The sequence below is a fragment of the Streptomyces sp. NPDC058279 genome, from assembly GCF_042881255.1.
Taxonomy (GTDB): domain Bacteria; phylum Actinomycetota; class Actinomycetes; order Streptomycetales; family Streptomycetaceae; genus Streptomyces.
This window is the reverse complement of the sequence record NZ_JBHVYA010000001.1, coordinates 359,627-414,275: the sequence shown is the minus strand read 5'-3', so window position 1 is coordinate 414,275 and position 54,649 is coordinate 359,627. Positions and strand designations below refer to the sequence as shown.

Annotated in this window: 55 protein-coding genes and 4 pseudogenes (1 of these 59 only partly in view); 29 read left to right on the top strand and 30 right to left on the bottom strand. The window is 71.3% G+C overall.

The genetic code is table 11. From position 1 onward, the window contains the following. The 3 genes from ACFVXJ_RS01995 to ACFVXJ_RS01985 form a co-directional block, all read left to right on the top strand. Positions 1-468 carry the 3' portion of a TetR/AcrR family transcriptional regulator gene (locus tag ACFVXJ_RS01995; RefSeq protein WP_389657068.1) on the top strand. Its footprint begins 96 nt before the window's first position, so 468 of the gene's 564 nt are visible here — the last part of the coding sequence; its start codon lies off the left edge, out of view; its stop codon occupies positions 466-468. 78 nt (positions 469-546) lie between these two features. Next, a complete protein-coding gene (locus ACFVXJ_RS01990) occupies positions 547-744 on the top strand; it encodes a hypothetical protein (protein ID WP_389657065.1) in 198 nt (65 codons plus the stop codon). 48 nt (positions 745-792) lie between these two features. Continuing rightward, positions 793-2,151, top strand: coding sequence for a carotenoid oxygenase family protein (locus ACFVXJ_RS01985; RefSeq protein ID WP_389657062.1), 1,359 nt, complete (start codon positions 793-795; stop codon positions 2,149-2,151). Between the two features lie 61 nt (positions 2,152-2,212). Here the strand turns inward: ACFVXJ_RS01985 and ACFVXJ_RS01980 are convergent, their stop codons facing one another. Continuing rightward, positions 2,213-2,845 (bottom strand): TetR/AcrR family transcriptional regulator, encoded by a 633-nt coding sequence (locus ACFVXJ_RS01980; protein ID WP_389657059.1) that lies wholly within the window; start codon positions 2,843-2,845, stop codon positions 2,213-2,215. Between the two features lie 62 nt (positions 2,846-2,907). Between ACFVXJ_RS01980 and ACFVXJ_RS01975 the strand changes: the two genes are divergently transcribed. Next, positions 2,908-3,663 carry a hypothetical protein gene (locus tag ACFVXJ_RS01975; protein ID WP_389657056.1) on the top strand — a complete coding sequence of 252 codons (756 nt, stop codon included), beginning with the start codon at positions 2,908-2,910 and terminating at the stop codon, positions 3,661-3,663. A gap of 77 nt (positions 3,664-3,740) precedes the next feature. Here ACFVXJ_RS01975 and ACFVXJ_RS01970 read toward each other — a convergent pair whose 3' ends face one another. From ACFVXJ_RS01970 to ACFVXJ_RS01960, 3 genes and pseudogenes are all read right to left on the bottom strand, one after another. Beyond that, entirely contained in the window at positions 3,741-3,941 is a 201-nt protein-coding gene (locus tag ACFVXJ_RS01970; protein ID WP_389657053.1) for a hypothetical protein, read from the bottom strand. Between the two features lie 127 nt (positions 3,942-4,068). After that, positions 4,069-4,515 carry a molybdopterin-dependent oxidoreductase gene (locus ACFVXJ_RS01965; protein ID WP_389657050.1) on the bottom strand — a complete coding sequence of 149 codons (447 nt, stop codon included), beginning with the start codon at positions 4,513-4,515 and terminating at the stop codon, positions 4,069-4,071. 83 nt (positions 4,516-4,598) lie between these two features. Beyond that, positions 4,599-6,726: pseudogene (locus ACFVXJ_RS01960) on the bottom strand (xanthine dehydrogenase family protein molybdopterin-binding subunit); the annotation flags it as partial. A 66-nt stretch (positions 6,727-6,792) separates the two neighbouring features. Between ACFVXJ_RS01960 and ACFVXJ_RS01955 the strand changes: the two are divergent. Then, a pseudogene (locus ACFVXJ_RS01955) lies at positions 6,793-6,882 on the top strand (helix-turn-helix domain-containing protein); the annotation flags it as partial. Between the two features lie 117 nt (positions 6,883-6,999). Here the strand turns inward: ACFVXJ_RS01955 and ACFVXJ_RS01950 are convergent. Continuing rightward, positions 7,000-7,146: pseudogene (locus ACFVXJ_RS01950) on the bottom strand (helix-turn-helix domain-containing protein); the annotation flags it as partial. 110 nt (positions 7,147-7,256) lie between these two features. On the opposite strand from ACFVXJ_RS01950, the gene ACFVXJ_RS01945 reads away from it, so the two are divergent. The 3 genes from ACFVXJ_RS01945 (at position 7,257) to ACFVXJ_RS01935 (ending at position 8,799) form a co-directional block, all read left to right on the top strand. Then, positions 7,257-7,643, top strand: a complete 387-nt coding sequence (locus ACFVXJ_RS01945; protein WP_389657047.1) for a hypothetical protein — start codon at positions 7,257-7,259, stop codon at positions 7,641-7,643. A gap of 238 nt (positions 7,644-7,881) precedes the next feature. Next, a complete protein-coding gene (locus ACFVXJ_RS01940; RefSeq protein ID WP_389657044.1) occupies positions 7,882-8,184 on the top strand; it encodes a peptidase inhibitor family I36 protein in 303 nt (100 codons plus the stop codon). A gap of 51 nt (positions 8,185-8,235) precedes the next feature. Further along, positions 8,236-8,799: a nitroreductase family protein gene (locus ACFVXJ_RS01935; RefSeq protein ID WP_389657041.1), complete on the top strand. Its 564-nt coding sequence runs from the start codon at positions 8,236-8,238 to the stop codon at positions 8,797-8,799. Positions 8,800-8,806: 7 nt separating this feature from the next. Here the strand turns inward: ACFVXJ_RS01935 and ACFVXJ_RS01930 are convergent, their stop codons facing one another. After that, complete coding sequence (locus tag ACFVXJ_RS01930) at positions 8,807-9,709, bottom strand: SDR family oxidoreductase (RefSeq protein WP_389657038.1); 903 nt, start codon at positions 9,707-9,709, stop codon at positions 8,807-8,809. Between the two features lie 200 nt (positions 9,710-9,909). Between ACFVXJ_RS01930 and ACFVXJ_RS01925 the strand changes: the two genes are divergently transcribed. Then, entirely contained in the window at positions 9,910-10,137 is a 228-nt protein-coding gene (locus tag ACFVXJ_RS01925) for a DUF2945 domain-containing protein (RefSeq protein WP_389658571.1), read from the top strand. A gap of 10 nt (positions 10,138-10,147) precedes the next feature. Here the strand turns inward: ACFVXJ_RS01925 and ACFVXJ_RS01920 are convergent, their stop codons facing one another. The 5 genes from ACFVXJ_RS01920 to ACFVXJ_RS01900 all read right to left on the bottom strand — a co-directional run bounded on the left by ACFVXJ_RS01920 (position 10,148) and on the right by ACFVXJ_RS01900 (position 13,601). Continuing rightward, complete coding sequence (locus ACFVXJ_RS01920; protein ID WP_389657035.1) at positions 10,148-10,588, bottom strand: hypothetical protein; 441 nt, start codon at positions 10,586-10,588, stop codon at positions 10,148-10,150. Positions 10,589-10,628: 40 nt separating this feature from the next. Further along, positions 10,629-11,003, bottom strand: a complete 375-nt coding sequence (locus tag ACFVXJ_RS01915; RefSeq protein WP_389657032.1) for a hypothetical protein — start codon at positions 11,001-11,003, stop codon at positions 10,629-10,631. 58 nt (positions 11,004-11,061) lie between these two features. Next, positions 11,062-12,351: an MFS transporter gene (locus tag ACFVXJ_RS01910; RefSeq protein WP_389657029.1), complete on the bottom strand. Its 1,290-nt coding sequence runs from the start codon at positions 12,349-12,351 to the stop codon at positions 11,062-11,064. A 65-nt stretch (positions 12,352-12,416) separates the two neighbouring features. Continuing rightward, positions 12,417-12,956 carry an erythromycin esterase family protein gene (locus ACFVXJ_RS01905; RefSeq protein WP_389657026.1) on the bottom strand — a complete coding sequence of 180 codons (540 nt, stop codon included), beginning with the start codon at positions 12,954-12,956 and terminating at the stop codon, positions 12,417-12,419. Between the two features lie 204 nt (positions 12,957-13,160). Then, on the bottom strand, positions 13,161-13,601 hold the full coding sequence (locus ACFVXJ_RS01900) for a hypothetical protein (RefSeq protein ID WP_389657023.1): 441 nt from the start codon (positions 13,599-13,601) through the stop codon (positions 13,161-13,163). A 107-nt stretch (positions 13,602-13,708) separates the two neighbouring features. Between ACFVXJ_RS01900 and ACFVXJ_RS01895 the strand changes: the two genes are divergently transcribed. Continuing rightward, positions 13,709-13,981, top strand: coding sequence for a hypothetical protein (locus ACFVXJ_RS01895; protein WP_389657020.1), 273 nt, complete (start codon positions 13,709-13,711; stop codon positions 13,979-13,981). Here ACFVXJ_RS01895 and ACFVXJ_RS01890 read toward each other — a convergent pair whose 3' ends face one another. After that, positions 13,982-14,554, bottom strand: a complete 573-nt coding sequence (locus tag ACFVXJ_RS01890) for a TetR/AcrR family transcriptional regulator (RefSeq protein WP_389657017.1) — start codon at positions 14,552-14,554, stop codon at positions 13,982-13,984. An 84-nt stretch (positions 14,555-14,638) separates the two neighbouring features. On the opposite strand from ACFVXJ_RS01890, the gene ACFVXJ_RS01885 reads away from it, so the two are divergent. From ACFVXJ_RS01885 to ACFVXJ_RS01875, 3 genes are all read left to right on the top strand, one after another. Next, positions 14,639-15,859: an FAD-dependent oxidoreductase gene (locus ACFVXJ_RS01885; protein WP_389657014.1), complete on the top strand. Its 1,221-nt coding sequence runs from the start codon at positions 14,639-14,641 to the stop codon at positions 15,857-15,859. A 193-nt stretch (positions 15,860-16,052) separates the two neighbouring features. After that, entirely contained in the window at positions 16,053-17,267 is a 1,215-nt protein-coding gene (locus tag ACFVXJ_RS01880; protein ID WP_389657011.1) for a beta-ketoacyl-[acyl-carrier-protein] synthase family protein, read from the top strand. After that, positions 17,267-18,088, top strand: coding sequence for an AAA family ATPase (locus ACFVXJ_RS01875; RefSeq protein ID WP_389657008.1), 822 nt, complete (start codon positions 17,267-17,269; stop codon positions 18,086-18,088). The genes ACFVXJ_RS01880 and ACFVXJ_RS01875 overlap by 1 nt, the downstream gene beginning before the upstream one ends. Positions 18,089-18,246: 158 nt before the next feature. Here the strand turns inward: ACFVXJ_RS01875 and ACFVXJ_RS01870 are convergent, their stop codons facing one another. Beyond that, a complete protein-coding gene (locus ACFVXJ_RS01870) occupies positions 18,247-18,714 on the bottom strand; it encodes a hypothetical protein (RefSeq protein WP_389657005.1) in 468 nt (155 codons plus the stop codon). A gap of 180 nt (positions 18,715-18,894) precedes the next feature. Between ACFVXJ_RS01870 and ACFVXJ_RS01865 the strand changes: the two genes are divergently transcribed. Together ACFVXJ_RS01865 and ACFVXJ_RS01860 are read left to right on the top strand one after the other, a co-directional pair. Then, positions 18,895-19,572, top strand: a complete 678-nt coding sequence (locus ACFVXJ_RS01865) for a helix-turn-helix transcriptional regulator (protein ID WP_389657002.1) — start codon at positions 18,895-18,897, stop codon at positions 19,570-19,572. Positions 19,573-19,604: 32 nt separating this feature from the next. Then, positions 19,605-20,249: a DUF3291 domain-containing protein gene (locus ACFVXJ_RS01860; protein WP_389657000.1), complete on the top strand. Its 645-nt coding sequence runs from the start codon at positions 19,605-19,607 to the stop codon at positions 20,247-20,249. Between the two features lie 1,095 nt (positions 20,250-21,344). Here the strand turns inward: ACFVXJ_RS01860 and ACFVXJ_RS01855 are convergent. Continuing rightward, positions 21,345-21,794 (bottom strand): hypothetical protein, encoded by a 450-nt coding sequence (locus ACFVXJ_RS01855; RefSeq protein ID WP_389656997.1) that lies wholly within the window; start codon positions 21,792-21,794, stop codon positions 21,345-21,347. Positions 21,795-22,026: 232 nt separating this feature from the next. Between ACFVXJ_RS01855 and ACFVXJ_RS01850 the strand changes: the two genes are divergently transcribed. The 3 genes from ACFVXJ_RS01850 (at position 22,027) to ACFVXJ_RS01840 (ending at position 25,080) form a co-directional block, all read left to right on the top strand. Further along, positions 22,027-22,671, top strand: coding sequence for an Hsp20/alpha crystallin family protein (locus ACFVXJ_RS01850; RefSeq protein WP_389656994.1), 645 nt, complete (start codon positions 22,027-22,029; stop codon positions 22,669-22,671). Between the two features lie 299 nt (positions 22,672-22,970). Further along, on the top strand, positions 22,971-23,450 hold the full coding sequence (locus tag ACFVXJ_RS01845) for a flavodoxin family protein (protein WP_389658568.1): 480 nt from the start codon (positions 22,971-22,973) through the stop codon (positions 23,448-23,450). A 163-nt stretch (positions 23,451-23,613) separates the two neighbouring features. After that, entirely contained in the window at positions 23,614-25,080 is a 1,467-nt protein-coding gene (locus ACFVXJ_RS01840) for a serine/threonine-protein kinase (protein WP_389656991.1), read from the top strand. Positions 25,081-25,110: 30 nt separating this feature from the next. Here ACFVXJ_RS01840 and ACFVXJ_RS01835 read toward each other — a convergent pair whose 3' ends face one another. Then, positions 25,111-25,593: a DUF4188 domain-containing protein gene (locus ACFVXJ_RS01835; RefSeq protein WP_389656988.1), complete on the bottom strand. Its 483-nt coding sequence runs from the start codon at positions 25,591-25,593 to the stop codon at positions 25,111-25,113. Between the two features lie 81 nt (positions 25,594-25,674). Here ACFVXJ_RS01835 and ACFVXJ_RS01830 point away from each other — a divergent pair, with 81 nt between their 5' ends. Next, positions 25,675-26,313: a MerR family transcriptional regulator gene (locus tag ACFVXJ_RS01830; protein WP_389656986.1), complete on the top strand. Its 639-nt coding sequence runs from the start codon at positions 25,675-25,677 to the stop codon at positions 26,311-26,313. Positions 26,314-26,510: 197 nt separating this feature from the next. On the opposite strand, the gene ACFVXJ_RS01825 is transcribed toward ACFVXJ_RS01830, so the two are convergent. Together ACFVXJ_RS01825 and ACFVXJ_RS01820 are read right to left on the bottom strand one after the other, a co-directional pair. Beyond that, entirely contained in the window at positions 26,511-27,314 is an 804-nt protein-coding gene (locus ACFVXJ_RS01825; protein WP_389658565.1) for a methyltransferase domain-containing protein, read from the bottom strand. Positions 27,315-27,347: 33 nt separating this feature from the next. Then, entirely contained in the window at positions 27,348-28,214 is an 867-nt protein-coding gene (locus ACFVXJ_RS01820; RefSeq protein WP_389656983.1) for an alpha/beta fold hydrolase, read from the bottom strand. A gap of 60 nt (positions 28,215-28,274) precedes the next feature. Between ACFVXJ_RS01820 and ACFVXJ_RS01815 the strand changes: the two genes are divergently transcribed. Further along, complete coding sequence (locus ACFVXJ_RS01815) at positions 28,275-28,754, top strand: MarR family winged helix-turn-helix transcriptional regulator (RefSeq protein WP_389656981.1); 480 nt, start codon at positions 28,275-28,277, stop codon at positions 28,752-28,754. Between the two features lie 464 nt (positions 28,755-29,218). Beyond that, positions 29,219-29,862 (top strand): annotated as a pseudogene (locus tag ACFVXJ_RS01810) (response regulator). 71 nt (positions 29,863-29,933) lie between these two features. Here ACFVXJ_RS01810 and ACFVXJ_RS01805 read toward each other — a convergent pair. The 3 genes from ACFVXJ_RS01805 to ACFVXJ_RS01795 form a co-directional block, all read right to left on the bottom strand. Further along, positions 29,934-30,365, bottom strand: a complete 432-nt coding sequence (locus tag ACFVXJ_RS01805) for a GNAT family N-acetyltransferase (RefSeq protein ID WP_389656979.1) — start codon at positions 30,363-30,365, stop codon at positions 29,934-29,936. Positions 30,366-30,779: 414 nt separating this feature from the next. Continuing rightward, on the bottom strand, positions 30,780-31,178 hold the full coding sequence (locus ACFVXJ_RS01800; RefSeq protein WP_389656976.1) for a DUF3618 domain-containing protein: 399 nt from the start codon (positions 31,176-31,178) through the stop codon (positions 30,780-30,782). Beyond that, positions 31,175-31,588: a phage holin family protein gene (locus ACFVXJ_RS01795; protein ID WP_389656973.1), complete on the bottom strand. Its 414-nt coding sequence runs from the start codon at positions 31,586-31,588 to the stop codon at positions 31,175-31,177. Before ACFVXJ_RS01795 ends, ACFVXJ_RS01800 begins: the two co-directional genes overlap by 4 nt. Before the next feature lie 786 nt (positions 31,589-32,374). Between ACFVXJ_RS01795 and ACFVXJ_RS01790 the strand changes: the two genes are divergently transcribed. Genes ACFVXJ_RS01790 through xdhC form a run of 3 tightly spaced genes read left to right on the top strand, consistent with a single transcriptional unit; the run spans position 32,375 to position 37,042 of the window. Continuing rightward, positions 32,375-33,850 (top strand): xanthine dehydrogenase small subunit, encoded by a 1,476-nt coding sequence (locus ACFVXJ_RS01790; RefSeq protein WP_389656970.1) that lies wholly within the window; start codon positions 32,375-32,377, stop codon positions 33,848-33,850. Next, positions 33,847-36,231 carry a xanthine dehydrogenase molybdopterin binding subunit gene (gene xdhB, locus ACFVXJ_RS01785; RefSeq protein WP_389656967.1) on the top strand — a complete coding sequence of 795 codons (2,385 nt, stop codon included), beginning with the start codon at positions 33,847-33,849 and terminating at the stop codon, positions 36,229-36,231. Before ACFVXJ_RS01790 ends, xdhB begins: the two co-directional genes overlap by 4 nt. 1 nt (position 36,232) lies before the next feature. Continuing rightward, complete coding sequence (xdhC, locus tag ACFVXJ_RS01780; protein ID WP_389658562.1) at positions 36,233-37,042, top strand: xanthine dehydrogenase accessory protein XdhC; 810 nt, start codon at positions 36,233-36,235, stop codon at positions 37,040-37,042. A gap of 86 nt (positions 37,043-37,128) precedes the next feature. Here xdhC and ACFVXJ_RS01775 read toward each other — a convergent pair whose 3' ends face one another. From ACFVXJ_RS01775 to sigJ, 8 genes are all read right to left on the bottom strand, one after another. Beyond that, the gene (locus tag ACFVXJ_RS01775) at positions 37,129-38,343 is read right to left on the bottom strand and encodes a glycosyltransferase (RefSeq protein WP_389656964.1); all 1,215 of its coding nucleotides are present in this window, start codon (positions 38,341-38,343) and stop codon (positions 37,129-37,131) included. After that, complete coding sequence (locus ACFVXJ_RS01770) at positions 38,340-39,140, bottom strand: MerR family transcriptional regulator (protein WP_389656961.1); 801 nt, start codon at positions 39,138-39,140, stop codon at positions 38,340-38,342. Before ACFVXJ_RS01770 ends, ACFVXJ_RS01775 begins: the two co-directional genes overlap by 4 nt. Positions 39,141-39,389: 249 nt before the next feature. After that, positions 39,390-39,893 carry a DinB family protein gene (locus tag ACFVXJ_RS01765; RefSeq protein WP_389656958.1) on the bottom strand — a complete coding sequence of 168 codons (504 nt, stop codon included), beginning with the start codon at positions 39,891-39,893 and terminating at the stop codon, positions 39,390-39,392. Between the two features lie 119 nt (positions 39,894-40,012). Next, the gene (locus ACFVXJ_RS01760; RefSeq protein WP_389656955.1) at positions 40,013-40,636 is read right to left on the bottom strand and encodes an NAD(P)H-dependent oxidoreductase; all 624 of its coding nucleotides are present in this window, start codon (positions 40,634-40,636) and stop codon (positions 40,013-40,015) included. Positions 40,637-41,469: 833 nt separating this feature from the next. Beyond that, entirely contained in the window at positions 41,470-42,642 is a 1,173-nt protein-coding gene (locus tag ACFVXJ_RS01755) for a glycosyltransferase (protein WP_389656952.1), read from the bottom strand. A gap of 75 nt (positions 42,643-42,717) precedes the next feature. Continuing rightward, positions 42,718-43,113 (bottom strand): EF-Tu/IF-2/RF-3 family GTPase, encoded by a 396-nt coding sequence (locus tag ACFVXJ_RS01750; RefSeq protein WP_389656949.1) that lies wholly within the window; start codon positions 43,111-43,113, stop codon positions 42,718-42,720. Between the two features lie 28 nt (positions 43,114-43,141). Continuing rightward, the gene (locus tag ACFVXJ_RS01745) at positions 43,142-44,206 is read right to left on the bottom strand and encodes a sodium:calcium antiporter (protein WP_389656947.1); all 1,065 of its coding nucleotides are present in this window, start codon (positions 44,204-44,206) and stop codon (positions 43,142-43,144) included. A gap of 85 nt (positions 44,207-44,291) precedes the next feature. After that, a complete protein-coding gene (gene sigJ / locus ACFVXJ_RS01740; protein WP_389656944.1) occupies positions 44,292-45,239 on the bottom strand; it encodes an RNA polymerase sigma factor SigJ in 948 nt (315 codons plus the stop codon). A gap of 100 nt (positions 45,240-45,339) precedes the next feature. Here sigJ and ACFVXJ_RS01735 point away from each other — a divergent pair, with 100 nt between their 5' ends. Then, complete coding sequence (locus ACFVXJ_RS01735; RefSeq protein ID WP_389656942.1) at positions 45,340-45,702, top strand: hypothetical protein; 363 nt, start codon at positions 45,340-45,342, stop codon at positions 45,700-45,702. Between the two features lie 123 nt (positions 45,703-45,825). Here ACFVXJ_RS01735 and ACFVXJ_RS01730 read toward each other — a convergent pair whose 3' ends face one another. Beyond that, a complete protein-coding gene (locus ACFVXJ_RS01730) occupies positions 45,826-46,725 on the bottom strand; it encodes an NUDIX domain-containing protein (RefSeq protein WP_389656939.1) in 900 nt (299 codons plus the stop codon). Between the two features lie 197 nt (positions 46,726-46,922). Here ACFVXJ_RS01730 and ACFVXJ_RS01725 point away from each other — a divergent pair, with 197 nt between their 5' ends. The 3 genes from ACFVXJ_RS01725 (at position 46,923) to ACFVXJ_RS01715 (ending at position 51,667) form a co-directional block, all read left to right on the top strand. After that, positions 46,923-47,978: an aldo/keto reductase gene (locus ACFVXJ_RS01725; RefSeq protein ID WP_389656936.1), complete on the top strand. Its 1,056-nt coding sequence runs from the start codon at positions 46,923-46,925 to the stop codon at positions 47,976-47,978. Positions 47,979-49,159: 1,181 nt separating this feature from the next. Further along, on the top strand, positions 49,160-51,241 hold the full coding sequence (locus tag ACFVXJ_RS01720) for a SpoIIE family protein phosphatase (protein ID WP_389656933.1): 2,082 nt from the start codon (positions 49,160-49,162) through the stop codon (positions 51,239-51,241). A 90-nt stretch (positions 51,242-51,331) separates the two neighbouring features. Continuing rightward, positions 51,332-51,667 (top strand): YnfA family protein, encoded by a 336-nt coding sequence (locus ACFVXJ_RS01715; RefSeq protein WP_389656930.1) that lies wholly within the window; start codon positions 51,332-51,334, stop codon positions 51,665-51,667. A gap of 28 nt (positions 51,668-51,695) precedes the next feature. Here ACFVXJ_RS01715 and ACFVXJ_RS01710 read toward each other — a convergent pair whose 3' ends face one another. Next, positions 51,696-52,706, bottom strand: coding sequence for a polysaccharide deacetylase family protein (locus tag ACFVXJ_RS01710; RefSeq protein ID WP_389656927.1), 1,011 nt, complete (start codon positions 52,704-52,706; stop codon positions 51,696-51,698). A 204-nt stretch (positions 52,707-52,910) separates the two neighbouring features. Between ACFVXJ_RS01710 and ACFVXJ_RS01705 the strand changes: the two genes are divergently transcribed. Then, the gene (locus tag ACFVXJ_RS01705; protein ID WP_389656924.1) at positions 52,911-54,539 is read left to right on the top strand and encodes a putative glycoside hydrolase; all 1,629 of its coding nucleotides are present in this window, start codon (positions 52,911-52,913) and stop codon (positions 54,537-54,539) included. Positions 54,540-54,649: the final 110 nt, after the last annotated feature.

The window sequence follows — 54,649 nt, the reverse complement described above, 5'->3', positions numbered from 1 at the left end:
TGGGGCACCACCACCTCCGAGGTGGCCAAGGCGGCCGGCATCTCGCAGGCGTACGTCTACCGTCTGTTCCCGAACAAGGAGCTGCTGTTCACGGCGGTGGTCGAGCACTGCTTCGTGCAGGTGCGGGCCGGTCTGGAGCGGGCCGCGGCCGATGCCGAGGGCAGTGCGCCGGAGGTGGTCCTCAAGGCCATGGGGGACGCTTACGCCCGACTGATCAGCGACAACGACCTGATGTTGATCCAGCTCCACGCCCAGGCGGCGGCCGTGTCCGAGCCCGCCGTCCGCGAGGCGGTCCGGCGGGGCTATGCCCGACTGGTGGAGTACGTACGCGCGTCCGGAGGGACGCGGGCGCAGGTGCAGGAGTTCTTCGCGCGCGGCATGCTGTGCCACCTCATCGTCTCCATGGGCGCCGACGAGGTGGACGCCCCCTGGACGCGGACGCTGGCGGCCGGTATCAGACACTACTGACGTCGGCCCGGCGGGCAAGGACCGACGGAACCGCAGGGCGGGGCGCTTGGCCCAGCCTTCTTCAGGCCCAAGGAGTGAGTGGTCAACCACACACCATTTGGCCGAGCAACCGAAAGGAACCACGAGCAGAACGGCGACCACGTCACCGTCCGGACCGAGGAGTCCTGGAGCGGTGCGCCCGTCCTCACCGCCGCCGAACAGCTCCGTGACGCCCTGCACCAGTCGCTGAACAGCCGGCTCGCCTCCCTCAAGGCCGCCGCCGAGCACGCCCGCTGACACCCACCGACACCCACCCACCACCCTTCCCGGGAAAGAGGCCACACCATGACCCGCAAGCCCTACCTGACCGGCCACTACACCCCCGCCGTCGACGAGATCACCGCCACCGGGCTCACGGTGGAAGGCACCCTGCCCCCCGAACTGACCGGCCGGCTGATCCGCAACAGCCACAACCCCAAGCCCGGCGTCACGCCCACCCACTGGTTCAAGGGCAGTGGCATGGTCCACGGCATCCGTCTGCGCGACGGCCGTGCCGAGTGGTACCGCAACCGCTGGGTCCGCACCCCGGCTCTGGACGGCGCCCCGTACATGACCGAAGACGGCCCGGACCTGACCGCGAGCACCGCGGGTACCCATGTCATCGAGCACGCCGGCCGTCTCCTCGCGCTGAGCGAGGCCAATTTCCCCGTCGAACTCACCCGGGACCTCGACACCGTCGGCGCGTACGACTTCGACGGCCTGCTGCGCAGCGCGATGACGGCCCACCCGAAGACCGACCCGGTCACCGGGGAGCTGCACTTCTTCGGCTCCTCGCCGTTCCCGCCGTTCCTCATGTACTACGTGGCCGACGCCCGCGGGCGGATCACGCGCAGCGTCGAGGTGCCGGGCGCCACCGCCTCCCTCAAACACGACTTCGCGCTCACCCGCCACCACGTCGTCTTCATCGAGGGCACCGTCACCTTCGACCCGACCGAGCACTCCGGCATCCCCTACGCCTGGAACGGCGACCAGCCCGCCCGTATCGGCGTCATGCCCCGGGGCCCGCGGGGCGCGGACCAGATCCGCTGGTTCCCCATCGAACCCGGCAGCATGCTGCACGCCGCCAACGCCTACGAGGACGCCCGGGGGCGCATCGTGCTGGAAGGCCCGACCGTCGACCGGGAGGGCTTCCTGCTCTCCTGGAACTGGTGGGTCGGCGCCCCCGGTCGCGGAACCGAGCCGAACGCGCGCTCGTACACGCGTCGTTGGACCATCGACATGGCCGCCGGCAGGGTGGTCGAGCAGACCCTCGACGACCTCGCCGTCGAGTTCCCCACCCTCAACGAGGACTTCATCGGCGCGGAGTACCGCTACCAGTACGCCGTCTCCTTCCCCGACCAACACGGCTACGGCGGCTACGGCATCGTCAAGTACGACCGCGCCACCGGCGGCCGCCGCGTCCACCAGGCGGGCGACGCCCGACTGCCCGGCGAAGCCGTCTTCGTGCCCGCCGCCGGCGCCACCCGCGAGGACGACGGCTACCTGCTGACGGTGGTCTCCGATCTCAAGCAGGACAGCTCGCAGCTACTCGTCCTGGACGCCTCGGACCTCGGCCGGGTCGCCGCCGTCCATCTCCCGCGCCGCGTCACCGCGGGCATCCACGGCTCCTGGATACCGGACGCGGAGACGGACGCCGACGCCTGACCGCGCCGCGTCCCGGCCGGGGTCGGGCGTCCTCCCCGCCCGATCCCCCTCCGCCGGCCCCTCAGGGAGCCTGCGCCAAGAGGGTCTCCAACCCCGCGCACAGGAGCCGTACGCTGCGGACGTACTTCTCGTCCGCCCCGACCGCGAAGGCGGCGGCGACGGTCATGGGGTACCGCTCCCGCAGGGCCGCGCTCTCCTCGACCCCGATGGCCACGGAGGGGGATTCGCTCTGCTCCTGCAGGACGAAGCCGGTGACATGGCTCAGCAGGGCGTCCGCCCCGACACCACCGTGCCCGGCGGGCAGGCCGGCCTCGCGCAGGGTCTCCAGCAGTCGCTCCATCAAGGTCAGCGCCCCGGTGCTGAGCACCTTGGGGCTGTCGGCGAACATCACCGCCCCGCCCGGGTGGCGCCGGATCGTGCGGCGCAGCGCGACGAGTTGCGCCTCGACCCGTTGCTGCCAGCGCGCCTCGGGGTCCAGCGCGGCCAGGGCGGTGGTCCCCGCCTCGTACGCCTCCCGCGCGACCCGGTCCGCCATCAGCCGGACCAGCTCGGCCTTGCCGGCCACGTGGTAGTAGAGGCTCCCGGCATGGACGTCGAGCCGCTGGGCCACCTTGCGCATGGACAGGCCGTGGTACCCCGACTCGGCGAACACCGCCATGCCGGCCTCGATGATCCGCTCCGCTGTCAGCTTCATGGAGGCAGCCTACCCGCGCTTTTCAAACACTGTTTGAATTTGCTGCGGAGTGGGCTACTGTCATGCCCGAGACAAGCGACGGGGACCGAAGGGGGGTGGTGACGATGGGCTCACTGGTGTTCAGCGTGACCACGGCGGCATTGATGGTTGCGATGTTCAAGGGTGGACTGGCCCTGCTCGGCGAGGACACCCTGCGCGGGCGTCGCACGCCCTGGGCGGCGGTGGTCCTCACCGGCCTCGTCGTGGCCGGGCTGGTGACGCAGTTCTGCTGGTCGGGCGCGATGGACGCCTTCGACAGCGACCCGTCCAAGTCCGGTTGGTGGCGCGTCGTCACCTCGGTCTTCATGCAAAACGGCGGCCTGTTCGGCGACGCGTGGAACCTCGCGACCATCGCCGTCGTCGCCGCGCTCGCCGAGTGGTTCTGGGGCGCCCCCCTCATGCTGGGCCTGTTCGTCGCCGGAATCCTCCTTCCGACGTACATCGACATGCTGTTCGGTGAGACCGCCCACAGCACCGACCCGCGCAATTTCGCCGGGAGTTCGGGTGCCACCTACTTCCTCGCCGCGACGCTCGCCGCACCCCTCCTGCTCCGCGCCCTGCGCGCCGGCCGGGGCGGGGTGAACGCGAAGGAAGCCCTGCTCGCCCTCGCCGTGCCCGTGTCGGGCCTGGTCATGTGGTTCGCCCAGGCCAACGGCCACGGTCTGGTGGCCGTCTACGGCTGCCTCCTCGGCGCACTGGCCTGCCTCCTGCCCCGCCCCACCACCCTCCGGCCTGTCCCGCTCGGTCAGGAAACCGCCCGACCGTCGTCGGCGCCGTGAACCGGCGGTGACATGGGCGCCCGCGCCCATGGCGATGCCCCCCGCCGTCCGGCAGGGGGCATCGCCATGGGCCGCGGTCAGTTGTTGGAGCCGACCGTGTTGTCGTGACCGGCGTTGAACACGTCGTCCCCCGCGAACTGGAGCCAGTTGCCGAACACGAACGTGTAAGAGGGCTCGGGCTGGTAGGTGACGTTCACGTCGGCGTTGGCGGCGGACGCACCGCCGAGGACGACGACACCGGCGGCGAGCAGGGTGACGAGAGCACGTACAGATCGCACGAATCCACCTTTTTCGATCGGGCAAGGAACACCCTAGAAGGTAGGGAGGTCCCGCCCCGGTGTCGCGCCGCACGCCCCGCACACGGCCAACCGCAAGCCGAATGGCCGAGCCGCCGGCGGCCTCGGCCTAGAGACCGAGGCCCGGCGGGGACAGCGCGCCGAACCACACGTGCGTGACGGCGCTGACGTAGCGCGCCCCGCACCGGTCCGAGGGGACCACCAGTTGGCAGCCCGCCTCGTCGAGGTCGCCCCCGTCGAGGCGGGTGGCCAGCAGGACCGGACTGCCGCCGAAGTCGGTGTCCAGCTCGGCCCAGGACAGGACGGTGTGGTGCCCGTCGCCGCCGCTGACCGCGAGCAGGAAACGGCTCCGGTCCTTGCGCCGCCGGGCATCGAAGGCCGGCCCCGCGTCCGCGACCACGTCACGGAGCAAGGGGCCTTCGAACACATGGTGTTGGGGACCGTTCGTCGCGCAGTCGAAGGTGACCGCGACCCGGTGCTGTGCCCAGTCCCGCAGGTCGGCGACGCTCAGCGTCGCCGGGTGGTCCAGGTCACCGTGCAGCATGAGTTTGGCCATGCGTACGTCATTCCCGGAGCGTTGCCTCTCGGAACCTCATTTGCGCGTTCGATGGCTTGATACAACTCGCAGGTGTCAGGCATTCATGCGTTTCTCCCTCGCATCTTCCGATCGTGCCTCCGCCATACGACGTCCCGTGTCACCGGCGTCTCGGTGAAGCGGACAGCCCGTCGCGTCGCGCAGCGCGTTGGCGAAAGCCGGGGCCACCGGGTTGAAGGGGCTCTCGCTCATCGACTTCGCGCCCAGCGGCCCGATCGCGTCCAGCGTCTCCATGAAGTGCACCTCCGTGCGCGGGACGTCCGCGAACTGCGGGAGCCGGTAGCGGCGGAAGGCGGGCGTGGTGACCTCCCCGCGCTCGTCGACCCGCACGATCTCGAAGAGGGTGGCGCCCAGTGCCTGCGCGACTCCGCCCTCTACCTGGCCGCGACACTGCAACGGGTTCATCACCTTGCCGGCGTCCGCCGCGTGGACGCTGCGCAGGATTCTCATCTCGCCCGTGTCCGGGTCGACGGCGAGACGGAACCACTGGGCGTTGAAAGCGACCGAGCGCGGTGAGCCACCCCAATGGCCGTCCGCCGCCAGTTCCTGCGCCATGCCCTTGGCGTGCGCGGCCTCGTACAGTTCCTTGAGGGTGACGAGCCGGCCCGCGCAGTCGAAGCCCTCGGCGGACAGCTCGCACAGGTGCCGGGGCACCCCGGTGTGGCGGGCGGCGAGGGTCCGGAGCCGCTCCGCGAGGGAACCCGCCGCGATGAGCACCGCCTTGCCCGCCACCACCGTGCCGGCCGAGCCGAAGGCGCCGGTGTCGTGGCGTACGACGTCGGTGTCGGACTGGCGGACGGTGATCCGGTCGACCGTGGTCTTCAGGGCTCCGGCGGTGATCTGCTTGTGCACGGTGGTGGTGCCGTTGCCGAACTCGGCGGTGCCGACCGCGATGTCGTACGTGCCGTCGGAGAGCAGGCTCACCCGCGCGTCGGCGTAGTGGCCGCCGGGCGGAGCGGTGGCGATCATCGCCGGCGCCATGCCCTGCCCGGTGAGCCAGCCCGCGGGGACCTCCTCGTGGCTGCGGTCCTCGGTGATCGCCCCGCGCACGATGTCAAGGCACTGCTTGAGGCCGTAGGAGGCGATGAACAGGTCCTCCTCGTGTCCGATCGGGCTGACCACGTGGTCGCCGGGGCCGATGACGTTCTTCTCGCGGAAGACGAGCGGGTCCGTGCCGAGCCGCCGGGCCAGCTCGTCCATCACCGATTCGAGGGCGAAGGTGACCTGGCCCAGGCCGTAGCCGCGGAAGGCCCCCGCCGGAACGCAGTTGGTGTAGACGCAGTACGCCTCGACCTCCTTGTTCGGGGCCCGGTAGACGGCGAAGGACTCGCCGACGCTGTGGAACATCACGCCCGGGCCGTGGTTGCCGTAGGCGCCCGTGTTGGAGACGACACGGATGCGCAGGGCGGTGAGGGCGCCGTCCGCCGTAGCGCCGGCCTTGACGGTCACCTTGAAGGGATGGCGGGTGGTGGCCCCGTAGAACTGCTCGGCCCGGGTGTATTCGAGTTTCACCGGACGACGCAGCCTGAGGGCGGCGAGGACCACGATGTCCTCGGTCAGCATCTCCTGCTTGCCGCCGAACCCGCCGCCCACGCGGCCCGCGACGACGCGGACCTCCTCCTCCGGCAGGTCGTAGAGCGCGCAGATCGCGCGCCGGGTCAGGAAGGGCGTCTGGGTGGAGGAGCGGACGGTGAGCCGCTCGCCCGGGGAGCCGTCCTCCTTGGGCTCGAAGTACGCGACGCAGCCGTGGGTCTCCAGGCTGGCGTGTTCGACGCGCTGGGTCCGGAACGTCTCCTCGTAGACGACGTCCGCCCGCGCGAAACCCTCCGCCATGTCACCGATCGTGCCGTGTGCCTCGCCCACCACGTTGTTCTCCGGGCGGGCGATGCGGGACTCGGGGCCCTTGGGGTGGATGACGGGTGCGCCGGGGAGCATGGCCTCCTCGGGGTCGATGACGTACGGGAGCTCCTCGTACGTGACGACCACGCGCCGGCAGCCCTCCTCGGCCGCCTGCTCGCTGTCGGCGACGACGGCGGCCACGCGCTGGCCCACGTGACGGACGACGTGGTCCAGGACGCGGGTGTCCTCCGGGTCCTCGCCGGGGTGCTCGTGGCGGGCGCTCGAATAGAGCCGCTCGGGGGCGTCGTGGTGGGTGAGGACCGCGTGCACGCCGCGGGGGTGCCGCGCGAGGTGCGGACCGTGTTCGGGGCCCGGACCCTGGGAGCCCTGGGGGACGGCATGCTGCGCGAGACACTGGAGGTCTTCCTGGCCAACAACTGCTCGTGGACGCGCACGGCGAAAGCCCTGCACCTGCACGTGAACACGGTCCACTACCGGATCGAGCGGGTCCAGGCGCTCACCGGCCGCGATCTCACCCGCCTCGACCACAAGGCTGGGGCCGGCGCCGGGCGGCAGCCGTCGCGGCCCGGCCGCGCGCTCCTTGGCGAACGCGGCGAGTACCGCGCCGTCGACGCACCGGGCCCCCTCCGGCGTGCGGTGGGCGCGGAGCCGGTCCGACTCCACCCACCGGCGGACGGTCTCGGGACTCACGCGCAGCAGATCGGCGGCCTGCCCGATGGAATACGACGGCACGCCCGCAGCCTAGTGGCCGCCCGGCCGCTTTCCGCCCCCGGCCGGCCGGGTCGCCGGAGCGGGCCGAGCGGGACGGATAATGGCGACTCCCATCAAGAGAGTGGACGGTCATGACGCTGACGGAAGGCCGGCGGGTGAAGCTGGCGACGGACATCGGGCTCGCCGAGGCGGTTGCCCTGACCGAGGGTTCCGCGACAGGGGCGGTCGCGGGGCTCCTGATCCTGGCGGCGGGGACCGAGGGCACCGTGGATCGGGTGGTGGGGGAGCGGGACCCGGGCCCGGAGGTCCGCGAGTACGAGCGGCTCACCTCGCTCCTCGACTCCTTCGGCCACGACATGCCGCCGCAGAGCAAGAGGGAGTTGAAGGAGAAGATCGCCTCCCTGGAGCCCGCATGGACCGCCCACCAGGCGCACGGCGCGGGCGTCACGGTCCGGGTCCGCTTCGACAACGGCCTCGTTCTCGACGGCGCGCGCGACGACGTGTTCACGCCGGCCTGACGCGGCAGCGGCAGGATATCCGCCGAGGCGCGGGTCGGGTGATGTCGTCGTTTCCCCGCATTTCCCGTCCGGGACGAGGACGATGGGAGAACCGGCTCGCCGAGGAGGACGAATGAGGACACGTCACGTGCGGGCTCGTGGCTCACGGGCACGTGGGTCATGGGCGCGTGGGTCATGGGCACTGGGCTTACCCGCACGTCTTGCACGGCACCCGCGTGCTTGGGTCCTCTTCGGGGCGGTGCTCCTGACCACGCTCGCCACCACGACGCCGGCCCAGGCGCTGCCGGCGTGCCCGAGCAACGCGATCTGCTTGTGGAGGTTCCAGGACGGCACCGGGGACCTCTACGTCTGGCGGGGTGGATATGTGGACCTGCCCGCCAGGTTCGTCGACCACGTCTATTCCTTCCGGGCCAACCGGACCGGAGCGTTCATCGACTGGGCGAAGGGCAAGGACTGCCACCCCGTCCGCAAGGGTGACTACGGCAGCAACTACGGACAGCGTTTCGGCTCCAAGATGGACGCGGTCGGCGACAACTGTTGAGGACGACGGACCCGGGGAAATGGATCAAGGCCGCGGGCGGTTGTACGGGGCGTGTCTCATGATTCCCGCCGGACCGACCGCGTCCACCCCCTGCTGGCCGACCGCTTCAGCCCCTATGCGTTCGACCCGTCCCGTCGCGTCGACGATCACACCCTCCATCTGCTCCTCGAAGCCGCCCGCTGGACGCCGTCCGCCGGGAACTCGCAACCCTGGGGCTTCCTGCCGGCCAGGCCCGGCGAGCCGGATCACGCGCGGGTACTGCCACACCTAGCGCCCAGTTCCTTCCGGTGGGCGAAGGACGCCGGCCTGCTCGTCGTCACGCTGACCCGACGCTACGTCGACGATTCTCCGCTCGTGTACTCCGAGTTCGCCGACTACGACCTCGGCCAGGCGGTTGCCCACCTGAGCCTGCAAGCCCAGAGCATGGGGCTGGCCACCCACCAGTTCCGGGCCTTCGACCTCGAAGCCCTCACCAAGGAGTTGGGCCCCGATCCGGGATGGGAGATCGTCTCCATGCTCGCGATAGGCGGGGCGGCCGACGAGCCGCCCGCCGTACGGCAGCGCCGCAGCGCCGCCGACCTCCGCACCGCGCCCTGGTCGACGTCGACGCGGTGACCGGCGGTCAGTCGGCCTGGGGGCGCGCGGGCCGGGTTACGGCGGAGTCCGCCCGGCCGCCGGCCCCGAGGAGGCCCGTCGCCTGGAGGGCGGTCCGCCGCTGGAGGCGCGGGAGTTCCCGCTTCGAAAGGAAGGTGACCACCGGCGGCATCGCGGCGCGGACGGGCTGGGTGGCCCGGAGCCACGCCGGGGCGTACACGGCCGCGCTGCGCCGCTCGACGGCCCGCACCATACGGTCGGCCACCGTCTCGACCGGATAGACCTTCCTCGCGGGTCGCGGCATGTGTGCCCGCAGCTCGCGCAGGACGGGATGGTCGTCCGCGTCGCGGATCATGTCGGTGTCGGTCCAGTTGAGATACGCGATGCCCACGTCGACGCCCTCGTGGGCGACCTCCGCCCGCAACGAGTGGGCGAACGACTCCACGCCGGCCTTCGAGGCGCAGTAGGCGCTCATCATGGGCGCCGCCCCGATCGAGGCCAGCGAGGCGATCTGCAGGTAGTAGCCCCGGCAGGCGCGCAGGTCGGGCAGGAAGACGCGGGCGGTGGCGGCGCTCCCGATGAGGTTCACCTCGATCACCCGGCGCCAGAGCGAGGGGTCGGACTCGGCGAAGGGGCCGCCCTCGGCCACCCCGGCGTTCGCGATCACGATGGAGGCGGGCCCCAGGCTGTCCCGTACGTCGGCGGCCACCCGGCGCATCCTGTCGTCGTCGGTCACGTCGACCTCCCAGCACCGCGCCACTCCGGGGATCGAATCCCGGACCGCGGCGAGGGTCGACTCCTCCCGCCCGAGGAGGGCGACCGCGGCTCCCCGCCGGGCGAGTTCCCGCGCGAGCGCCGCGCCCAGTCCGCGGGCGGCGCCGGTCACGACGGCAGTGCGGTCTTGCAGAGGACGTACAGAGCCTGTCGTCACGTGGTCCTCCTCGCTACGGAAGGTGCCCCCGCCGGCGCCTCGCACGGCGTGGGACCGGCGAGCCGTTCTCTCACCATAGGCACCGGATCCGACGCATGCCGGTCCACCTGTGCGCGGAAGGATCCGACAAACGGCGCATCCATCGGACGTCGTCTCGGCGAAGGAGGGTAGTGAAGCGGAAGCGAGAAGAGGACACCGCCATGACCAAGGACGACAAGCTCGGCTCGGGCGACCGGGTCACCTGGAGCAGCCACGGCACGACCGTGTCCGGCGAGGTGAAGAAGAAGATCACCAAGCGGACGAAGGCTGCGGGCCGCACCGTCGACGCCTCGAAGGACGAGCCGCAGTACGAGGTGGAAAGTGACGCGTCCGGTCGTAGGGCCGTCCACAAGCCGCAATCGCTGCGCGAACGCGGCAAGGGCGAGTGAGGGCCGGGCTTCACGCTTCCGGCGCGCGGCGTCCGTCCCGCGTCACGAAGGCGATCAAGGCCGACAGCGCGAAGGTCACCACCAGGGTCGTCACCATGATGAGGCCGACGCCGATCACGAACAGGCCGCTGGAGTCGTCGGACCAGTCGTACCAGGCGGCGGCGGTCAGACCGGCCGTGGTGCCGAACACGGCGCTCGGGATGTGCCGCCGGGATGCCGCCCAGCACACCGGCCCCGCCAGGGTCACCACGAGCCCGATCACCTGCCAGGCCTCATAGGGGCCGGTCTCCGACCCGTCGGGGTGCACGTCGCGCTGCTGGTCCCAGCCCAGCCAGGCGGCCCAGGCGGCCCAGGCGGCGACCGGCGCGAGGAGCGGGAAGAGAAAAGCGAAGGGAGAGGGAGAGGGTGCGGGGAAGGGTTCGGGGGTGGATTTCCAGGGTCTCGGGCGCATGGACCCAGCGTCCCTGCCCCCGCCGGCGCCCGGGAAGCGCTCACGTACTCACCTCGCCTTGAGTAGCCGGGCCCAGGTCGCTGCGGCCGAGATCCGGATCGGGCACCTGGCCGGACACCGCATCGGACACCGGATCGGACACCGCGAAGGCCCCGTCCACGTAGCGCACCACCAGCTCCCGCTCCCCGCCCGAAGCGGCCTCGGCCGCACGCCGCAGCTCCACCCGACGCGCCCCGCTGTACCCGCCGCCGCGCCAGTACGGATGCGCGCTGATCCGGCACGACAGCCGGATCAGTTCCCGTCGCAGCCCGGCTCCGCCCCCGCTCCCGTCGGGCCGGAGGGCGAGCAGGTTGTACGTACGCGTCCACCTTTGCTGGAGCCGGATGAGGTCATCGGGGAAGGGGAGGGACTTCATCCACTTATTCAATCAAGTGTTCGAATATCTGCGCGAGCCGCGCGTCGGACGCTCATGATCAGGTGGCGGGCTTCCCCACCGCGTCAGGGCCGGCTGTAGGCGCGGCGTCGGTACGCAGCAGCCATGCCATGGCCAGTCCCACCGCGACGAGCAACGCCCCGTCGACGGCCAGACCCGGGCCGGCGCTGACCGAGGCGATGAGGATGCCGCCGAGCAAGGTCCCCAGCGGGCCGAACGTGCTGGTGAGGGCGACGTAGTAGGCGCCGGCCTCCTTGAGGTGCCGTTCCGGGAGACGCTGCTGCATCACGGTGCTGATGATCGCCGGGAACGGGGCGTAGACCAGGCCGCCGACCAGCATGGCCGCCCAGGCCACGGCCAGGTGCGTCGGGACGGCGACGACGACGGTCACGGCCCCCCAGGCCGCCGCGATCAAGGCCGCGTACCGCCCGTGGGCCGGTGCGCGGCGGGCGGCGCCGACGAGCAGGTTCCCCAGGACGGCTCCGATGCCGAACGCCGCCCACAGGCCGCCGAGCACGGATTCCGCGCTCCGGCCGCCCGCGCGCTCCTGTGCGATCAGCGGCAGGCCGACGACGAACGGCCCGTAGAGGAGGAGGAAGAGCGCCGCCAGGACGAACAGGCCCAGGACGGCCGGCTGGTCGCGGAGCCCGCCACCGAAGAGGCGGCGTCGTCGTCCCTCCCCGAGCCGCGCCCGCCGGTGCGTCTCGCCGCGCCTCTCCTGTGGTTCGCGCGGCCCGCCGGGCAGGGTCAGGAGCAGGGCCGAGTAGAGGAGGAAGCTCAGGGCGTCGATGCCGAGGACGAGCCCGGCGTCGGTGAGGGAGATCAGCAGGCCGGCGAGCGCCGGTCCCACCATCGACGCGCCCTGTACGGCGTTCGCGAGCAGGGTGTTCGCCGTGAACAGCATGTCGGGCTCGACCAGTTCCCGGGTCATCGCCCGCGCACCGGCTCCGGCCAGGGGACGGGTGAGGGAGGCCAGGCCGAGCAGGATCAAGTAGCCCGCCAAGTCGAGCCCGTCGAACAGTGCGAGCAGGGCCGCCGTGCCCAGGACGCCACCGCGCCAGCCGCTGTCGATCAGCAGCAGGGTGCGGGAGCGCACCCGCGCGATGCGGCGCGCGGCCAGCACGCTGGTGGCGATACCCGGGACCAGGTACGCGGCGCTCGCGAGGGCGATGGCGATCGGTTTGGTGTCTCCGTGCGCGAGCCGCATGGCGAACACCACGACGGTGACCTCGCTCATCGCGTCCCCGAAGCCGGACATGCTCTCACCGACGAAGTACCGGCGGAACAGCCGACCCGAGAGGACCCGCCGGTAGGCGGTGAACGTGCTCACGCGTGCTCCCTCGGTGGTCATGTACCTGATCATCCCGTGAGGCGCGCGCCGGGCGGGTCCGTCCGTCAGCCCTCACGGTGCGAAAGAGGTTCGGAGCCCGACGTGACGGCGATGTAGGCCAGTCCGTCGTACTCCTCGGCCGGGACGCCGGGGCGGAGGTTCCTGCGGTAGGTCCACCGCGCCACCACGGCGCCGAACTGCCGCATGCCGTGCCGACCGTGCAGCCACTCCCGAACGGCCGCCGGCGCCTCGGCTGCGCCTCGGCTGCGCGTCGGAGGTCGACGAGATGGTCGGTGCGTGACGACGGCCCCGCTGGGGGACGCGCCCACGGCCCGGGCCACATCGGCCGGGCCCGGAACGACCCGCTGCCGAACGGCAACCCCAGGGCGTAATTCCTCACGGGTCCGCCAGGTCCAGAACCCCAGCCCGGTGAGCACTTGCTCGGCCTCGCCGATGCCGTGCCGTACGTAGGCGTCGACGGCCGGTCCGGACGACGCACTGGCCTCCATCACGAGGGCCGAGAACCCCAGCTCGGTCACGAGGAACTCCAGCAGACGATGCTTGAGCCGGAAGAACTCGCGCGTTCCGTGGGTGGCTTCGCCCAAGTCCACCACGCGAACGCCGGCGAGGACGTTCCTCAGAGGTTGGAGATCGGCAGCGCACCCACCCGCGCTCAAGGACTTCAACGGCATTGCGTTCCGGGCCAACCAGCCCGTCACCTCATCGGACACGTGACTCCCCTCTGTCGCGGCGGCCTCCGGCACGCCTCGGTGGCCGCCTTCCGGTCCGGGGCGCGCCTGGGTGCGGGGTCATCTGCCGTACATGAAGAAGCGGGCCGGGACGAAGAGCTCGTGACCCGTCGGGAAGCGGACACGTACTCCCGACTCCGTCCACGTGGTCGATTCGATCCCGTCCGCTCCCAGGAAGGAGTCGATGTCCAGCCAGTGCCCGTAGGCCAGTTGGGGACCGCAGCTGATCACCAGCCGGTAGGAGTGCCGTCCGGAAAGGGTGTGGTGGTGCACCAGGCCCAGGAGATGCTCCCGTCGGTCGGCGTAGACCACTGACGAGGGCGGACTGTCGCGGTACGTCACCTCGGTCCGCGGCCACCACAGAACGGTCAGAAGTGAGACGGTCAGCAGGGCACCCGCCACGCCGCCCAGCAGTATCCTGCCGATTCCGGCCCTCGGGCGGGGCCGTGCGGTCCGGTCGGTTTCGTCAGGGGTGAGCGTGCCGATGATGCCCTCCAACATGTGTCGTCACTCCGTGCCGGTCGGCCGAGATGGCTCTGTCGGAAGGACGCGGAGCCCGGCCCATTGGTTGTGGCGCCGGTCCGTGTCGGCTGCGGTTCACCGAGTGCATGCCACATCAGCCGGAGGCATCGAGCGCAGTGAAAGACCGTCAGTTCGAGGACCGCCGCCGGTTCGAGCTCCGCTACGCGCAGCGGTTCAAGTGCCGGCTGCGGAAGGTCGACAACGAGCTCGCCTTTCTTCCGGGGCCCGAAGTCCGGTCGATCGACTGGATCCGGGATCTCTATCGTGCGCACGGCGAGCTGCCGGCAAGCCGCTTCGCCCTGCTGGCCTTCGACCACAACCACGGCGGGGTTCGTCGCGACGTACCGCGTAGCGACTGACTAGCTCTTCAGGGCTGCGTCGAGCATTCGGCCGGCGACCGCCGTGAGTTCCGCCAGGTCGGGCGCCGGCCGGGTACGGGCCATCGCGCCGGCGAGACGGTCGAAGAGTACGCCTTCTGTCCAGGCGACCAGCAGCTCGGCGGACTCGCGGGGCCTGGCGGCGCCCAGCGCCGCGAGAACCGCGGCCGCACGGGCGCGGGACGCCAGGCCGGCCCGATGGAAGGCAGAACCCAACTCCGCCGTGCGCGCGGCCTCAAGGCTGAGCTCGTAGCGGGCGAGTTGGCGTTCGCGGCCCGAGGTCAGCCAGCGGTGGAGCGTTTCCCCGAGCCGGGCTGCGGCTTCCTCGCGGGAAGCCGGCCGCGCCGGCTCGATGTCGTCCAAGTCCAGTTCCTCGATGCGGGCGTAGCAGGCGCCGATCAGCGCCGTACGCGTGCGGAAGTAGTACGAGGTACTGCCGGCGGGCAGGGCCGCCGCGGTGTCGATCGCGCGATGCGTGAGTCCTCGCAGGCCGGCGGCGGCCACGGTGGCGATCGCCGTGTCCGCGATGAGCGTGCGTCGGTCGGAAGTGGACATGTCCTCACTCTATAGCTGTAGAGTGAGGACATCCTCTACATACGTAGAGGATGCGATGCTCGAACAGATCGGATGAAGTGTCCCATGGCGAATCGGCACGCGGTTGTGGTCGGGGCCGGAATCGGCGGCCTCACGGCAGCCATCGCACTGCACCGCCGGGGCTGGCGGGTCACCGTCTGCGAACGGGCCCCCGAGCCGCCCACCACCGGAGCCGGCATCGGCCTCGCCCCCAATGCGCTGCGCGCATTCGACGCGATCGGCGTGGACGCGGCGCACGCCGCCGGCAGCGCCGTACCCACGACGATGGGCGTCCGCCGTCCCGACGGCCAGTGGCTCACCCGGACCGACACCGCCGACATGGCGGCCCGCTACGGAATGCCCCCGATCGCCGTCCCCCGCCAAGCCCTTACCGCCGCCTTGGCCGCCGCCCTGCCGCCGGAGGCGCTCCGCTACGGCGTCGCGGTGACCGCCGTCCACGACGCCACCGGCCAGCCGACCATCCGTACGGCGAGCGGGCCGGACCTTACCGCCGATCTGGTCGTCGCCGCCGATGGCATCCACAGCCCGTTGCGGCGCGCGTACTTCCCCGCCCACCCCGGTCTGCACTACATCGGGGAGACCGCCTGGCGGACCATCGTCGACGCCCCGGACCTGCACATATCGGCCATGAGCGAGACGTTGGGGCGGGGAGAGCGGTTCGGCGTGACCCCGCTCTCCGACGGCCGGTCGTACCTTTACGCCACCGCGGTCGTCCCGGCCGACACGGGGTCGGGCGACCCACGCGCCGAACTCCGCCGTCGCTTCGGTTCGTGGCACCACCCGATCCCGGCGCTGTTGGACCGCGTCGACCGCCTCGACCCCGCCGACGTCCTCCGCAACGACCTCTACGATCTGGCGGCCCCGCTGCCACGCCTGCATCACGGCCGGATCGCCTGGCTCGGCGATGCCGCCCACGCCATGGCGCCCAATCTCGGCCAGGGCGGCTGTCAGGCCATCGAGGACGCCGTGGTCCTCGCCCACCTCCTGCCGGCCGGGGACGGCGCGGACGGCTCGGATCGCATCCCGGCCGCCCTCGCCGCCTACACCGCCGCCCGCCGCGACCGCACCGACGCCGTGCGCGTCCGGGCCCGCCGCGTCGGCCGGCTGGGTGCCCTCCGCAACCCGCTCGCGGTGGCGGCCCGCGACCTCGCGGTCCGCGCCACCCCGGTCCGTCTCGCCCTACGCGGAATGGACGACCTGTTCGACGGCTTCCGCCTCCCCGGTCAACGGGGGAGCGGGCTGCTGCCGCCCGCGCCGCCGGCGTAGCGCCATGGCGTTCACCGGAAGCGGTCCGACCGGTCCGACCGGTTGACCGGTCCGATTGTGAGACCCCTACAAGGCTGCCCTGGTGAATCCGTGGGCCTCACCCTCCATCTGCCGGCGTTTTCGCTGGAATGATCACCGGGAGATCAGTCCACGTACTGTGGAATCCCTACGATCGATCCCGAGGAGAATGAGAATGGCTCAGAACGGTCAGGTCGTGATCACGGGCCTGGGTGCCATCACCCCGGTGGGTGCCGATGCGTCGTCGTCCTGGTCGGCTCTGCTGGCCGGAAAATCAGGAGTACGGTTCCTGACCGAGGAGTGGGCGGCGGATCTGCCGGTGCACGTCGCGGCCGGCCTCGCGTCGGATCCGGCTGAGAAGTTGCCTCGGGTGGAGGCGAGGAAGCTGGACCGGGGTGAACAGCTCGCGATCCTCAGCGCCAGGGAAGCGTGGCAGGACGCCGGAGCGCCCGAGGTCGAACCCGAGCGGCTGGCCGTGGTCATCGGCACGGGCACCGGCGGGGTGCTGACCACCCTCGGCCAGGACGACGTGTTCGAACGGTCGGGCCCCCGCCGTCTCTCCCCGTTCGCGGTGCCGATGCTCATGCCCAACGGCCCGGCTGCGTGGGTCAGCATGGACCTCGGTGCGAAGGGTGGCGCGCGGACGCCGGTGAGCGCCTGCGCGTCCGGAGCCGAAGCCCTCGCCATGGGCCAGGACCTGATCCGGGCCGGGCGGGCCGACGTGGTGGTCGCCGGCGGCGTCGAGGCGTGCCTGCACCCCTTCACGCTCGCGGCCTTCGCCCAGATGAAGGCGCTGTCCACCGCGTCGGAGCACCCGGAGGCGGTGTCCCGCCCGTTCGACGTGGCGCGATCCGGCTTCGTCATGGGCGAGGGCGCGGGAATCATGGTGCTCGAACGTGCCGGATTCGCCGAAGCGCGCAAGGCGCGGACCTACGGGTCGTTGGCCGGCAGCGCGGTGACCTCCAGCGCCCACCACATCACCGCCTCCGACGCCGACGGTCAGGTCTTCGCGATGGAGTCGGCTCTGCGTGACGGCGACGTGGGCCCGCAGGACATCGGGGTCGTCCACGCGCACGCGACCTCCACCGAGTCGGGTGACGTGGCCGAGGCTGAGGCGATAGGCCGTGCGATCGGCCGGCGGGCCGCGGTGACGGCGACGAAGTCGATGACCGGTCACATGCTCGGCGCCTCAGGGGCGGTGGGCGCGATGGTCGCACTGCTCTCCCTCAAGGAGGGCGCCGTCCCGGCCACGCTCAACCTGGACCGGCTGGACCCGAAGGTGGACCTGGACGTGGTGCGCGGCGAGACCCGCACCGGCCACTGGCCCGCCGCCCTGGCCAACTCCTTCGGCTTCGGCGGACACAACGTCAGCCTGGTCTTCACGAGATAGTGACCGGCGAGCGCGGCAGACGCGGGGGCGGTGGGGTGTGGCGGGGGATCGTCCTGCCCCGTTGGTCAGAGGGCTCACGTAATGTCGACGTACTTCCAGACCTCGTAGCGGACGGCCTATCACCTGTGAGCACCCACCCGAGCACCGAGCACGCGGCGGAACCCCGGCCGGGCTGTCGGTCGCCCGCGGACCGGCCCGGGGACCCGTGCCCGAGCGGTCACATATCCCCACGCGGAATCGTCGACCTCCGAGGGCCGGCCGGTCGGGATGTCCGGCTCTCCTACCCGTGCGACGCGGCGGTCGTGGTCGCCGGACTTCCCGGCAGCGGGAAAAGCACGTTGCTCCGCGCCTGGTCCCCTACCGCCACGGTGGTCGATCCCCGCGTCACCCGCACCGCCTGCGAAACGCGCATGCCGACGTGGCTTCCCTACGCGGCCTACCGGCCGTGGGCGCGGCTGAAGCACATGCACTGGACGCGCGGCGAACTACGCGGCCACCACCGCCCCGTGCTCATCCACGACTGCGGCAGCAGGGGCTGGATGCGGCGCTGGCTCGCGCATACGGCTCGCCGGGCCGGGCGCCCGTTGCACATGGTCGTGCTGGACGTCGGCCCCGAAGAAGCACTGTCGGGTCAGTACGCCCGTCGGCGGATGGCGTCGCGCCGTGTTTTCCACCTCCACCAAAGGGGCCTGACGAGACTGCTGTCGCGAGTCGAACGCCAAGGGTTGAGCAGGCTCCCGGGCGTCACTTCCCTGGTTCTGCTCGATCGTGGCCAGCGGGACCGCGTGACAGAGATACGGTTCGGGCTGCCTCAGGCGTGAGGCCGACCGGTGCGGCCCACACCTCGCGCGGCGGCGAAAGCGGCGGTGGAAGCGGAGACGGAGCTAGACGGGCTGAGCCGGCCCGTCCTCACCCGACCCGCCCGCCCGTAGTGTGCCGGTTGTTCAAGGACGGTCTCGCCGGCCGGCCAAGACCAGGGTCATATCGCCAGGCCGGTGGGTGCGGGCCGCCTGGCCGTGGTCAGGGCGCGGATGGCGATGTGCTGGGAGTAGGCGAGCAGGCCGATGGTGATCGCGCCCATGACGACGGCGAAAAGGGCGTGGCCGAGGGTGGAAGTGATCGTCAGACCCACGGCCTTGAGCGCGAAGTGGCTGCCGATGCGCAGAGCGATGAGCCCGAAGGCTATCTTGCGGGTTTCCTTTCCGCGCCACAGTGCCTTGGCCAGCCCGATGCGCTTGCGCATCAACGTCAGGGAGACGGTGATGTTCACGGCCAGGGCCGCCAGCAGTACCGGCCATACCGAGGGGAACGCCTGGAGTATGTCGAACGCGGCCGCGAGTACGCCTTCGAAGGCGAAGAACCAGATCGGCAGCCGGTAGTCGGCGGGTGCCAGGGCGCTGGTGTCGATCGGTTCGGCCGGCGCGTTCTTTTTGCCGAGGATGTTCATGGTCGTTGTCCCCCGTGGTCGTGTTGTGATCGTCAGTTTGCCCGGGGGAGAGCCGTGGTCGGCAGGGTCTCGGGTCACGTGTGCCACATGACAACTGTCATGGCAGGCGTCGACGTGCTGGTGGTTCGGGCATTCCTTCCGCCCTCTATCTCGAACCTGTGTTGTTCTTAGAATGGCGGTGTGGAAGACATCGAAGCGATCGCGGCGTTGCAGGATCCGGTGCGGCGTCGACTGTACGAGTACGTCGTGCGGCAGGGCCGCGAGGTCGGCCGTAACGAGGCCGCGGAGGCGACCGGGGTGACCCGTACGCTCGCTGCGCACCATCTGGACAGGCTGGTCGAGGCCGGACTGCTGGAGACGGGCAGCCGCCGGCTGACGGGCCGCTCGGGGCCGGGAGCGGGGCGTCCCGCCAAGGTCTACACCCGGGCCGGGACCGAGTGGGCGGTGTCGCTGCCCGCGCGCGACTACCGCACAGCCGCCGATCTGCTCGCCGAGGCCGCGGAGCAGGCCGGGCTGGACGCCACGCTCTGCGCGGCCGCGCGCCGCCGGGGCGAGGCGCTGCGCGGCTCGGCGGCACCCTGCACCGGCCTCGAAGAAGCCATGGAGATGCTGGCTGCCCGCGGCTACGAACCGCACATCGAAGACGGCGAGGAGGCGACCGGGTCGGACGCGCGCGTCGTCCGCATGCGCAACTGCCCCTTCCACGCTGTCGCCGAGCGCTTCCCGCCGCTCGTCTGCGGCATGAACTTGGCGCTGCTGGAAGGGCTGTTCGGCGCGGACGGTCCCGTACGCGCCAGCATGGACGCCCGGCCGGGGGAGTGTTGTGTGGTGGTGAGTTCTAAAAACAATTCTCATTGACATAGAAAACCGGGGCGTGTTGGGATGTGTCCATGACCGCATCCGACGCGCCTTCAGTCCAGTTCGCTCACCTCGCCCAGCTCAACGTCGCCACGCTCCGACACCCGCTCGACGACCCGCGCACTGCGCCGTTCGTCGAGATGCTCGAACCGGTCAACGCCGCCGCCGACGGCACGCCCGGCTTCGTGTGGCGGCTCGTGGACGAGGGCGGGGCCGACGCCACGGAGCTGCGCCCGGCGGGTGAGGACGTCATCGTGAACCTGACGGTCTGGGAGACCCAGGAGGCGCTGTGGGACTTCACCTACCGCAGCGGGCACTTGGAGGTGATGCGCCGTCGTCGCGAATGGTTCGAGCGGCACATCGAGGCACACCTGGTGCTCTGGTGGGTTCCCGCCGGCCGCCTTCCGACCGTCGGCGAAGCCCTGGAGCGGCTGGCGGACCTGCGGGCGAACGGGCCGTCCCCCCGCGCGTTCACCTTCACCTCCTCCTACACCGCCGCCGAGGCCGCCCAATTCCTCCGGACCCAAGAGCTCCAGACTGTGCAGCCTGTGCAGCGCGAACCTTCCACCGGTGGCGCGCGGCCGGTGCCGAACGGGGGCGAGGCCGCGCTATCGGGAGCGGTCCTGGCCGAACCGGCGGAGAGAATCGGCTTCGGCGTCGCGCCCAACAAGGCATAGACGATGGACGCTCTTGCCTCGCACCGGGCCGCGCCCGCACGCCGGAGTCGCGGAGTCGCGGAGTGGGGATGGCGCATCGGCCCGTGGGTCGTGGGCGCGGCGCCCGAGCGTCTCTCCAGGGCGCCGGCCGAAGACGCTGTGAGCGACTGGGCTGGTCGACCGGGTCGACGTGGTCGAGGGGGCCGACGATGTGACTGCGCGGTGCGGGACTGGGGCAGGGGGCGAGAGGTTCGGCAGACAGCCCGGCACCCGACGCTGCGGCCAGGTCGCCCGGCAGGCGTGGAGGCGTGCCCTGGGTCCATACCACCGTCAAGCGCACTTGAGCTCAAGGGCGTGTGGAGACAAGCCACTTGAAGACCAGGGGCGGTCCGCCTCAACCGGCGGGTCACTCGTTGGTGGCATGTCCGCGAGCCGGCGCCCGACCGCCGACAAGGGTCGGACACAGTGAGGGAATGCGCTGCCGGTTCCTGCCTCTTGTACTCACCACACTGCTGACCGTCTCCGGCTGTGTGACGGTCAACGGCACTGAGGGCAAAGAGGCCGGAGTCCGCGCCGCCCCCAGCGTCTCTGCCCCGCACCCAGCCGCGGACGTCCCGTTCGGCGCGTGGCCACTCGGGGAGTTGCCCCCGCAACCCGCCCCGACGCCGTCCGTCGCGAGTGATGCGGACAGCGAGCCGACGGCTCGGACGCGGCCGGATCCGGGTCGGTCCCGCGGCGGTGCCGAAGGGGACGGCGGCGACCAGGTAGAGGCAGGTCGGCGCCACCGTGCTGTCCCGGGCAACCAGCGCTCCCGTACACAGGCCCCGCCCTCGAAGCCCAGGCGCAGGGAGCAGCACCGGTCCCGGCCGGCGCCCGCCCCCAGCGCCCGATCCGCCGCCGGGCGCATCGAGATGGCGAAGCTGTGCAGGGCGTCCCAGGGTGTCACCGACCCGTCGATCACCGGCCTCTGTCGCGGTACGTACGGGCGCTAACCGTATCGGCCGTCGGGTCGACGACGACCGACACGGCCTCGGAGCCGGCCCCGCGGCGCTGCACGGCAGTCGACCGGATCAGGCGTGTTCCCGGCCCTGAAGCGCCGGCCCGCGCCCGCCGCCGTTACCGTCCCGGCTCGGCGCGCCGGAGGCGGGAGACGCCGCGCTCGTGGCCGGCCGTGCCCTCCCGGATGGCCTGCGCCCGATCCATTTGTCCCCAGCCGGCTCCGCTGCCGGCGTTCACCTCTTCCCGCACGTCCCGGAGGCCGTAGTGGGCGAACAGTTCTTCCTCGTCGGCGACGGTCAGGACGCTCCCGCAATCCAGTGCCGCACACGGAGCCTGCTCGATCAAGGACACGGAGTAGGGGAGAACCAGGCGTTCCTCCTTCAGCGAAGCCTGCCGCAGCGGAACGAACACGCCGCCCAGCCCCGACGACCGGTCGACGATCCGTGCCCATTCCGGCCTACCGGTGGTGTCGTCGACGAGCACGTACTCCACTCCGCCGAGTCGTTGACCCTGCTCCGTCTCGGCCGCACAGGTGGCCAGTGCCGACAACTGCTCCTGAGTGATCACCGCTGCTCCTCGCCTGCCTGCCGTGCCCCTGTCGCTCACCCGCCTACCCAGGCGGCGCCGGCTGAAAAGGACGGCCGGGACCCTATCCCGGGCTCCCCCACCGGTGGTTTCCGCCCGTCCGGGCTGGCCGGATTCGCGCATATTGGGTGGTTTAGTTGCATATGGCGGGGTTAGTTACCTCTATATCGGGGGCGGCACGGCCGTCCCCGGATCACGACAGGAGGTGAAAACGATGGCACTGCCGATCCGACGACACGGAAGCGGTCCGGGTGCAGTGCTGAGGGGCCTGGACCCGTTCACGGACTTCGAGCGCATGTGGGACCAGATGGGTCGGTTCCTGGAACAGGCCGCCGGGCCCACCGCTCGCAGCGCGGCCTGGCTGCCGATGGCCGAGGAGAACGAGAACGACAGCTCCTATACGGTCAAACTGGAGCTCCCCGGCTACCCGGCCGAGAACATCGACATCGAGGTCGAAGGCGACCAGCTCGTCATCAGCGGCGAGCTGTCCGAGGAACAGCACGGGAAGGTCCTCACGCGCAGGCAGGGCAGCTTCATGTACCGCACCAGCCTGCCGGCCGGAGCCGACCCCGAGCACTGCGAAGCCGATCTCGACAGCGGGGTCCTCACCCTGACCATCCCCAAGACGACTCGGCAGCAGCAACGCCGCAAGATCGAGATCGGCCATGGGCGGCACTCCATGGAAGGAAAGAGCCCGGCCGAACTCGCGGGGGAGAGGACCATGACTCCTGCCGAAGAGCACAACGCGTTCGTGGCGGGCGGCGCGGACGATGCCACCCGAGGTGAAAGCCGCGGCGCGGCCCCTGACGGCACCGCTCCCGGCGGAGTCCGGCCCGAGCCGGAGCGCCCGGGCTCCTGACGATCCGACGCCCCGCCCGGAGACCGGCTGACCAGCGACTGACCGGGCGGGGCGCAGCGTCGGTGCGGCGGCTCGCGGTGGGGAGGGTGAAGCGGGGGGTGCGGCCGGGTGACGAATAACGGGAGGACGACGCGGGGGGCGGCCGGACCTCATGCGGCGGTCGTGACCCCGCCGGCACGCCGGCCCCCTGACGCACCCCATGTGAGGTGGGTCACAGTGGGGGCTGTCACGTTCCGATGGCTCCGACGGGTCTGAGTGGTGGCAGGCGCGACACCGAGGAGGACCCGACCGTGGAAACCATGAAGAACGTCATCGTGTGCACCTCCGTCTCGCACGGCAATACACGTCGTATCGCCGACACCATGGCCGGGGTACTGGGGGCGAAGGTCGTCACCCCCGAGGAGGCCGACCCCGCCGAGCTGGCGGACGCCGGCCTCGTCGGATTCGGCTCGGGCGTCTTCTACGGCAGGCTCCACCCCCGATTGACCGACTTCGTCAAGGCGCTGCCCCCGAGGCGCGGTCGGGCGTTCGTGTTCGCCACCAGTGGGCTTCCCGAGCCGGCGCCGGCGCCCTTCAGCCGCCCCCTGGTTCGCCTCCTCGTAGCGAAGGGGTACGAGGTGGACGGCACCTTCTCGTGTCGGGCGTTCGATACCTGGGCGCCGTTCAAGCTGGTCGGCGGCATCAACAAACAGCGGCCGAACGGCGGGGACCTGAGCGCCGCGCGGGACTTCGCCGAGCGCGTCATGACGGCCGCCGCGACCGCGCGGCGGCGCCAGTAGACCTCCCGCCGGACCCTTACGGGGGTAGGGGCCGGCGGGACCCCATTCGCGGCCTCGGGCGGGGCGCTCCCGACCGACGGCGGCCGTCGGCCGCGCGAGCCTGCGTAGGCCGTGGTCCGTGGGGTAAGCGCGGTGTACTGCCGGCGAATCGAGGAGGTCCCGCATGTCGGCGCGCCCGAGTCCGGCCCCCACGGAGCAGATCCCCCTCGGCTCACTGCTGGGCGGCCGCTACCGGATTCAAGCCCTCATAGGCTCCGGTGGGACCGCGGACGTCTTCCGCGGCGTCGACCAAGTCCTGGGGCGCGAGGTGGCGGTCAAACTCTTCCGCCCCGGAGCGGACACCGTCACCGCCGACCGTTTCTGCGACGAGGCGCTGACCTTGGCCCGGCTGTCGCACCGGGCCCTCGTCACCGTGTACGACGTCGGGCGCCATGGGAACGGGTCCTACGTGGTGACGGAGTTGATACCCGGCATCACCCTGCGCACTCGTATCGATGCCGGCCCCCTGAGCCCCGTACGCGTCATCCGGCTCGGCGCCGAGATCGCTTCCGCGCTCGACCACGTCCACGCGCACGGCATCATCCATCGGGACATCAAGCCGTCCAACGTCCTGCTCGGTGACGACGCCGCACCCTTCCTGGCCGACTTCGGGCTCGCCCGGGCCGTTGACGACCATTCCCGCAGTGAACCGGACACGCTCGTCGGCACCCTCGCCTACATGGCCCCCGAGCAACTGCGCGGCCAAGGCGCGGGCATGGCGAGCGACGTCTACGCCCTGGGGCTGACGTTGTTGGAAGCGCTCACCGGCGTCCGCGAGTACGTGGGCACACCCGCCGAGGTCGGGGTGGCCCCGTTGTTGCGTTCCCCCGAGGTCCCCGACCTGTTGCCCGACGGTCTGGGGCGGTTGCTGAAGGCGATGACCGACCAAGACCCGCAGGCACGCCCCGACGCCGCCCGGATCCACCTGACGCTACGGAGCCTGGGCGCGGGGCGAAACCCGCGCCAGGTACCGAGGCCGGCGTTGGCGCCGGCGTCGGGACCGGCACCGGCACCTGCCGTCGATCCGGCGGATCCCGCGTCAGACACGCACCGCGCACCCGTTCCGCTCGACGGCGAGGACGGCGGCGGCGACGGCGGTGGCCACACCCGTGCCTCGGGTGTCCTGTGGGGCATGAAGCCCCGGTCCGTTCGCCGTACGGGGGCTGTCGCCGCGCTGGCCGCGAGTGTGGTCGGCGCGTCCGTGCTCCTGGTGGGGGCGACCGAGTCTTCCCACGCGCCGCCGGGCAACCGACCGGCGACCCCCGAGGCGGCCGCGCGTCCGTCGCCCACGCCCACCACCCCCGGCCCGTCCACGACGCCGGGCTCGTCCACGCCCCCCGGACCCTCCGCGACCCGCGCCGCGGCACCCGTGGCCATGACCTCGGGCACCCCGGCGCTACGCACTGACGACGCCACTGATGCCACTGACGCCGAGGCCCCCGGCGCCCGCCGCCCCACGGACCACGGCCCGGTGGCCAAGGCCAAGGACAAGGAGCGCCGACCCGACACCGATGGGAAGGCCGGCAACGACGGAAGGGCCGGCAACGACGGGAAGAAGGAACCCAAGGAGAAGAAGAAGCCGTCGCGGTGAGGGGCCGGCGCAGCCGGGCAGGCCACGGCCCTAGCCGGCCAGCCGCTCCGCGGCCCGCTCACCCCGCCGCCCGACCGGCACCACGCCGTGCGCTTTGCCGAGCCCGGTCGGCGGCATGGCGTGGTAGATCGCTTCGTACGAACCCGCCGGCACGATGTAGGTCTCGTGCCAGATACCGACGCTCCCGGCACCGTTGCGCACCCGGCGGTTGAACGCCGCCCACGCCGGGCGGTGCTCCCCGTCCGGGGCCGAGGCGTAGGCGAGCAACTTCTCGCGCGACTCCCAGTGTTGGACCAGCGTGTAGGTGCGCGGCCCGGACGAGTACGCCTGGAAGCCCAGCAGCCCCCTGCCCTCCTCGCGCGAAAGCTCCTTGAGCATGCGCGGCATCGATCGGAAGGTGGGCAGCCAGTGGCGCACCGCCCGCCACCGGTTGATCCGCATTCCGATGAGGAAGACCACCACATCCCCCTCGGCCGCCGTCGTGACCCGCTCCGGTATCGGTGCCGTACCCATGCCGTGCCCCCTGCTCTCCGATTGGATAGCGTCGCTATCCATGATTGGATAGTGCCAGTATCCGAAGGAGGGTGCAAGAGGATGCGACTGGCCGAACTGAGTGAGCGCAGCGGGGTGTCCACCGCGACGATCAAGTACTACCTGCGGGAGGGGCTGCTCCAACCGGGCGATCGGGTCACCGCCACCCAGGCCGCCTACGGCGAGGAGCATCTGCGCCGGCTGCGTCTGGTGCGGGCCCTGATCCAGATCGGCAAGGTGCCGGTGGCCGTCGCGCGGCAGGTGATCGTCGCCGCGGAGGACACGACGCTGGACCACCACATGCGGCTCGGCGCGGCCGCCTGGGCGCTGCCGCACGAGCCGGGGCCCGCCGAGGACGACCCGGCGACCAGGACCGCACGCCGCTCGGTGGACGCGCTGCTGGAGCAACTGGGCTGGAACAGCATGCCCGGCGAGCCCGCCCCCGCCCTCGGCACGCTCGTCGCCTCCGTCGCCGCCCTCGTCCGCCTGGGCTACCCCTGCGACACCGCGCATCTGCTGCCGTACGGTCGCATCGCCGCCGAACTCGCCGTCGTGGACCTGGACGTGGTGGAGGAACAGCCCACGGCCGCCGGACAGATCGAGGCGGCGGTCGCGCTGACCGTGTTGTACGAACCGGTGCTGCTCAGCCTGCGCAGGCTGGCGCACGTCCAGGAATCGGCCCGGCGGTTCGGAGGCTGCTGAGTCCTGTCGCGGACGTGGTACGGCGGCGGCGCCGGCCCCTCACAGGAACGGGCGAGCTGCTCGCGTACCCATGCGGGATCGGGGTCGACGCGCGGCCGACCCGCCTCCCGGGGCCGGTCCCGGGACCGGGAGGCCCCGACCCCTACCTCCGGCTACGGACGGCAACGGACGGCAACGGACGACTACAACGGCTACGACTACGGACGGCGTCCCCAGGCGGAGATCATCGGGGCGGTGGCCAGGTCGAGGCGTCCGGTCGCGACATTGGCCAGATGGCGGTCGATCTCCTCGTCGGTGGCGAGTCCTTCCGTCACCAGACGACGGCGGATCTGCCGCATGGTCGCGGCTTCGAGGACGGCGCACGCCGGTGAGGTGATCGGGAAGTACGCATCGGCCCGCACGTCCTCAAGACCCGCCTCGCGAAGCAGCCTGGGCAGGGTTCGCCCGTAGGCCAGATCCGCCCCGCGTGCCGCCATCAACGCGCGGAAGTCGGAGCGCAGCCGGTTGGCGAGCCGCTGTTCGGGACCCGACTCGTCCGGACACAACAGCGGTTGCAACCCCGGGTCGGCGTCCTCCAAGAGCAGCCGGCCGCCGGGTCGCAGCGCCCGGACCATCCGGCGCAGCGCCTCGGCGCGGTCGGTGACGTTGACCAGGACCAGTCGGGCGTGGACGAGGTCGAAGCCGCCGGGCGGCGGAGGATCGGTGGCCACGTCGTGGCGCAGCACCTCGATCGCGCCACCGGCGATGTCCCCGGTCCAGGAGACGTCGATGTCGGTGGCGATCACCTTTCCCGCAGGGCCGACGCGCTCGGCCAGCCCGAGGGGTACGGACGGGCCTCCGGCGCCGACCTCCCAGCACCGCATGCCGACGGTGATCCCGAGCTCGTCGACATGCCGGAACGTCACAGGATCGAACAGCTCGCTGAGGGCGTCGAACCGGATTCCGGCCTCGGACTGCCGGTTGTCCAGCAGGTAACCGTGATACATGTCGTCCTCAGCCATCTGAGCCATGGGGCGATTCTGACAGAGCGGCGGTCAAGCGCCTGATGACCGCTGCCCGCCGCCCGGCGGCCGGAGGAACTCCGCGATCAGGCGGTTCGTTGTCGTAGGGGTGGCGGTGGGCAGCGCGTAGTGGGTCAGGTTCGGGAGCGTCTCGATCCGGGCGTGCGGTACGGCCGCGCGGGCGCGGGCCGCGACCTTCTCCGGGTCGTGGGCCCCGCTGCGGCCGGCCAGGAGGACCAACAGCGGGACGCGCAGGGCCCGGGCGTCGGGGCGGCGGCCGACGATCAGCTTCCGGTCCGGCACGTCCGAGACCGCGAGGGCGAAGAGCCGCTTCCACTGCGGATCGGTGTCCGTGCCGGCCGTCTCGCGGTCGAGGTAGCGGAGGGCGCGGGTCGTCGTCGGCCGCACCAGTACGGACAGGGAGCGCAGCAGGAATCCGGGGCGGTAGCCGGCGAAGCACTGGGTCGGGTCGAGGAGCGCCAGCCGGTCGACCCGCTGCGGCGCGTGCAGCGCGTAGGTCAGCGCGATCCAGGCGCCGTACGAGTGCCCGAGCAGGCCGGCGCGCGAGACGCCGAGACCGTCGAGGAGCGCATCCAGCCAGGGCATCAAGTCCGCGGTGGTCCGCAGCGGGCGGCCCGAGCGCGCGCTGCGACCCGCGTCGCCGAGGATGTCGACGGCGAGCACCCGGTGGTGCCCGCCGAGCGCCGCGGCGTTGGCGAACCAGACGGCGCCGGTGGAGCCCCCGCCGTGCAGGAGCAGGAGGGGAGCGGCCTCGGCGGCCCCGTAGGCATGGACGCGCGTCGTGCCGTACGGGGTCGGGACGTCGATCTCGGCGGTGCCGGCCGGCCAGCGGGCCAGCAAGGCGTCGTAGGCGGCGAAGAAGTCTCGGGATGCGGACACGGTGGGCCCCCTGGGATCGTCTCGTTGACCAATTATCTCGCTCGGCGAGATACTAGCCGAGTGAGCGACTATCAGAGCCATGACGACAAGGACACCCCCGCCCTGCGGCTGATCCATCTGCTGCGCGCGGTAACGGTGGAACTCCACCTGCGTGGCGCCGAGTTCGCCGGGCGCAATGGTCTGCACCCGACCGACCTGCGTGCGCTGATCCGGCTGCTGGACGCCGACCGGGCGGGCGAGACCGTCACCCCGGGACGCCTCGGCGAGGCGTTGCAGCTCAACTCGGCGGGCACCACCGCCCTGCTCGACCGCCTGGAGCGGCTGGGTCTCGTACGCCGCGTCCGCGACGAAGGCGACCGGCGTCGGGTGCTGTTGGCGGTGGAGGAGAAAGCCGTCGAGCTCGGCTGGTCGTTCTTCGGCCCGCTCATCGGCGCGCTGACCGAGGCGACCGAGGACTTCACTCCCGCCGAACTCGACGTGGTGCGACGCTACTTGACCGCCGCCCTGCGCGCCGCGACGAGCCCGACCGCCGCACCGTAGGCTCCGGTCCCCTCGGGGCGGCCACGTGTGGAGCCGGAGATCGCGCGAGCGATCCCCGCGGCTCCGCGACCTGGGCCACCGAGGGTGTACCTGGGTACACCCCGTTCGGGATCCACGTGCAGGGACGACCCGGGCCCGTACCGGCAGAGCCGAAGGCGGGGTATGGCGGGCATGCTCCGAGCGACCACGGGAGGGGCCGGAGATGACACCGGACCGCATGACGCCGGACCGCATGACGCCGGACCACGAGCAGGGACGGCGGCGAAGGCCGCGGACGAGATGGGCGGCGCAGGCAGCGGTGTTCCTCGCGGTCGCGTTCGCGGCGGCGGGGGTGTGCGGCGCCCTCCAACCCGCGACCGGCATCCCTGGACTGCGGGGCGTGCGGCGCCGGCTGGACCCTTCGACGGAACCCTCGTCCTGCACAGCCCGCGGGGCGGCCCGACCACCGCGACCTTGGAGATACCGTGCGCGTCGTCCTCGCCGAAGACCTCTTCCTCCTCCGGGACGGGCTGACGCGCACCCTCCAAGACCACGGGTTCGACGTCGTGGCCGCCGTGGACAACGGCCCCGACCTGCTGAAGACGCTGCTCCGGGAAGAACCGGACGTGGCCGTGGTCGACATCCGGCTGCCCCCACCTTCACCGACGAGGGCCCCCAAGCGGCCCTGGAGGCGCGTCGCTCCCGGCCGGCGCTGCCGGTCCTCGTGCTGTCCCAGTACGTGGACCAGCTCTACGCCCACGAACTGCTCGCCGGGGGCCAGGGAGCCATCGGCTACCTGCTGAAGGACCGGATCTCGCACACCACCCAGTTCGTGGACGCGGTACGCACCGTTGCCGCGGGTGGCACCGTCATGGACCCGCAGGTCATCGCACGGCTGCTGGCCCGTGGCGACGCCCGGGGCAGCACCGCGACACTGACCCCGCGCGAGTCGGACGTCCTGCGGCTGATGGCCGAGGGCCGCTCCAACGCGGCGCTGGCGCAAAGCCTGTTCATCAGCGAGAGCGCGGTCGCCAAACACACCGCGGCCATCATCACCAAGCTGCGGATCGAACCATCAGCCGACGACAACCGGCGGGTGCTGGCCGTACTGGCCTACCTGAAGCGGTAGCCGCGGTCCCGGCGGGCCGGCCCTGCCGGGCCACGCCGGGCCCTGCCGGGTCGGCTCAGCCGCCGTGCGGGCTACTGCTCGCCGAGCGCCATCCATTTCTCCGGCGTTTCCAGCGGTGCGAAACCGACCTTGGCGTAGACCGCGTGGGCGTCCGCGGTGGCCAGCATGACGCGGCGCAGTCCGTACGGGGCGAGGTGGTCCCTGGTGGCGGCGGCCAGGGCGGTGCCCAGGCCCTTGCCGCGTACGGTGGGATCGATGTAGACATCGCAGAGCCAGGCGAAGGTGGAAAGGTCGGTGACCACCCGGGCATAGCCGAGTTGAGCACCGGAAACACTGTCGTACAGACCGAAGTTGAGCGACTCGGCAATGGCCAGGTCCTGCTTCTCCCGGGGTCGGCCGAGGGCCCAGTACGCGTCCTGGGAGAGCCAGCGGTGGATCAGCTCGCGATCAAGCCGCTCGGGGTCGGTGGAGATTTCGTATCCGTCCGGAAGTGCGCTGTTCATGGCCGTATCCAAGCAGTCGGACGATCCGCGAGCCAGATGTTTTCGACGAGGCCGGCGGAGCCTGTCAGGCCAGGAAGCACTCGACGGCCGCGCGGGCGCCGGCAGTTCGAGACGGCGGGTGTCCGCCGACGCCCGGGCCAGGGCGTCGATCCAGTCGTCCAAGGCCACCGGGCGCCGTGGGAGGACGATGCCCCGCACCTCGTGGCAGACCTCCCCGACCGCGCTTCCCCGTCCATCCGCAGCGAGAGCCGCCGCTCCCCGAGGCGTGATGTCCGGTTCGGCGACCGATCCCGCGCGGGATCGGAACGGTCCGCCCCACGAGAGCGGTGCGCCCCACGGGAGCGGTCCGGCCGCCGCCGGGGAGTCTGCCGCGCCGATCGGCGGCGGTGTCGGCCGCCGCCGTCTCGGGTACCCCTACCGGCGGCGCCGGCCGCGACGGAGGAGCAGGATCACGATCAGGGCCGCACCGGCCGCCAGCGCGGGGGTGCGGTTCGTCCGTACCGTGCGAGCGGCGCTCTGGCCGACCTGCGTCGCGGTGTCGAGAACGGGGGCGGGCGTCTTGTCCTTCGCCACGTCCCGCACCAGACAGGCGGCCTGCTCCGCCTTCGCGCGGATCCGCCGGGAGAGCAGAGCGGCCTTCTCCGCCGCCTGCTCCTTCACCGCCGCCGCCTTCTCCTTGGCCTGTGCCCTGACATCGGCCTTGGCCGCCAACGCCTCGACGGTCTGACCGAGATCGTCACGCGTGTGCCGGATGTCCTCGCGCAGTTCTTCGGGCGTGGGCGTGCCAAGCTGGGTACGGGGGTCGTCGGTCATCGGTGGGCCCTCTCCTTGATCTCGGCCACGTCGGCCTTGACGCTGTCGATGGTCTGCTCGGGCGTCGGCGCGCCGGCCTTCGCGATCTGCTTCTTCCCCGACATCGCCGCCCATGCGGCCATCGCTCCCAGCACCGCCGTGACGATGAGGGCCGCGGCCCACACCGGCAGCACCAACGCGAGAGCCGCGATGCACGTCGCCACCAGCGCCTGGGCGGCCAGGACGCCGATGAGGCCGGCCGCCCCGAAGAGACCGCCGCCCTTGCCGAAGCGTTTGCCCTTCTGTGTCATTTCCACCCGCGCGAGCCGCATCTCCTCGCGGACCAACTCCGAGATCTGTTGGGAGGCGCGCGAGACCAGCACGCTCACCGAGTCGTCGGTGGCGTGGGCCTGCCGCTCTGCCGTGGTCATGGTGAGGTCACCGTGCCTTCCTTCCTGGGGCCTTGACGGGGCGACAGCCGGCAGCCGTGCGACGTCGGCCGCCCCGTGGGTGCGCGGCTACCCGGCAACCGCCCGATCACCCCTCCCAGGGCCGGTTTTGCCGCGGCGCCGCGACCGCGCCCGAGCAGGGGAACGACTCGGGGTCCAGCGCACGGGCGAGAATCCACTCCGGGGCTCATCCGCGGGGACCGACGGTTACCGGGCGTGTGACCGGGGGGTGTCGGCCCTGTGATCGGACGGTGTCGGTCCCATGACCAGGCCGTGAACGACACCACCGGAACCGGCTCGCACAGCGACCGCGCCTTTACCCCGTGTACCACCGCCGCCCCGCTCCTTTGTATGATCAACCAAGTCTTTGGGTGGCGACTGGTCGCTTTGTTGCAGATTCCTGCCCAGGGCTAATGGTGGCTGCCGTTCCGCTTGACCGATGGGGCTGCCGCACCGTAATTTCGAACGAACCGACCCGTGAGCTGTCGAAAGGAGGCGAAGTCGGATGTCGACCATCTCCGACCTGCATCGCCTCGCTCAGACGGCCGCCTGGGTTCCGGGTCGTGTAGCACACGGCTGCTGACCAGCCTCCCCGGCGTGCCCGATCGTGGGCCCCGGCGTCTTCCGCTCTCTTTCATCTCGCCTGCGGCACGTATTCTCCGTGCTCATTTGTGCTCTGGGTTCTCGAGCTGCGCCACCGAAAAAGAAAGCTCCTGAAATGGCGACTAGGATAAACAGATTGATCGCGCACCGAAATGAGGTTGCGCAATGGTAGCAGCGCGGATCACGGTCAACGGAAAAGAAACACCGATTTCAGCCGACGCGCCCCACACCACGGTGCTGGACTTCCTGCGCGAGCGTGGCCTCACCGGCACCAAGGAGGGCTGTGCCGAGGGTGAATGTGGCGCCTGTTCGGTCCTGGTCGCCCGTCCCGGGGTGAACAAGCCCACCGACTGGGTGGCGGTCAACGCCTGCCTGGTCCCGGCCGCGGCACTCGACGGCCAGGAGATCATCACCTCGGAAGGTCTCGCCACCGCCGGCGAGCCCGGCACCGCGCCCACCCTGCACCCGGTGCAGGAGGAGATGGCGGTCCGTGGCGGCTCCCAGTGCGGTTATTGCACCCCGGGATTCATCTGCAGCATGGCCTCCGAGTACTACCGACCCGACCGCTGCGCGCACGCGGAGCCGGCGGACGGCGCCGATTCGGATTCCGATTCCGAGCACGGCCCCAACGGTTTCGACCTGCACTCGCTGAGCGGAAACCTGTGCCGTTGCACCGGTTACCGCCCGATTCGCGATGCGGCGTTCGCCGTCGGCGCGCCCACCGAGGACGACCCGCTGGCGCAGCGCCGCGAGCAGTCCGCGCCCGAGCCGGTGGCCACCGAGTACACCCAGGACGACCGCACGTTCGTGCGGCCGAGCACCCTGGCCGACGCGCTGCGGCTGCTGCGCGAGCGGCCCGACGCGGTGGTCGTCGCCGGCAGCACCGACTGGGGCGTGGAGGTGAACATCCGCTCCCGCCGGGCCGATTACGTCGTCGCCGTCGACCGGATGCCCGAACTGCGGGAGCTGCGCGTCGAGTCCGACCACATCCTCATCGGGGCCGCGCAGACGCTCACCGAGATCGAGCGCCGTCTCGACGGCAGCGTCCCGCTGCTGGCAGAGCTGTTCCCGCAGTTCGCGTCCCGGCTCATCCGCAACAGCGCCACCCTCGGCGGCAACCTCGGTACCGGCTCTCCCATCGGTGACAGCCCGCCGGTGCTGCTCGCGCTGGAGGCGTCGCTGATCCTCGCCGACGCCGACGGTGAGCGCGAGGTCCCGCTCGCGGACTACTTCACCGGCTACCGGCAGAGCGTCCGCCGTCCCGGTGAGCTGATCCGCGCCGTGCGCATCCCGCTGCCGCTGTCGCCGGTCACGGCCTTCCACAAGATCGCCAAGCGGCGCTTCGACGACATCTCCAGTGTGGCGGTCGCCTTCGCGCTCGACATCGAGGACGGGACAGTCCGCAAGGCACGCATCGGTCTGGGCGGCGTGGCCGCCACCCCGATCCGCGCCCTCGCCACCGAGGCGGCCCTGGAGGGCAAGCCCTGGAACGAGGAGACCGTCAAGGCCGCGGCCCAGGTGCTGAGCGCCCAGGGCACGCCGATGAGCGACCACCGGGCAAGTTCCGAGTACCGGGCCGCGATGCTCGGCCAGAGCCTGCTGAAGCTGCACGCAGAGACCACCGAGGCGGTGTCGTCATGAGCCATTTGTCCGAACGCCCCGAAAAGCCTGTCGTCGGCGTTTCCATGCCGCACGAGAGCGCCAACCTGCACGTCACCGGTACCGCGCTCTACACCGATGACCTGGTCCACCGCACCAAGGACGTCCTGCACGCGTACCCGGTCCAGGTCATGAAGGCCCACGGCCGGATCACCGCACTGCGCACCGAGCCCGCGCTCGCCGTGCCCGGCGTGGTCCGCGTGCTGACCGGCGCCGACGTGCCCGGCGTGAACGACGCCGGTATCAAGCACGACGAACCGCTGTTCCCCGACGAGGTCATGTTCTACGGCCACGCGGTCGCCTGGGTGCTCGGCGAGACCCTGGAGGCCGCGCGGCTCGGTGCGGAGGCCGTCGAGGTGGAACTCGACGAACTGCCGTCCCTGATCACGGTGAAGGAGGCGATCGCGGCCGAGAGCTTCCACGGCGCCCGGCCCGTGATGCTGGCCGGCGACGTCGACGCGGGCTTCGCCGACTCCGCGCACGTGTTCACCGGCGAGTTCCAGTTCTCCGACCAGGAGCACTTCTACCTCGAGACGCACTGCGCCCTGGCCCACATCGACGAGTCCGAGCAGGTGTTCGTCCAGAGCAGCACCCAGCACCCCTCGGAGACGCAGGAGATCGTCGCCCACGTCCTCGGCCTGCACAGTCACGAGGTGACCGTGCAGTGCCTGCGGATGGGCGGCGGCTTCGGCGGCAAGGAGATGCAGCCGCACGGGTTCGCGGCCATCGCCGCGCTCGGCGCCAAGCTGACCGGCCGGCCGGTCAGGCTGCGGCTCAACCGCACCCAGGACCTGACTATGTCCGGCAAGCGGCACGGGTTCCACGCCTCGTGGAAGATCGGCTTCGACGCCGAGGGCCGCATCCAGGCCCTCGACGCCACCCTGACCGCCGACGGCGGCTGGAGCCTGGACCTGTCCGAGCCGGTGACGGCCCGTGCGCTGTGCCACATCGACAACACGTACTGGATCCCCAACGCGCGCATCGCGGGTCGCATCGCCAAGACCAACAAGACCTCCAACACCGCCTTCCGCGGGTTCGGCGGACCCCAGGGCATGCTGGTGATCGAGGACATCCTCGGCCGGGTCGCGCCGCTGCTCGGCCTGGACCCGATGGAGCTGCGGGAGCGCAACTTCTACCAGCGGGACCAGCACACCCCGTATGGGCAGCCGGTCACCCAGCCGGAGCGCATCTCCCTGGTCTGGAACCAGGTCAAGGAGAACGGCGGCATCGCCGACCGCAAGCGCGAGATCGCGGCCTTCAACGCGGCGCACCCGCACACCAAGCGGGCGCTCGCGATCACCGGCATCAAGTTCGGCATCTCGTTCAACCTCACCGCCTTCAACCAGGGCGGCGCGCTGGTGCTGATCTACCGGGACGGCTCCGTCCTGATCAACCACGGCGGCACCGAGATGGGCCAGGGCCTGCACACCAAGATGATGCAGGTGGCCGCGACCACGCTGGGCATCCCGCTGCACAAGGTGCGGCTGGCCCCGACGCGTACCGACAAGGTGCCCAACACCTCCGCCACCGCCGCCAGTTCCGGCGCGGACCTCAACGGTGGGGCGATCAAGAACGCCTGTGAGCAGCTGCGCGCGCGGCTGGTGCAGGTGGCCGCCTCCCAGCTGGGTGGCAACGGCTCGGACGTACGCATCGTCGAGGGCGTCGCGCGCGTCCTCGGCAGCGACAAGGAGCTGGCCTGGGACGACCTGGTCCGCACCGCGTACTTCCAGCGGGTCCAACTGTCGGCGGCCGGTTACTACCGGACCGAGGGGCTGCACTGGGACGCGAAGACGTTCCGGGGCTCGCCGTTCAAGTACTTCTCCCACGGCGCCGCCGCCGCCGAGGTGGAGGTGGATGGCTTCACCGGTAAGTACCGCATCCGGCGCGTCGACATCGTCCACGACGTCGGCGACAGCCTGTCCCCGATGATCGACATCGGTCAGGTCGAGGGCGGCTTCGTGCAGGGCGCCGGCTGGCTGACGCTCGAGGACATGCGGTGGGACACCGGTGACGGGCCCCACCGCGGCCGACTGCTGACCCAGGCCGCGAGCACCTACAAGCTGCCGAGCTTCTCGGAGATGCCCGAGGAGTTCAACGTCATGCTGATGGAGAACGCCACCGAAGAGGGCGCGGTGTACGGGTCCAAGGCGGTCGGTGAACCCCCGCTCATGCTGGCGTTCTCGGTGCGCGAGGCGTTGCGGCAGGCCGCCGCGGCCTTCGGACCGGCCGGGGTCAGCGTGGAACTCGCCGCCCCCGCGACGCCGGAAGCGGTGTACTGGGCGATCGAAGCGGCCCGCAAGGGCGAGGCGCAGGGCGAGGACATCGAGATCCTCAGTTCCGCAAGCGCTTTGAGCAATGCCTGACATGACATGGGTGGCCGCGGTCGCGCGGTTGCGAGCACGCCGGGAACCCGGCGTGCTGGTGACCGTCGCGACCGTGCGCGGCCACGCGCCCCGCAGGGCCGGTGCCAAACTCGTCGTGGGACGCACCGAGACGTGGGGTTCCATCGGCGGCGGCAACATCGAGGCCGTCGCCATCGACCGGGGCCGCGAGTTGATCGGCAAGCCCGACGCCGAGCCGGAGCTGATGGAGTTCGCCCTCAACGACAAGGTCAGCAACCGACACGGCGTGCAGTGCTGCGGCGGAGCCGTCACCGTACTGCTCGAACCGTTGCCGATCGTCCCCACGGTGGCGATCTTCGGGGTCGGACACGTCGGGTTGGAGCTGGCACGCATCCTCGCCCGCCACAACCTCGATCTGTACCTGGTCGACACCCGCTCCGACATGCTCACCGACGAACGTCTCGACGTGCTCGCGGACGCGGTGGCGCAGGTCCACGTGCGCCACGTACCGCTGCTTCCGGAGGAGGTGCTCGCGGAGCTGGCGCCCGGTACCCACGTCCTGATCATGACCCATGATCACGCCGAGGACGCCGCGCTGTGCGACGCGGCCTTGCGCACCCCCGACCTCGGCTCGATCGGACTGATCGGCTCGTCCGCCAAGTGGACGCGGTTCCGGCACCGGCTGGCCACCGAGGGCGGCCACGACGCCGCCACCATCGACCGGATCAAGACGCCGATCGGGATTCCCGAGATCACCGGCAAGGAACCCGCCACGATCGCGGTGAGCGTCGCGGCGGACCTGCTCCGGGCGGTGGAACAGGACCGCCGCTGAGCGGTCCGTACGCGGCCCGGGGCGCGGCGGTCGTCGGTTGACGGTTGGCCGACCACCGCCCGTCGCGCTTCCCCGCATCGTCACCGTCATCCGTCGCCGAGCCGCCGGATGGCCTTGAGTACCCGGCCTGCTCCATCCTCGGTCGCCAGGTGCCGGGCCGCGCTCGCGGCGGCTCGTGTGAATGCCCGTTCCTTCACCACTTGGTCGAGTGCGTCGGCGAGCCGGTCGGCGGTGAGGGCCCGGAAGGGGATCGGTTCGGTGGCCGCCCCGAGGGCGGCAAGTCGGCCCGCCCAGAACGGCTGGTCCGCGGTCACGGGTACGGTGACCGCGGGCGCCGCGGCGCGCAGCGCGGCGGCGGAGGTCCCGGCCCCGGCATGGTGGACCACCGCGGCCAGCCGCGGGAACAGGAGGGCGTGCGGAACGGCACCGATGGTCAACACGTCGTCGCCGGCGGCTGCCAGCCCGGCGCCACCGGCCTGAAGAATGCCGCGCAGCCCGGCCCGGCGCAGGGCGCGCACGGCGATCTCGCTCAACCGTTCCCCCTCACCCGCCGCCATGCTCCCGAAGCCGATGAAGACGGGCCGAGGTCCGGCACCGAGGAAGTCCTCCACCTCCACGGGCAGCCGTTCGACGGAGTCGTGATGGGGCCACCAGTTGCCCACGACCTCCAGTCCGGGACGCCAGTCGGACGGGCGCGGCACCAGCGCCGTGCTGAAGCCGTACAAGACGGGCCAGTTCACCTCCTCCTGTCGTCGGCGCATCGCGGAGGCCGACACCGGCGGCAACCCGAGGCGCCGGCGCAGTTTTCCCACCGCGTCCTCGTAGACCCGGTCGGCCATGCGGAGGGCGAAGCGGCCGGCCGCGCGGTTGCCGAGCCGGCCCAGTGAGCGGGAGCCCGTGACGACCGGTGGGAAGTCGCCGGTCGGGGCGGTGGGCTGGAGGTACACACCGAGGCTCGGTAGGCCCGTGGCCTCGGCGAGGTGCCAGCCGAGTGGGGCCGTCGTGGTCGACAGGAGGAGCAGATCCGCACCCGCCGCCGTCGCATCGGCGAGCCCCTGGCCCAGTTCGGAGATGAACGCGCCTGCGGTACGCATCAGTTCGCGCTTGCCCGGGGCGCCGCCGCGCACCCGAGCGTCGGCGGGGAGACTACGGAACTCCAGTCCTGCCTCGCGTAAGAGGGGTGCGAAGGCGTCCGCGGTGGCGACGGCCACGTCGTAGCCGGCCCGGCGCAGCGCGACGCCCAGGCCCGTGTAGGGCGCGACGTCACCACGCGATCCGGCGGCGGCGATCAGAATCTTCATCGGTCCTCCTGGGATTCGGTACGGCCGCCGGTGTGGCGGCCCGCGTTGGCGTGGACCGCCTTGCACATGTAGGGGGCGAGGCCCGGGCGTTGTTGTGACGGCGGTACGACGAGGGCGAAGGCGCGCGGGTCGGCGACGAAGTCGTCCGCGATGCGCCGGTGCATGTCCGGCGGGCAGGAGGTGAACCAGCGTGCGATGTGCAGACGGTGTTCTTCGGCGAGGTCCATGGCCCGCTCACCGTCGCTCGGCTCGCCCTGGTCGAAGGCCGCCAGCAGCTCCGCACGCCAGGCGGTCGCCCGGCCCATGAGCTGCCGCCAATCCTCCTTGGTATGGGCAGCCGCGCGCGCCATCGCCTCGCGATGTCCCGCCGAGTGCGCCCACTTCAGCTCGGCCTGGGTGGCGTAACTGAGGTCGAAGGTGATCTCACCGAAGACCTCGAAGCGTTCCTGAGGACTCAGGGACACCCCGGTCTGCTGGACCTCGATGGCCCGTTCCGCCACCTCGGCCAACTGCCGCAGTCTGGCGATCTCCGCACTCAACTGCCGCTGCCGGGCGCGCAGGTGCTCCAGGGCGTTCGCTTCCGGATCGCGCAGGATCGCGGCGATCTCCTCAAGGGAGAACCCGAGCTCGCGATAGAAGAGGATCTGCTGGAGACGAGCCAGGTCGGCTTCGCCGTAGAGCCGGTAACCGGCGTGACTGCGACCAGTGGGCGAGAGCAACCCCGCCTTGTCGTAGTGATGCAGGGTACGCACCGTCACCCCGGCGAAATCCGCGACCTGCCCCACGGAGTAGCTCATCCACCTGCCCTTTCGTCGGCATAAGCCTCAAGCCTGACGTAGGGGGAGGGGCAACTCGCCCTCGCGTGCCTTGCCTCGTACGGGTTCCCGGTCACCGGCCACCGGCCACCGGTGGCGCGGCGGCGCGGTGGCGGCCTGGGGCGTGGCCTCTCCGGCATACGACGCGGGCGACTGCGTGAGCGGCACCATGCCGAAGCTTCCCTCGACGGCTCCGCCGGCCGGGCCTGCATCGGGGCCGGCCCGGCGGGGCTACTCCCCGACCCGCCCGTCGATCGCTTCCCGCAGGAGATCCGCGTGTCCGTTGTGCCGGGCGTACTCCTCGATCATGTGAGTGAGCACATAGCGGAGCGAGATGGTCTCGTCCCTGAATTCCACCGACTCGTCGAGGGACCGGAAGGTGCTCGCCACAGCGCGCGAAGCCTCGCATGCCTCGCGCCACAACGCGAAAGCCTCGTCCACGTCGGCGCCGTCCACCCGCCACTCGCCGAACCCACCGTCCGACCGCGGCCACACGGCGCTGACCGGCTTCCCACCCATAACCATTTGGAACCAGCTGCGCTCGACCTCCGCCGCATGCCGGACAAGGCCCAGGAGGGACAGACCTGACGTCGGCACTGCCTTCCGCCTCAACTGGTCGCCGGCCAAGCCCTCGCACTTCATGGCCAAGGTGGCGCGCTGGTAGTCCAGGAACGCGGTCAGGGAGTCGCGGTCGTCGGCTGTCTTGGACGGGTGTTCCCGGCGGTCTTCGCTCATCAGACGATCATGACAGCGCGGCCGGTGGCCCGGACAACCCAGTTGGCGTGCGACTGCGTGCCGCAGGCCATGACGTGGCACCGGTCACCCATGAACGGTTTTCGGCAAGCGGTCACGGCTCATGGGGTCGGTTTCCGGCCCCTGCCGGTCGACCCGAGCAGCGCGGCGGCTTCCCGGCGTGCTTTGTCCAGCCACCCCGCGCGCGTCGCGTCGTCCGAGTCGGTGACCGTACGGAACACGACCCTCCGTATGTCGGCGGCTCCCACGTACGGCAGGACGCAAGCCGACCAGATGCTGTGCAGCGGGTCGCCGAACTCGCTCTCCTCCCGGTCCGCCGGAGTGTCCGAGGTGTTCAGGACAAGAGCCCTGCCCGCTTTCAGGAGCCCCACGGGTTCGCCCTCGGCGGTGCCGAGTTTGTAGGCGACGCCGGGGACGAGCACGCGCTGCACCCAACCGACGAGAACAGCGGGCGGCATGCCCCACCAGTTCGGGTGGACGAACACCATGGCGTCAAGGGTCGCCACCTCCTCCTGGTGGAGCGCCACCTGAGCGTCATGGGCCCGTGACGCCGACTGGACCGTCCCCGTCTCCGCGGCGGAGAGCTGCGGTGCGAATCCTTCGGCGTACAGGTCGTGCGCCAGCACCCGGCACCCTCGCCCGAGCAGTTCCCCCACGACCGCGTCGAACACGGCGTGGTTGAAACTCCCCGGCCGCGGGTGTGCGAGATACACCCCTACACGCATGGTGCGTCCCCCGTCGATACGAGCCGTTCTTGGCGGATCCGCCACCGGCTGATCGTCAATTATCCGTGAGCCGGTCCGCACAGGCATGCGGTCCGGCGATCTGATCCACCCCGTGCGGGCCCTGCGCACGCGGCTGCACGTGCTGGGCGCGACGGGGCTGCCCCGGATCATCCCCCACGAGGACGCGGGCTCGGTGCTCCACGATGACGGCTATGGGAAGCTGCTCCTGGTGCCTCGCGCCGAGGTGAAGGACGCCGAAGTATGGTCCTTGACACGGATGACGCCACGATGTCACGGGGGAGGGGCTGATTTTCGTGGACGACGCGACCAGCGAGGCCGGCCGGGCTTTCCTTCGGACGGTGGAGAAGGGGCAGGTCCGCCGGGGAGTGGTGTCTTCCCTGGCTGCACACCGCCTCTTCCCGCAACCGCCAGGGATGCCGTTCGCCGAAGAACTCGACGCGGTATGGCGATACGAGTGGCGCCGGGACGGCCGCTGAACTCCCGGCCAAGGCCGATCAGGCGGGTGACGACGGCAGGCCGTGGGCACCCGAGCGCACAGCGCGCGCCGCAACTCGGGCCGCAGCTCGGGGCTGCCGGTGGAGCTCGTCCGTCGCCTCGCCGCTGATCCCGACCACAGGCTGCGCCGCGTGATGGCGACCCATCCCCGGCTTCCGGCGGCGGGCTTGACGCGGTTGGTGGCCGATCCGTCGGGATCGGTCGTGATCACCGCGGCCGGCAACCCCGACCTGCCACTCGCGGATATGGACCGGCTCCTCGCACGGGCAGGCTTGCGACACCGGCGTCCCGTAACGGCGGCCGGTCGCCCGTGGCGGTCAGTCGTTCGCCGCGGCCAGGAGCACGTCCACCAGCCGTTCCGCGGCGTCCGGCCTCCCGTACGAGCGGGCCCGCTCCGCCATCGCCACCCGCCGAGCGGGGTCGGTGAGCAGTGGGCCCATCACCTCCCGCAGGCTCTGCGCGGTGACCTCACCGAGCAGGGCGACCGCCGCTCCCGCGTCGGCCAGGTGCCGCGCGTTGTGCGCCTGCTCATTGCCCGCAGACGTGGCGAGCGGTACGAACACGGCCGGCTTCCCCAGAGCGGTCAACTCGGCCAACGTCCCGGCGCCGCTGCGCGAGAGCACCACATCGGCCAGCGCGAGCACGTCGGGCAGCTCCGGCCCGACGAAGCCGGTGAGGTGGTAGCGCCCGGCGAGGACCGGGTCCAAAGCCGCGGCGGCGCCCCGGAGTTCGTCCACGTTCGCCGGACCGCACTGGTGGATGACGTTGGCATGGCTCAGCAGCCACGGCAGCGTGTCCCGCACGACGCCGTTGATCTGCTGGGCACCCTGGGCGCCGCCGGTGACGTAGACCGTCGGCAGCCGCCGGTCGAATCCGTGCAGGGCCAGCGCCCCGATCGCCTTGTCCGGGTGACCGGCCAGGACTTCCGGCCGCACCGGGTTCCCCGTGACGACCGCACGATCCCGCACCTCGGCGGGCAGCAGGGCGAGCGACGACTCGGAGGACACCGCGATCCGTGTGGCCGAGCCGGCGAGCTTGCGGTTGGCCAGGCCCAACCGGACCGTCTGCTCGTGCAGTACGAGCGGCCGCCGGCACAGTCGCGCGGCCAAGCCGGCAGGGACCGCGACGTAGCCGCCGGTCGCGAGCACGACATGCGGCCGGAACTCGGAAACGATCGCCCGGGCCTGGGCCACACCGAGCGGCACCCGCGCCATGTCCTTCACGTTCGCGGCGGACAGCATCTTCAGTGGGTTGGAAGAGCGACGGATCTTTCCCGTCGTCACCGTCTTGAACGCGATCCCCTCCGCCGGGGCGACCCGCGCCTCAAGACCGTCCGCCGTACCGATCCACAGAACGTCCAACATGCTGCCGGAAGCCGCGAGCCGGCTCTGGAGCGCACGGACCGCGGTCAGCGCCGGATAGGTATGACCGCCCGTCCCTCCGCCCGTCACAAGCAGCCGGAAGGAACGCGGGAGCGAAGAAGTATCCACCCGGCCACCCTACTGTGCAGACCCGACGACGGACCGCGGGCGGTGGCTCAGTCGGCGCGGCCGGTGCGGTGAGACTCAGGGCACGAGGCGGGTCACGGTCCCAGAGCCGGTGCGCACCTCCGCACCGCCCTGCTCCTCCGAGAACAGGGCGAGGTCCGCGCCGAAGGCGGCGTGAGCGCCGATCGAGCCCGGGGCCGCGAGTACCTGCCCCCGTGCGACCGCCCCCGCCTCCGTACCCGGAAGCAGTAGCCCTACGTTCATACCAGCGACCGCCTCGCCATGGCTTACCCGGTATCCGTCGACACCGGCGACGCGAATGATCGAGCCGCCGCCGAAACCGACGGTCTCCACCTCGTCGGCCGCGCGCACCCGCCCGCGCTCGATCCGGCCGGTCGCTCGGACCACCCGGCCCTGGTTCAGCAGGAAGACATCCTCGACGACCATCAGGAACGGCTTCTCCGCAGCATCCATCGATCCGCCTTCGGTTCCGTCGGCCCGGTCAGCCTCCGATCGTGGCCAGGCCGATGACCCCGAACAGGTAGATGGCGAGGACGGCGACGCTGTCCGCACCCATGCGGAGGAACTGGCGGCGGGGCCGGAAGACCAGGCCGGCGACGTACACCGCGGTCAGCACGATACCCAGGGCCGTCAGATAGATGTCGGTGTGGTGCGCGGACGGAAGGACCGGTTCGCCGGAGATGACCGTGGCGAGCAGGAACAGGACGGGCAGGAAGGCATTGCCGCCGAAGATGTCGCTGATCGCGAGTTGGTAGTCGCCCAGCCGTGTCGACGTCAGGCCGGTGCTGATCTCGGGCAGGGAGGTCGCCGCGGCGAGCACGGTCGCGCCGAACAGGATCCCGCTGAGCCCTTGGCGGGTGAAGAACTCCTCGCCGCTGCGCTCGATGACGACGCCCGCGACCAGCGTCGCCAGGGCCGCGAGGGAGAAGACGAGGGCGGCGCGGGCGGTGCTGACGCCCTTGTCGCCGGCGGCCTTCTCCTTCTTGCCCCGGGAGTGGCCGCGCGGTTCGGGCTGACTGTCCGGGGCGTCGCCGCCCTCACGCCAGGGCAGTCCCTTGCCGGCTCGGTTCAGCAGGATCAGACCGACGATCCACAGGACGGCGATGGCCACCGACGCCGGGTCGAGACGGGCGAGGACAAGGTCGGGGGAGAGCTGGGAGCCCATGACGACGACCGCCAGGATCACGATGACCAGTACGCCCTCGAGGACCAGGACGAGACTGGCCGCCAACCGTGTCAGGGGGGCGCGGGGACGTACTCCCGCCGCGTCCAGTACGACCAGGACCACGGTCTGGAGCGCGATGCCGCCCAGGATGTTGCCCACCGCCACGTCCAGTTCGCCGGCCACGGCGGCACTGGCCGTGATGGCGATTTCCGGCAGGTTGGTGGCGATCGCCAGCAGGATCAGTCCGCCCATGGCGGAACCCAGGTGCAGCCGCTCGGCGAGCACGTCGGTGGTGTCCGACAGCTTGATGCCGGCTACCCAGATCACCCCCGCACTCGCCAGGAACAGTACCAACAGCACAGGTGAGCTCAGAGATCCCATGGCGTTCCGACTACCCCGACTATGTGATGACAGTCCCCGCCGGTCGCGGCTCCCGTCACGTGCCCGGCAGGGTCCCTCGCCGGCGTCACCGGCACCCTACCCACGGCCGCAGCTTCTCCGGATTGCGGACCGCCCAGATGCGGGTGACGCGGCCGTCGGTGACCTCGAACGACGCCACGGTCATCACGGTGCCCGCGCGTTGGGCCACCAGACCCGGTACACCGTTGACCGACCGTTCCAGGAGTTCGAGCCCCGGAGCCTTGTCGGCGATCGCGACCATGTACTGGGCGATGCGCGCACCACCTTCCACCGGGCGCAGGGCGGCACCGACCATGCCGCCGCCGTCGACGGTCAGCACGGCGGCCGGGTCGAGGAGGTCGACGAGGGCCGCGATGTCCTTGCTCTCCCATGCCGCTTTGACACGTCGTACGGCGTCCGCTTGCCCGGTCGCCGTCGCCGTCGCCGTCGGCGCTGCAGTCGCCGCCGCCGTGGCCGGATCCCGCGCGACGCGCACCCGCCGCCGGGCTGAGGCCGCGAGTTGCTTGCAGGCCGCCGGCGTCCGGCCGAGGACCTCCGCGATTTCGGCGAAGGGGTACCCGAAGACGTCGTGCAGCACGAGAGCCACCCGCTCGGCGGGTGTCATCGTCTCCAGGACGACGAGGAAGGCCATGGTCACCGATTCGTCCAAGACCATTTGGTCGGCGGGGTCGGTGCCGGGCCCGCGGTCCCATTCGACGTGGTCGGGCAGCGGATCGGGCAACCAGGCGCCGACGTAGCGTTCACGCCGCACGCGCGCCGAGCCCAGCACGTCCAGGCAGATGCGGGCGGTCACCGTCGTCAGCCACGCCCCGGGGGACCTGATCTCGTCCTGCCGACTTCGTGGCAGTGCGTACCAGCGCGCGTAGGCGTCCTGCACGGCGTCCTCGGACTCGGCCAGCGAACCGAGCAACCGGTAGGCCACGTTGATCAGTCGGGGCCGCTCGCCGGCTATTCCACCGGCTGTCTCATCGGTGCTCGTCCCGGCCGTCCCCATACTCCGTGCGCCCCCTCGCCTTACCTTTCGGCCGCCCACTTCGTCGGGCTGGTGAGACCTTGTCGAGCTACTGCCCCCGGGCGGAAAAGAGGACCGCGGCATGGCAATCCAGGCGACGGCACAGCGCCGCTTCTCGTTCCTGCGGATCGCGATCGCCCTGCAGACGCTGACCATCTTCCTCCAAGCGGTCTCCGCAGGACTGCTGTTGACCACGTCCTATGGAGAGACGCTGCACGGTGTCGGAGCCCGTGTGATGTACGGGGCGTCGATGCTGTACGTGCTCGCGGCGGTGCTGGCGTGGAAGCCGGGCGGCGGCTCGCCCCGGCCCGTCTGGCAGGCGTCCGGCTTCCTCGTCCTCGCCTCGATCCAGGTCGTGCTGGGCATCGCACACATACCGTCGGTCCATCTCCCCCTGGGAGTGCTGATGTTCGGACTGAGCGTGCTGGCATGGGCAAGGCGCTGACGCCCGACGCCGGGTCGGTCGGCGGATATCTATCGATACCTGTCGCTCCGGTCGCTCCGGTCGCTCCGGCCGCCGCCCGGCGCCGCGGCCGGGGGGCGTCTACTGGTCGGGCACGATCTCGGGTCACACCCAGCCGAGCTCCGTGTAGAGCCGTCCCGCCTGGATGCCCTCGATGGCGGCCCTGGCGTACGGGACGATCCGCTCCGGGAGGGAATCGGTCGGCCACCAGCCCCAGGACGCGCACCGGTCGGGCTCGCGCACCTCGGGGGTGCCCTGCCACCGCCGGGCGCGGAAGACCAACTGCATCCGCGGCTGCCCGTTCGGCTCGTCCACGCAGTGCACGACGTGGACCAGTTCCACGTCGCGCGGGTCGACGGCCAGACCGGCCTCCTCCGCCGCCTCCCTCACCAGGCAGCTCACAGCCGATTCCTGCTCGCAGTGGCCGGCGAGGAAGTGGTGGATGGACCCCGCGAACGCGGAGTCGGGGTGCCGCAGTCCGAGCAGTACCTCGCCGTCCCGCTCCAGATAGAGGTGCACACCGACGACGTTGAGGCGTGCCCGGCCGCTCGACTCCGCCTGCCGCGCGGGCAGGACGGGGCGGGCGGGGGCAGGGGTCCGGGACCGGTGGAGGTCGATGACTTCCTTCGTCCACGGGCACATCGTCAGGTACGGGATGGTGGCGGCGTCGAAGTGGCGGAACATGATCCCTTCGGGGCACGGCAACGCGTCGGCATCGCCGTCCCAGGCGCCCAGGTAGACCCTGATACGGCCCTTCGTGCCGTCCGGGCCGCGGCAGTCGACGACCGTGAACTCCTCCAGCGGCACGGCCAGCCCGGTCTCCTCCAGCAGCTCCCGCTCGACCGTCCGTTGTGACGACTCCGTTCCCTCGCGGTCCCCACCCGGGATGCTCCATGTCCCCGGGTCGCAAATCCTCTTGTTCGCGTCGCGCAGGTGCAGCAGGTACCTGCCGCGCGAGTCGACCAGCAGCGCGGCGGTTCCGCGCGGTTCGTCGGGAAGGGTCATCGCAGGCTCCTCATGGGTGGTGGGCGGGAGACTTCGGCGGGCGAGGTGACGGGCGGCGCGCGGTCGCGGTCGGTGAAGCCGGTCTCGACCAGGCACTTGATCTAGAGCCGACTCCAGATCCTAGGCTCACCGCTGCCGGGTCGACGCGACAGACGTCCGACCCGTTCCCATCCATCCATCTGTCAGGAGGATTCCCCATGCGCTATCGCGTCCTCGGCGGCACGGGCATCGAAGTGAGCGCCTACTGCCTGGGAACCATGATGTTCGGCACGGTCGGCAACCCCGACCACGACGACTGCGCCCGCATCATCCACACCGCCCTCGACCAAGGCATCAACTTCGTCGACACGGCGGACATGTACTCGGCCGGTGAATCCGAGGAGATCGTCGGCAAGGCCCTGCAGAGCGCCGGGAACCGCGACGACGTCGTGCTCGCCACCAAGGTGCACTTCCCGATGGGCGAAGGCCGCAATCGGGGTGGCAACTCGCGGCGCTGGATCGTGCGCGAGGTGGAGGAGAGCCTGCGGCGGCTGAGGACGGACCGGATCGACCTCTACCAGGTCCACCGGCCCGACCACACCACCGACATCGAGGAGACCCTCTCGGTACTCGGCGACCTCGTCCGGGCCGGCAAGATCCGCGCCTTCGGCTGCTCGACGTTTCCCGCCGAACACCTCGTAGAGGCCCACCATGTCGCCGAGCGGCGAGGGCTGCCGCGCTTCCGCACCGAGCAACCGCCGTACTCGCTGCTCGCCCGAGGAGTCGAGCGGGACGTGCTGCCGGCCGTACAGCGGCTGGGCATGGGCGCGCTCACCTGGAGCCCGCTGGCCTCGGGGTTCCTCACCGGCCGTTACCGCAAGGGCCTCCCGATCGACCTCGGCACCGGCCGGGCGGCCCTCACCCCGGCCCGCTTCGACCCCACCCTGCCCACCACCGCGGCCAAGCTCGACGCGGTCGAGGAACTGGTCGCGATCGCCGAGGACCTCGGCCGTACCCTGCCCGAACTGGCCGTCGCCTTCCCGCTGGCGCACCCCGCCGTCACCTCGGTGATCATCGGGCCGCGCACCGGGGAGCAGCTCGCGGCCGCCCTCAAGGGAGCCGACCTGGTCCTGGACGACGCCACCCTCGACCGGATCGACGCCGTCGTCGCGCCGGGCACCAACCTCTACCACCCCGACGGCGTCTGGCAGCCGCCGGCACTGACCGACCCGGCCCTGCGCCGCCGGCTGACGCAGCAACGCTCGGCGGCGTAGACGGCGCTCTTCGACGGTCCGGTGTCTCGCCGCCCTGGCACACTTGCGGCGTGCGCGTCGCGGCGGGCGGTGCCCCTCAGAAGGAGCGGTCTCAGTGTCCCGATGGATCGTCCCTGGCCATACCTGTCCATGGTGTCAACGAGACACAGTGTGATGCGCGGACCCTCGCGGAGTTCGACGGGAGCGCGGAGGAGGCGGAGTCGACCCTCATAGGGCGGCGAGCACGTACGAGCACAAGCTCCGGAAGGTGCGCCGGCGAGAGGTCTTCCAGTGCTCCAGCCGCTCCTACTACATCCGCATCCAGGGACGCATGGCGACGTACGGCCTCCTGATCCAGCTTGCCGAGTTGGTCCACGACAGTGCGAAGGCACCCCTCCCGCCGTCAGGCCGAAGCGCTCCACCAGGGATGGAGTGACGGCGGAAGCCGCGGCTCACCCCGGGATGCGGGTCGCTGACGGCGGGGCGGCGAGGTGGGCGACGTGGGCGAGGAACCGACTGGCTCGCCCCGGGCACGGCCGCTTTTTCGGCTTCCGTCCCACACTCCGGGCCGGTCGCGCCGTCAAGCCCGTCACTCTGCGGCACGACGCGGGCACCGTCGCCGAGCGTGGTGGCCCAGGGCACCGGGTGGCGGTAGGGCCGCGCGCCGTCCAACCGCTGCGCGCCATCGGTGCCCATCCGATCGTCGCAGTCGACCCCACCCCCGCGCCCGTCGTCGCCGCGCACTCGACCCCGGCGTCGACCTGGCACTGGATCCGGCCGACCCGACCCTGCGCGAACGGGTCCTGGCAGCCACCGCCGGCCGCGCACTCGACGCCGCGTTCGACTTCGCCGGGGCCGCGGCCGGACGACTGCCCCGCCGCTGCCCGGCACGCCGCCGACCCCATGGCCGACCACATGGCCGACCACGGCGGCCGCCCCGACCGGCTCGCGCCGATCGGCTCGCCGTGGCCGGCGGCAGCGCCGGCGGAAACCTGGCTGCCGTCGTCGCCCCCGCCTTCGAGCCGCTCGCCCAGCTCAAAAGGCGCCTCGTCTGAGCAGGGCCTCATATGAGCGGCGGCTCGTCCGACCCGCCCCGGGGGTCCACCCAGCAGGTACCGGCGACCGATGTGGCGCAGCATGAAAGGGAGCCCTACGCCGGCGGGCGGCCCGAGCGGTCTCCGTGGAGGAAGGAGCCGTCACCGATGGGAACACCCGAGCCGCTCCCAGCGGCGCAGCCGGACCACCAGACCGGGGCGACGCCGCCGGGAGGTCTGCTCGACCTGCTCAGCGTGGCCGCGATCGTGCTGGACACGCGCGGGCGGATCGTGTTCTGGAGTCCGCAGGCCGACGAGGTGTTCGGCTACACCGCCGAAGAGGCCCTGGGCAAGTACGCGGCCGACCTCTTCGTCCACAAAGAACACCGGGATCTGGTGATCAAGCTGTTCGCCGAGGTGATGGGCACCGGCGCGAGGTGGGCCGGTGCCTTCCCCATCCGGTCCAAGGACGGCAGCACCCGTCTGGTGGAGTTCCGCAACATGCGGTTGCTGGACGACCTCGGCGACGTATACGCCCTGGGCATCGCCGCCAACCACAGCACCCTGCAGCGGGTGGAGACGGAGCTGGCCCTCTCGGAGCGCCTGGTGACGCAGTCACCCATCGGGATCGCCCTCCTGGACGCCGACCTGCGCTACCTGCTGGTCAACCCGGCCCTGGAACGCATCAACGGCCTCGCCTCCGCCGACCACATCGGGCGGCATCCGCACGACATCCTGCCGTCCCTCGACACCGACACCATCGAGTCCGCGCTGCGCCAGGTGCTGATCACCGGCACGCCGCTGCTCGACCAGTACACCGTCGGGCGCACACCCGCCGACCCGGGACACGAACACGCCTGGTCGGTGTCGTACTACCGCCTCGAAGGACCGCGCGGCCGGCTGATCGGGGTGGCGAACTCCGTCGTCGACGTCAGCGAACGCCACCACGCCGCGACCGCCGCCGACCGGGCCCGCCGCCGCCTCACGCTGATCGCCGACGCCTCCGCACGGGTCGGCACCACCCTGGACGTGGAGAAGACCGCCCGAGAACTCGCCCAGGTCGCCGTCCCCGATCTGGCCGACGTGGCAGCGGTGGACGTCCTGGACGCGGTCCTGGCCTTCCGCCGCACCGCGGACCACGACGAGGGGCCCGAGGTGTTCCGCGCGCTCGCCGTGGCCGCCGCCCACCCCACCGAGGCCACCGCCGCCGGCCGGGTCGGCGACCTGTCCGCCTACGGGGCCGACCGGCTGATCACCCAGTGCGTCCACACCGGCCAACCGGTGCTCGTCGCCCACGTAGGCGAAGAAGACCTCCTGCGCATCGCCCGCGACACCGATGCGGCGGCCTCCCTCGCACGGGCCGACGTCCACTCCTACCTCGCCGTGCCACTGATCGCCCACAACGAGGTCCTCGGCGCATTCGACCTGCTGCGCACGCGCAATCCGCTGCCCTTCGACGAAGACGACGTGATCCTCGCCGGGGAACTGGCGGCTCGGGCCGCCGTCGCCATCGACAACGCCCGCTGGCACCAAAGCGTCCGCAACGCCGCCGAGACCCTCCAGCGAAGCCTCCTGCCCGGCCACCCGCCCGAGGTCCACGGCCTCGACCTCGCCTCGCTCTACCAGCCCGCCCAGGCCTCCAGTGAGGTCGGGGGCGACTGGTACGACGTCATCCCCCTCTCCGGTGACAAGACCGCCCTCGTCGTCGGCGACGTCATGGGCAACGGCATCGACGCCGCCGCCACGATGGGCCGGCTCCGCACCGCCACCAACGCCTTCGCCGATCTCGACCTGGCGCCCGACCAGGTCTTGCAACACCTCGACAAGATTACCCAAGGGCTGGAGCACTACATCGCCACCTGCATCTACGCCGTCTACGATCCCCACGACCACCGTTGCCAGATCGCGAACGCCGGCCACCTCCCGCCCGCCCTCGTCCCGGCCGGCCACCGGCCCCGACTGCTCGACGTGCCCACCGGCGCCCCCCTGGGCGTCGGCGGCATCTCCTTCCGCACCACCGAATTCGACCTCAACCCCGGCGACCGGCTCGTCCTCTACACCGACGGCCTCGTGGAAACCCGCCACCACCCCATCGACGAGCGCCTGGGCGTCCTGCTCCGAGCCCTCGACGAATCCCGCCGGCCGCTGGAGACGACCTGCCAGTGGCTCGTGCAGGAACTGCGGCATCCGGACGACCACGACGACGTCGCCATCCTCATCGCGCAGGCCACACCCCTGCCCCCCTCCTGACGCGTGTCGGGAAGCGGCCCACGGCCCCGCCCGGTACGGATGGCGGGCAGGGAAGATCACCCGCGTCGGCCGCCGGTAGAGTCCGCCGGTATGACCGTCGCCCGCTCCGTCGCCCTGTTCGTCGTCGCCGCCCTGTTCGAGATCGGCGGCGCCTGGTTGGTGTGGCAGGGCATCCGTGAACACAGGGGCTGGGCCTGGGTCGGCGCCGGCGTCGTCGCGCTCGGCCTGTACGGGGTGGTCGCCACGTTCCAGTCCGACGACCACTTCGGCCGGATCCTCGCCGCCTACGGCGGGATCTTCGTCGCCGGCTCCATCGCCTGGGGCGTGGTCGCCGACGGCTACCGCCCCGACCGCTACGACGTCATCGGCGCGCTGGTCTGTCTCGCGGGCATGGCCGTGATCATGTACGCGCCCCGCGGGAACTGACCGCGTACGGGTCCACCCGCACCACGCGTCAGTACGGTCGAGCCAGCTTCGCGAAGGCCGGGGACAGCTCGTTCCGCGAGGCGCTCGGGAAGGCGACGGTATTCGGGTCGCCATCGGAGACGTAACGGTTCTTCCCGGCGGCGAGCTTGTCCAGCCAGCGCGACGAACCGAACTCGGCGTCCTCGTCCTTCGGTCCCGCCGAGCGGATCCGGGGGATCGCGTCGGGGGTGAACGCCTTCGCGAACGGTGAGAGCGACGGGTTGGCCCCCACCAGGTACACCCCGTCGTAGCGGTAACCCGTTCCCCGTGCCGCGACCGTCGCCGGCTCGGGCATCGCACCGAAGGGCAGGGCGAGCGAGGTGACCCGCGTCCCCGGCACGGCCTTCTCGATCGCCTGCTGGCCGGCGGAGATCGCCCGCATGGCGCCCGCCTGGTCGAGCGAGCGCAGGTTCTCGTGGCGGTCGGTGTGGTTGGCTACCTCGTGCCCGTGCTCCTTCAACCAGGTCAGGGCCTTGGCGGAGCCGGTGGCCGAAAAGGCGTCCGCGTTGACGAAGAAGGTCGCCACCGGCTTGAACGCGGGGTACTTCTTCGCCGTCTCCGCCAAGATGGCGACGGCGGTGTCCGGTGCGGGTGTGCCGTCCGGGTTCAGGCGCACCTGACTGTTGGTCGAGTCGTCGAACGTCAGGACTACCGGGTGGGTGCCCGCCGGGATGTCGATGCGGCCCGTCTGGAAGTCCCGGGCGGTCACCGGTACGTAGTCCTCCCGGGCGAGGCGCTCCAACTCGGCCCGGAAATCGGCCGGGGTCCGGTCGTAGACGCTCGCCGGCTTCTGGGTGAGCTGGTGGTACATCAGCACCGGTACCTGACCGAGTTCGTTGGCGCCGACCTCCGCCGGCGCCTTCGCGGCGACGGGGCTGACCGCGGCCGGTGAGGCGGCGGCGCGGTGTTCCCCGGCGGCCGGGGACGACCCCGTGGAACAGCCGGAGGCGAGCAGGGCGGCGCCGGCCAGGGCGCCGAGCGGGACGAGCGGGTGGCGCATGGGAAGCCCCTCCGAAGCGGATGTGTCGCGCCATGTCTACCGGCGACGGGAGCCCGCATACCGCACCGTCCCCCGCATGGCGTAGCCGCCACGCCGGGACCGAACGCCGCCGTTCGTGTGAAATACGGTCATAACGAGGCGAATGGCACATCGTGCGGCAATGAATGGAGGCAGCAGCATCCGGCCCACGGCACGAAGGACGTCATGATGTCCCCTACACGCATATCGCGCTCCGTCCCCTCCCTCCGACTCCGCCGCCCGGCCCGCCGGGGCACCCTCATAGCGACGACCGGGGCGCTCGCACTGGCCGGAGCCGGCGTCGGAGCCTGGACGTTCCTCGCGCCCGGTCCGAGCATCCAGGGTCTGGGCGACGGCGCCGTCCTCGACGCGCGCAAGGCCGCACAGGTCAGCGCCTACCTCGCCGCCGACGAGGCCGGCGGCAGGGACAAGCTGCGCGCCACCCTGGACGGCGCGGCGCTCCCCGTCACAGCCGAGGGCGCCCGCCTCAAACTGGCCTTCCCACACCTCAAGGAGGGCCGGCACACGCTCGTGGTGGCGGGCGACAGCAGTCTCCCCTTCGCCTCGTACCGTGAGGTCGTGGGCTTCAGTGTGGACGCCACCGCTCCCAAGCTGAAGGTGGCCGACCCCGAGATCAAGAACGTCGCCGCCCCCGTGACCATCACCGGAAACGCCTCCACCGACGCCGAGGTGACCGTCAACGGCAAGAAGGTCCCCCTCGACAAGGCCGGCGCCTTCAAGGTCACCGTGCCCAAGGGCACACCGGTCGTCAAGGTCACCGCGGTGGACCGCGCCGGTAACACCACCACCAAGGACGTGTCCGCCCGGGGCCGCCGCCCCATGATCCGGGCCGCGCACATCACCGCGATCGGCTGGGGCGACGACACGCTGCGCGGCGGCGTTCTGGCCCTGGTCCGCAGCGGCAAGCTCAACGCCGTCGAGTTGGACGTCAAGGACGAGGACGGCGAGGTCGGGTACGCGTCCCAGGTACCGCTGGCCCGTCAGATCGGCGCAGCCAAGGGCTACTACGACGCCCGCAAGGCGATCGCCGAGCTGCATGCCGCCGGCGCCCAGGTCATCGGCCGCATCGTGGCCTTCCGCGACCCCAAGCTCGCCTCGGCCTCCTGGAAGTCCGGCAAGCGCGACCAGCTCGTGCTGACTCCCGGGGGAGAGCCCTACGACGGCGGCCACTACGGCGCCCTGTCCTTCACCAACTTCGCCAACGCGGCGGTCCGCAAGTACAACCAGGACCTCGCCGTCGAAGCGGCGACGCTCGGCTTCGACGACATCCTCTACGACTACGTGCGCCGCCCGGACGGCCCGCTGACGCACATGCGCTTCCCGGGCATCGGAACCGCCACGCCCGAGCAGTCCATCACCTCGTTCGTCGCCGAAACCCGGACCGCGCTGCGTCCGCAGGCCAAGTACCTCGGCGTCTCGGTCTTCGGCATCGCCGCCACCCGGCCCACCGAGATCGCCCAGGACATCCCCGCCCTGGTCAAGGTCACCGACTACATCGCCCCGATGGTCTACCCGTCCCACTGGGGGCCGGGAGAGTACGGCGTCGCGCAGCCCGACACCGCCCCGTACGCGATCGTCCAGCGTTCGCTCGCGGACTTCGCCCGCCAGGCGAAGGGCACGCAGACCGAGATCGTCCCGTGGCTCCAGGACTTCTCGATGGGGAGCACCTACGGGCCCGCCGAGGTGGCCGAACAGATCAAGGCCGCCGCGGCCAACAAGATGAACTCCTTCATCCTGTGGAACGCCGGTGCCCGCTACCAGGGCGCGGCGCTCCAACAGATCGCCAAGCACTGACCACCCCCGGCGCGGGGGGGGGCCCCCCGGCGCCCCCCCCCCCCCCCCCCCCCCCGCGCCCCCCCCCCCCCCGGGGCGGTCCGGGCGGGGCGGGGGTCGGGCGGGGCCCC

Bases quoted from the DNA above. Each gene is read 5' to 3' on its own strand.
- ACFVXJ_RS01720 (WP_389656933.1), top strand. From the start codon at position 49,160: ATGGGAACACCCGAGCCGCTCCCAGCGGCGCAGCCGGACCACCAGACC.
- ACFVXJ_RS01760 (WP_389656955.1), bottom strand. From the start codon at position 40,636: ATGCGTGTAGGGGTGTATCTCGCACACCCGCGGCCGGGGAGTTTCAAC.
- ACFVXJ_RS01730 (WP_389656939.1), bottom strand. From the start codon at position 46,725: ATGACCCTTCCCGACGAACCGCGCGGAACCGCCGCGCTGCTGGTCGAC.
- ACFVXJ_RS01975 (WP_389657056.1), top strand. From the start codon at position 2,908: ATGCCCGAGACAAGCGACGGGGACCGAAGGGGGGTGGTGACGATGGGC.
- ACFVXJ_RS01920 (WP_389657035.1), bottom strand. From the start codon at position 10,588: ATGCGCCCGAGACCCTGGAAATCCACCCCCGAACCCTTCCCCGCACCC.
- ACFVXJ_RS01945 (WP_389657047.1), top strand. From the start codon at position 7,257: ATGACGCTGACGGAAGGCCGGCGGGTGAAGCTGGCGACGGACATCGGG.
- ACFVXJ_RS01895 (WP_389657020.1), top strand. From the start codon at position 13,709: ATGCCACATCAGCCGGAGGCATCGAGCGCAGTGAAAGACCGTCAGTTC.
- ACFVXJ_RS01870 (WP_389657005.1), bottom strand. From the start codon at position 18,714: ATGAACATCCTCGGCAAAAAGAACGCGCCGGCCGAACCGATCGACACC.
- ACFVXJ_RS01830 (WP_389656986.1), top strand. From the start codon at position 25,675: ATGCGACTGGCCGAACTGAGTGAGCGCAGCGGGGTGTCCACCGCGACG.
- ACFVXJ_RS01750 (WP_389656949.1), bottom strand. From the start codon at position 43,113: ATGGATGCTGCGGAGAAGCCGTTCCTGATGGTCGTCGAGGATGTCTTC.
- ACFVXJ_RS01900 (WP_389657023.1), bottom strand. From the start codon at position 13,601: ATGTTGGAGGGCATCATCGGCACGCTCACCCCTGACGAAACCGACCGG.
- ACFVXJ_RS01790 (WP_389656970.1), top strand. From the start codon at position 32,375: ATGGTAGCAGCGCGGATCACGGTCAACGGAAAAGAAACACCGATTTCA.
- ACFVXJ_RS01745 (WP_389656947.1), bottom strand. From the start codon at position 44,206: ATGGGATCTCTGAGCTCACCTGTGCTGTTGGTACTGTTCCTGGCGAGT.
- ACFVXJ_RS01850 (WP_389656994.1), top strand. From the start codon at position 22,027: ATGGCACTGCCGATCCGACGACACGGAAGCGGTCCGGGTGCAGTGCTG.
- xdhB (WP_389656967.1), top strand. From the start codon at position 33,847: ATGAGCCATTTGTCCGAACGCCCCGAAAAGCCTGTCGTCGGCGTTTCC.
- ACFVXJ_RS01985 (WP_389657062.1), top strand. From the start codon at position 793: ATGACCCGCAAGCCCTACCTGACCGGCCACTACACCCCCGCCGTCGAC.
- ACFVXJ_RS01965 (WP_389657050.1), bottom strand. From the start codon at position 4,515: ATGGCCAAACTCATGCTGCACGGTGACCTGGACCACCCGGCGACGCTG.
- sigJ (WP_389656944.1), bottom strand. From the start codon at position 45,239: ATGGGGACGGCCGGGACGAGCACCGATGAGACAGCCGGTGGAATAGCC.
- ACFVXJ_RS01925 (WP_389658571.1), top strand. From the start codon at position 9,910: ATGACCAAGGACGACAAGCTCGGCTCGGGCGACCGGGTCACCTGGAGC.
- ACFVXJ_RS01705 (WP_389656924.1), top strand. From the start codon at position 52,911: ATGATGTCCCCTACACGCATATCGCGCTCCGTCCCCTCCCTCCGACTC.
- ACFVXJ_RS01890 (WP_389657017.1), bottom strand. From the start codon at position 14,554: ATGTCCACTTCCGACCGACGCACGCTCATCGCGGACACGGCGATCGCC.
- ACFVXJ_RS01710 (WP_389656927.1), bottom strand. From the start codon at position 52,706: ATGCGCCACCCGCTCGTCCCGCTCGGCGCCCTGGCCGGCGCCGCCCTG.
- ACFVXJ_RS01840 (WP_389656991.1), top strand. From the start codon at position 23,614: ATGTCGGCGCGCCCGAGTCCGGCCCCCACGGAGCAGATCCCCCTCGGC.
- ACFVXJ_RS01735 (WP_389656942.1), top strand. From the start codon at position 45,340: ATGGCAATCCAGGCGACGGCACAGCGCCGCTTCTCGTTCCTGCGGATC.
- ACFVXJ_RS01800 (WP_389656976.1), bottom strand. From the start codon at position 31,178: ATGACCGACGACCCCCGTACCCAGCTTGGCACGCCCACGCCCGAAGAA.
- ACFVXJ_RS01980 (WP_389657059.1), bottom strand. From the start codon at position 2,845: ATGAAGCTGACAGCGGAGCGGATCATCGAGGCCGGCATGGCGGTGTTC.
- ACFVXJ_RS01775 (WP_389656964.1), bottom strand. From the start codon at position 38,343: ATGAAGATTCTGATCGCCGCCGCCGGATCGCGTGGTGACGTCGCGCCC.
- ACFVXJ_RS01880 (WP_389657011.1), top strand. From the start codon at position 16,053: ATGGCTCAGAACGGTCAGGTCGTGATCACGGGCCTGGGTGCCATCACC.
- ACFVXJ_RS01765 (WP_389656958.1), bottom strand. From the start codon at position 39,893: ATGAGCGAAGACCGCCGGGAACACCCGTCCAAGACAGCCGACGACCGC.
- xdhC (WP_389658562.1), top strand. From the start codon at position 36,233: ATGACATGGGTGGCCGCGGTCGCGCGGTTGCGAGCACGCCGGGAACCC.
- ACFVXJ_RS01795 (WP_389656973.1), bottom strand. From the start codon at position 31,588: ATGACCACGGCAGAGCGGCAGGCCCACGCCACCGACGACTCGGTGAGC.
- ACFVXJ_RS01835 (WP_389656988.1), bottom strand. From the start codon at position 25,593: ATGGGTACGGCACCGATACCGGAGCGGGTCACGACGGCGGCCGAGGGG.
- ACFVXJ_RS01725 (WP_389656936.1), top strand. From the start codon at position 46,923: ATGCGCTATCGCGTCCTCGGCGGCACGGGCATCGAAGTGAGCGCCTAC.
- ACFVXJ_RS01885 (WP_389657014.1), top strand. From the start codon at position 14,639: ATGGCGAATCGGCACGCGGTTGTGGTCGGGGCCGGAATCGGCGGCCTC.
- ACFVXJ_RS01845 (WP_389658568.1), top strand. From the start codon at position 22,971: ATGAAGAACGTCATCGTGTGCACCTCCGTCTCGCACGGCAATACACGT.
- ACFVXJ_RS01915 (WP_389657032.1), bottom strand. From the start codon at position 11,003: ATGAAGTCCCTCCCCTTCCCCGATGACCTCATCCGGCTCCAGCAAAGG.
- ACFVXJ_RS01715 (WP_389656930.1), top strand. From the start codon at position 51,332: ATGACCGTCGCCCGCTCCGTCGCCCTGTTCGTCGTCGCCGCCCTGTTC.
- ACFVXJ_RS01825 (WP_389658565.1), bottom strand. From the start codon at position 27,314: ATGGCTGAGGACGACATGTATCACGGTTACCTGCTGGACAACCGGCAG.
- ACFVXJ_RS01770 (WP_389656961.1), bottom strand. From the start codon at position 39,140: ATGAGCTACTCCGTGGGGCAGGTCGCGGATTTCGCCGGGGTGACGGTG.
- ACFVXJ_RS01860 (WP_389657000.1), top strand. From the start codon at position 19,605: ATGACCGCATCCGACGCGCCTTCAGTCCAGTTCGCTCACCTCGCCCAG.
- ACFVXJ_RS01805 (WP_389656979.1), bottom strand. From the start codon at position 30,365: ATGAACAGCGCACTTCCGGACGGATACGAAATCTCCACCGACCCCGAG.